The sequence below is a fragment of the Lactobacillus sp. VURO6/B1 (VP7) genome, assembly GCF_058139575.1.
The window spans coordinates 1-57671 of the sequence record NZ_JBVOWJ010000006.1; the positions used below are offsets into that span (position 1 = coordinate 1).

The 57671-nt window shown below is 35.6% G+C and carries 53 protein-coding genes, 1 other RNA gene and 1 riboswitch (1 of these 55 running past the window's edge); of the genes, 18 read left to right on the forward strand and 36 right to left on the reverse strand.

Going from position 1 to position 57671, the window contains the following annotated elements; translation table 11 throughout:
- Positions 1-105 precede the first annotated feature (105 nt).
- The gene (locus tag ACZ2M0_RS04160) at positions 106-2475 is read right to left on the reverse strand and encodes a transglycosylase domain-containing protein (RefSeq protein ID WP_490058640.1); all 2370 of its coding nucleotides are present in this window, start codon (positions 2473-2475) and stop codon (positions 106-108) included.
- Entirely contained in the window at positions 2465-3097 is a 633-nt protein-coding gene (gene recU / locus ACZ2M0_RS04165; protein WP_490058641.1) for a Holliday junction resolvase RecU, read from the reverse strand. Before recU ends, ACZ2M0_RS04160 begins: the two co-directional genes overlap by 11 nt.
- Before the next feature lie 69 nt (positions 3098-3166).
- On the opposite strand from recU, the gene ACZ2M0_RS04170 reads away from it, so the two are divergent.
- From ACZ2M0_RS04170 to carB, 11 genes are all read left to right on the forward strand, one after another.
- Complete coding sequence (locus tag ACZ2M0_RS04170) at positions 3167-3733, forward strand: SLOG family protein (protein ID WP_490058642.1); 567 nt, start codon at positions 3167-3169, stop codon at positions 3731-3733.
- Positions 3734-3825: 92 nt separating this feature from the next.
- Positions 3826-4266, forward strand: a complete 441-nt coding sequence (locus ACZ2M0_RS04175; protein ID WP_490058643.1) for a DivIVA domain-containing protein — start codon at positions 3826-3828, stop codon at positions 4264-4266.
- A gap of 26 nt (positions 4267-4292) precedes the next feature.
- Positions 4293-4661: RNase P RNA component class B (gene rnpB / locus ACZ2M0_RS04180), an RNA gene on the forward strand.
- A gap of 67 nt (positions 4662-4728) precedes the next feature.
- Complete coding sequence (locus ACZ2M0_RS04185; RefSeq protein ID WP_490058644.1) at positions 4729-5859, forward strand: THUMP domain-containing class I SAM-dependent RNA methyltransferase; 1131 nt, start codon at positions 4729-4731, stop codon at positions 5857-5859.
- Positions 5849-7078 (forward strand): metallophosphoesterase, encoded by a 1230-nt coding sequence (locus ACZ2M0_RS04190; protein ID WP_490058645.1) that lies wholly within the window; start codon positions 5849-5851, stop codon positions 7076-7078. The genes ACZ2M0_RS04185 and ACZ2M0_RS04190 overlap by 11 nt, the downstream gene beginning before the upstream one ends.
- Before the next feature lie 12 nt (positions 7079-7090).
- Positions 7091-7423, forward strand: a complete 333-nt coding sequence (locus ACZ2M0_RS04195; protein WP_223901762.1) for an acyltransferase — start codon at positions 7091-7093, stop codon at positions 7421-7423.
- Positions 7424-7684: 261 nt separating this feature from the next.
- Entirely contained in the window at positions 7685-9361 is a 1677-nt protein-coding gene (locus ACZ2M0_RS04200; RefSeq protein WP_490058646.1) for a formate--tetrahydrofolate ligase, read from the forward strand.
- Positions 9362-9369: 8 nt separating this feature from the next.
- On the forward strand, positions 9370-9834 hold the full coding sequence (lspA, locus tag ACZ2M0_RS04205; protein WP_223901764.1) for a signal peptidase II: 465 nt from the start codon (positions 9370-9372) through the stop codon (positions 9832-9834).
- Entirely contained in the window at positions 9827-10738 is a 912-nt protein-coding gene (locus ACZ2M0_RS04210; protein WP_490058647.1) for an RluA family pseudouridine synthase, read from the forward strand. The genes lspA and ACZ2M0_RS04210 overlap by 8 nt, the downstream gene beginning before the upstream one ends.
- Complete coding sequence (locus ACZ2M0_RS04215; protein ID WP_223901766.1) at positions 10739-11794, forward strand: carbamoyl phosphate synthase small subunit; 1056 nt, start codon at positions 10739-10741, stop codon at positions 11792-11794. It abuts the gene before it with no gap.
- Positions 11795-11796: 2 nt separating this feature from the next.
- Positions 11797-14973, forward strand: coding sequence for a carbamoyl-phosphate synthase large subunit (gene carB / locus ACZ2M0_RS04220; RefSeq protein WP_223901767.1), 3177 nt, complete (start codon positions 11797-11799; stop codon positions 14971-14973).
- Positions 14974-15020: 47 nt separating this feature from the next.
- On the opposite strand, the gene ACZ2M0_RS04225 is transcribed toward carB, so the two are convergent.
- Positions 15021-16709, reverse strand: coding sequence for an Rqc2 family fibronectin-binding protein (locus ACZ2M0_RS04225; RefSeq protein WP_223901768.1), 1689 nt, complete (start codon positions 16707-16709; stop codon positions 15021-15023).
- Positions 16710-17061: 352 nt separating this feature from the next.
- Between ACZ2M0_RS04225 and ACZ2M0_RS04230 the strand changes: the two genes are divergently transcribed.
- The 3 genes from ACZ2M0_RS04230 to ACZ2M0_RS04240 all read left to right on the forward strand — a co-directional run bounded on the left by ACZ2M0_RS04230 (position 17062) and on the right by ACZ2M0_RS04240 (position 19119).
- Positions 17062-17475, forward strand: coding sequence for a MarR family winged helix-turn-helix transcriptional regulator (locus ACZ2M0_RS04230; protein ID WP_490058648.1), 414 nt, complete (start codon positions 17062-17064; stop codon positions 17473-17475).
- A 75-nt stretch (positions 17476-17550) separates the two neighbouring features.
- Complete coding sequence (locus tag ACZ2M0_RS04235) at positions 17551-18429, forward strand: DegV family protein (protein WP_223901770.1); 879 nt, start codon at positions 17551-17553, stop codon at positions 18427-18429.
- Between the two features lie 54 nt (positions 18430-18483).
- Positions 18484-19119 (forward strand): NUDIX hydrolase, encoded by a 636-nt coding sequence (locus tag ACZ2M0_RS04240; protein WP_223901873.1) that lies wholly within the window; start codon positions 18484-18486, stop codon positions 19117-19119.
- A gap of 15 nt (positions 19120-19134) precedes the next feature.
- On the opposite strand, the gene xerS is transcribed toward ACZ2M0_RS04240, so the two are convergent.
- Positions 19135-20223: a tyrosine recombinase XerS gene (xerS, locus tag ACZ2M0_RS04245; RefSeq protein WP_223901771.1), complete on the reverse strand. Its 1089-nt coding sequence runs from the start codon at positions 20221-20223 to the stop codon at positions 19135-19137.
- A 1375-nt stretch (positions 20224-21598) separates the two neighbouring features.
- On the opposite strand from xerS, the gene ACZ2M0_RS04250 reads away from it, so the two are divergent.
- The gene (locus ACZ2M0_RS04250; RefSeq protein ID WP_034979176.1) at positions 21599-21958 is read left to right on the forward strand and encodes a helix-turn-helix domain-containing protein; all 360 of its coding nucleotides are present in this window, start codon (positions 21599-21601) and stop codon (positions 21956-21958) included.
- Between the two features lie 42 nt (positions 21959-22000).
- On the opposite strand, the gene ACZ2M0_RS04255 is transcribed toward ACZ2M0_RS04250, so the two are convergent.
- The 4 genes from ACZ2M0_RS04255 to parE all read right to left on the reverse strand — a co-directional run bounded on the left by ACZ2M0_RS04255 (position 22001) and on the right by parE (position 28561).
- Positions 22001-22930 carry a manganese-dependent inorganic pyrophosphatase gene (locus ACZ2M0_RS04255; RefSeq protein ID WP_490058649.1) on the reverse strand — a complete coding sequence of 310 codons (930 nt, stop codon included), beginning with the start codon at positions 22928-22930 and terminating at the stop codon, positions 22001-22003.
- A 127-nt stretch (positions 22931-23057) separates the two neighbouring features.
- Positions 23058-23993: a LysR family transcriptional regulator gene (locus tag ACZ2M0_RS04260; RefSeq protein ID WP_490058650.1), complete on the reverse strand. Its 936-nt coding sequence runs from the start codon at positions 23991-23993 to the stop codon at positions 23058-23060.
- A 140-nt stretch (positions 23994-24133) separates the two neighbouring features.
- Complete coding sequence (parC, locus tag ACZ2M0_RS04265) at positions 24134-26587, reverse strand: DNA topoisomerase IV subunit A (RefSeq protein ID WP_490058651.1); 2454 nt, start codon at positions 26585-26587, stop codon at positions 24134-24136.
- Positions 26588-26602: 15 nt separating this feature from the next.
- Positions 26603-28561 carry a DNA topoisomerase IV subunit B gene (gene parE, locus ACZ2M0_RS04270; protein WP_490058652.1) on the reverse strand — a complete coding sequence of 653 codons (1959 nt, stop codon included), beginning with the start codon at positions 28559-28561 and terminating at the stop codon, positions 26603-26605.
- Positions 28562-28658: 97 nt separating this feature from the next.
- Here parE and plsY point away from each other — a divergent pair, with 97 nt between their 5' ends.
- Positions 28659-29294, forward strand: coding sequence for a glycerol-3-phosphate 1-O-acyltransferase PlsY (plsY, locus tag ACZ2M0_RS04275; RefSeq protein WP_223901776.1), 636 nt, complete (start codon positions 28659-28661; stop codon positions 29292-29294).
- A gap of 161 nt (positions 29295-29455) precedes the next feature.
- Here the strand turns inward: plsY and ACZ2M0_RS04280 are convergent, their stop codons facing one another.
- The 11 genes from ACZ2M0_RS04280 to ACZ2M0_RS04330 all read right to left on the reverse strand — a co-directional run bounded on the left by ACZ2M0_RS04280 (position 29456) and on the right by ACZ2M0_RS04330 (position 40459).
- A complete protein-coding gene (locus tag ACZ2M0_RS04280) occupies positions 29456-30346 on the reverse strand; it encodes an aldose 1-epimerase family protein (RefSeq protein WP_490058653.1) in 891 nt (296 codons plus the stop codon).
- Positions 30347-30364: 18 nt separating this feature from the next.
- Entirely contained in the window at positions 30365-31774 is a 1410-nt protein-coding gene (hslU, locus tag ACZ2M0_RS04285; protein ID WP_490058654.1) for an ATP-dependent protease ATPase subunit HslU, read from the reverse strand.
- Between the two features lie 21 nt (positions 31775-31795).
- Positions 31796-32320: an HslVU peptidase proteolytic subunit gene (gene hslV / locus ACZ2M0_RS04290; protein ID WP_490058655.1), complete on the reverse strand. Its 525-nt coding sequence runs from the start codon at positions 32318-32320 to the stop codon at positions 31796-31798.
- Positions 32317-33246, reverse strand: coding sequence for a site-specific tyrosine recombinase/integron integrase (gene xerA / locus ACZ2M0_RS04295; RefSeq protein ID WP_223901779.1), 930 nt, complete (start codon positions 33244-33246; stop codon positions 32317-32319). The genes hslV and xerA overlap by 4 nt, the downstream gene beginning before the upstream one ends.
- Position 33247: 1 nt before the next feature.
- On the reverse strand, positions 33248-34564 hold the full coding sequence (trmFO, locus tag ACZ2M0_RS04300) for a methylenetetrahydrofolate--tRNA-(uracil(54)-C(5))-methyltransferase (FADH(2)-oxidizing) TrmFO (protein ID WP_223901780.1): 1317 nt from the start codon (positions 34562-34564) through the stop codon (positions 33248-33250).
- 87 nt (positions 34565-34651) lie between these two features.
- The gene (topA, locus tag ACZ2M0_RS04305) at positions 34652-36763 is read right to left on the reverse strand and encodes a type I DNA topoisomerase (protein ID WP_223901781.1); all 2112 of its coding nucleotides are present in this window, start codon (positions 36761-36763) and stop codon (positions 34652-34654) included.
- A 61-nt stretch (positions 36764-36824) separates the two neighbouring features.
- The gene (dprA, locus tag ACZ2M0_RS04310) at positions 36825-37676 is read right to left on the reverse strand and encodes a DNA-processing protein DprA (protein ID WP_490058656.1); all 852 of its coding nucleotides are present in this window, start codon (positions 37674-37676) and stop codon (positions 36825-36827) included.
- Positions 37677-37721: 45 nt separating this feature from the next.
- Positions 37722-38477 carry a ribonuclease HII gene (gene rnhB, locus ACZ2M0_RS04315; RefSeq protein ID WP_490058657.1) on the reverse strand — a complete coding sequence of 252 codons (756 nt, stop codon included), beginning with the start codon at positions 38475-38477 and terminating at the stop codon, positions 37722-37724.
- The gene (gene ylqF / locus ACZ2M0_RS04320; RefSeq protein ID WP_490058658.1) at positions 38474-39313 is read right to left on the reverse strand and encodes a ribosome biogenesis GTPase YlqF; all 840 of its coding nucleotides are present in this window, start codon (positions 39311-39313) and stop codon (positions 38474-38476) included. Before ylqF ends, rnhB begins: the two co-directional genes overlap by 4 nt.
- A 51-nt stretch (positions 39314-39364) precedes the next feature.
- The gene (locus ACZ2M0_RS04325; RefSeq protein ID WP_034979215.1) at positions 39365-39595 is read right to left on the reverse strand and encodes a YozE family protein; all 231 of its coding nucleotides are present in this window, start codon (positions 39593-39595) and stop codon (positions 39365-39367) included.
- A gap of 3 nt (positions 39596-39598) precedes the next feature.
- Positions 39599-40459 carry a DegV family protein gene (locus tag ACZ2M0_RS04330; RefSeq protein WP_490058659.1) on the reverse strand — a complete coding sequence of 287 codons (861 nt, stop codon included), beginning with the start codon at positions 40457-40459 and terminating at the stop codon, positions 39599-39601.
- A gap of 121 nt (positions 40460-40580) precedes the next feature.
- On the opposite strand from ACZ2M0_RS04330, the gene trhA reads away from it, so the two are divergent.
- Positions 40581-41246, forward strand: a complete 666-nt coding sequence (trhA, locus tag ACZ2M0_RS04335) for a PAQR family membrane homeostasis protein TrhA (protein WP_223901874.1) — start codon at positions 40581-40583, stop codon at positions 41244-41246.
- Position 41247: 1 nt separating this feature from the next.
- Here the strand turns inward: trhA and ACZ2M0_RS04340 are convergent, their stop codons facing one another.
- Positions 41248-42447, reverse strand: coding sequence for a CCA tRNA nucleotidyltransferase (locus ACZ2M0_RS04340; protein ID WP_490058660.1), 1200 nt, complete (start codon positions 42445-42447; stop codon positions 41248-41250).
- 87 nt (positions 42448-42534) lie between these two features.
- Here ACZ2M0_RS04340 and ACZ2M0_RS04345 point away from each other — a divergent pair, with 87 nt between their 5' ends.
- Entirely contained in the window at positions 42535-43422 is an 888-nt protein-coding gene (locus ACZ2M0_RS04345) for a YitT family protein (protein WP_490058661.1), read from the forward strand.
- 148 nt (positions 43423-43570) lie between these two features.
- On the opposite strand, the gene ACZ2M0_RS04350 is transcribed toward ACZ2M0_RS04345, so the two are convergent.
- From ACZ2M0_RS04350 to ACZ2M0_RS04425, 16 genes are all read right to left on the reverse strand, one after another.
- Positions 43571-44824, reverse strand: a complete 1254-nt coding sequence (locus ACZ2M0_RS04350) for a tetratricopeptide repeat protein (RefSeq protein ID WP_490058662.1) — start codon at positions 44822-44824, stop codon at positions 43571-43573.
- Between the two features lie 126 nt (positions 44825-44950).
- The gene (locus tag ACZ2M0_RS04355; RefSeq protein WP_034979230.1) at positions 44951-45226 is read right to left on the reverse strand and encodes an HU family DNA-binding protein; all 276 of its coding nucleotides are present in this window, start codon (positions 45224-45226) and stop codon (positions 44951-44953) included.
- Between the two features lie 184 nt (positions 45227-45410).
- Positions 45411-46721, reverse strand: coding sequence for a ribosome biogenesis GTPase Der (gene der, locus ACZ2M0_RS04360; RefSeq protein WP_223901789.1), 1311 nt, complete (start codon positions 46719-46721; stop codon positions 45411-45413).
- Between the two features lie 61 nt (positions 46722-46782).
- Positions 46783-47988, reverse strand: a complete 1206-nt coding sequence (gene rpsA, locus ACZ2M0_RS04365; RefSeq protein ID WP_223901790.1) for a 30S ribosomal protein S1 — start codon at positions 47986-47988, stop codon at positions 46783-46785.
- 72 nt (positions 47989-48060) lie between these two features.
- Positions 48061-48735, reverse strand: coding sequence for a (d)CMP kinase (cmk, locus tag ACZ2M0_RS04370; protein ID WP_490058663.1), 675 nt, complete (start codon positions 48733-48735; stop codon positions 48061-48063).
- 39 nt (positions 48736-48774) lie between these two features.
- Positions 48775-49257, reverse strand: coding sequence for a LysM peptidoglycan-binding domain-containing protein (locus ACZ2M0_RS04375; RefSeq protein ID WP_223901792.1), 483 nt, complete (start codon positions 49255-49257; stop codon positions 48775-48777).
- Positions 49258-49360: 103 nt separating this feature from the next.
- A complete protein-coding gene (locus ACZ2M0_RS04380) occupies positions 49361-50047 on the reverse strand; it encodes an ECF transporter S component (protein ID WP_490058712.1) in 687 nt (228 codons plus the stop codon).
- An 82-nt stretch (positions 50048-50129) separates the two neighbouring features.
- Positions 50130-50244, reverse strand: a riboswitch (FMN riboswitch).
- A 29-nt stretch (positions 50245-50273) separates the two neighbouring features.
- Entirely contained in the window at positions 50274-50993 is a 720-nt protein-coding gene (locus tag ACZ2M0_RS04385; protein WP_223901793.1) for a pseudouridine synthase, read from the reverse strand.
- A complete protein-coding gene (gene scpB, locus ACZ2M0_RS04390; protein ID WP_490058664.1) occupies positions 50993-51601 on the reverse strand; it encodes an SMC-Scp complex subunit ScpB in 609 nt (202 codons plus the stop codon). The genes ACZ2M0_RS04385 and scpB overlap by 1 nt, the downstream gene beginning before the upstream one ends.
- Positions 51591-52328 (reverse strand): segregation and condensation protein A, encoded by a 738-nt coding sequence (locus ACZ2M0_RS04395; RefSeq protein WP_490058665.1) that lies wholly within the window; start codon positions 52326-52328, stop codon positions 51591-51593. Before ACZ2M0_RS04395 ends, scpB begins: the two co-directional genes overlap by 11 nt.
- Positions 52325-52684, reverse strand: a complete 360-nt coding sequence (locus ACZ2M0_RS04400) for a reductase (protein WP_490058666.1) — start codon at positions 52682-52684, stop codon at positions 52325-52327. The genes ACZ2M0_RS04395 and ACZ2M0_RS04400 overlap by 4 nt, the downstream gene beginning before the upstream one ends.
- Positions 52685-52693: 9 nt before the next feature.
- A complete protein-coding gene (gene xerD / locus ACZ2M0_RS04405; protein ID WP_490058667.1) occupies positions 52694-53593 on the reverse strand; it encodes a site-specific tyrosine recombinase XerD in 900 nt (299 codons plus the stop codon).
- Entirely contained in the window at positions 53586-54473 is an 888-nt protein-coding gene (locus ACZ2M0_RS04410) for a CvfB family protein (protein ID WP_490058668.1), read from the reverse strand. Before ACZ2M0_RS04410 ends, xerD begins: the two co-directional genes overlap by 8 nt.
- 163 nt (positions 54474-54636) lie before the next feature.
- Positions 54637-56406: a pyruvate kinase gene (gene pyk / locus ACZ2M0_RS04415; RefSeq protein WP_223901798.1), complete on the reverse strand. Its 1770-nt coding sequence runs from the start codon at positions 56404-56406 to the stop codon at positions 54637-54639.
- 29 nt (positions 56407-56435) lie between these two features.
- Positions 56436-57395, reverse strand: coding sequence for a 6-phosphofructokinase (gene pfkA / locus ACZ2M0_RS04420; RefSeq protein WP_223901799.1), 960 nt, complete (start codon positions 57393-57395; stop codon positions 56436-56438).
- Between the two features lie 164 nt (positions 57396-57559).
- A protein-coding gene (locus tag ACZ2M0_RS04425) for a DNA polymerase III subunit alpha (protein ID WP_490058669.1) crosses the window boundary here: on the reverse strand, positions 57560-57671 show its final stretch. 3029 nt of this gene lie beyond the right edge of the window; the window shows 112 of its 3141 coding nt (coding positions 3030-3141); the start codon falls outside the window, past its right edge; its stop codon occupies positions 57560-57562.

Sequence of the window (57671 nt, forward strand, 5' to 3'; positions counted from 1 at the left end):
AGGACTAACTCTGATTGAATATCGGAAGCTAGTCCTCAGTTAGCAGCTAATATAAAGTGTCCTAATTTTGGGGTTCATATCAGATTTTTCGACGCTTTTTCTTAGCTAATGGTTATTATTTTCATTGTTAGTGGTTGTACTGTTGCTTTCACCACTAGGCTTGTTAGGCTTTTGCTCATGATCAGAGCCGTTATCCGAATTGGAATTGTTAGAATCATTATTTTGACCCGAACTTTGCGAATTACTTTTGCTAGTATTATTTTGTTTCTTGTCTTTTGAATTTTTGGCTTCTCTTTGATTCTTATCAGGTTGCCTGGTTGAACCATTTTGATTGTGATGAACTGAATATCTTCCTTGAGTATTTGTTGAAGAAGAATCGTTAGTATTAGTTTTCTCATCATCTTCATCATAATCACTACTGTCATCAACTATACCAATAGGGGAATGACCACGAACAAACAACTGCCATTCACCTGTAGATGACACTTCAGGAGGATTTGAGTTTCTAGCGATTTTTGCGCGAATCACAGAGTCAGGCTTTTGCCAATCGACATTTTCCTTATTTCTCATTAGATAAGTCATCATGTTCTTGTAAAAAAGCTGTGCTGATTGTTGACCAATACCTGAAATGGTTCCATCTTTCAGATTATCATAACCCGTCCAAACACCAATTGAATACCTAGGGGTGTAACCCACAAACCAGGAATCTTTAGGGGTTGCAGCATATGCCGGATAGCGTGCTAAATCTTGCTCAGAATATTTGACAGATCCAGTTTTTCCAGCGTGATACAAACCTCTGATCTGCGCGTTTGTACCAGAGCCATGTTTAATTACTCCTTTAAGCATGTCAGTAATCATATACGCTGTGGACTTGCTCATTACTCGGATGCCCTCAGAATCATAATTTCTGGTAAGACCATCAGGAGTTTCAATTTTAGAAACAAATTGTGGTTTATGATAGATTCCCATTGTAGCAAATGCGCTGAAAGCACCTGCCATTTGGAGGCTTGACGCATTAGCTCCAATCGCTACTGACAAACCAGAGTCTTTTGGAACATTAATATCCATTTTCCCAGCAAATTTTGCAGCTCGCTTAACACCAACTTCTCTCAAAGTTTTGACTGCAGGAACATTACGTGACTGTTCCAAAGCATGCCTCATAGTCATCATACCGTCATATTTATTATCCCAGTCGTAGAGCTGGACATTCGTTCCTGGATAAACATACTTGCTATCATCTAACATTTTTGCTGTTGACCAATTGAGATATTCAATTGCCGGACCATAGTCTAAAACTGGTTTTATCGAAGAACCCGTTGATCGAGTGGTTTGTACTGCACGATCTAAACCCAATTGAACTGAAGAGGGCAGGTGCCTGCCACCAAGGATAGCTACTACGTGACCATTACTTGGATCAACCACTGATGCTCCAATTTGCATCTTGTTATTTGTGAAAGGAACTTGACCATTATTAGCCAGTTGATAAAGTTTCTTTTGAGCTTTTTGATCCATATTAATTGTAATCTTTAAGTTATCGCGGAAGGGATCAAATCCCTTAGCCCTAACTTCAGCAATTGCTTCTTTTACATAGGGATCATTAATCTTGCGTAAATTAGATTGTTTTCGCTGATTATGAGGTTTTAGACCTTTTTTTATGCTTTCCTTCCTAGCTTCGTCATATTGTTCTTGAGAAATCTTTTTATTATTTAACATTGCTTTGAGAACAATATTACGCCGATATTTTGCATATTCTGGGTAGGTGTATGGATTATAGACGGTTGGTCTATTAGGTATTCCTGCAAGCATGGCTGTTTGGGCCAGGTCCAAATCCCCAATCTTTTTACCATAATAAAAGTTGGCAGCAGTGCCAATTCCGGTATTACCATAATTCATATATACCTTATTGATGTAAAATTCTAAAATTTCATCATGACTGTATTCTCTTTGGACTCTCATAGCCAGCCATGCTTCCTGAGCCTTTCTGCGTAAAGTTCTTTGGGAAGCAGCAGTTGAAAATTTTGTCAGTTTAACTAATTGCTGAGTAATGGTAGAACCACCGGCAGAAATGCTTTTGCTTTTAGCATTAGTTAACATTGAACCCGCAATTCGAATAGGATCAATTCCCAGCTTGTCTCTATAAAAGCGTTTGTCTTCAACTGATACAATAGCATCTTTAAGTAGTTGTAAATCCTTGCTGTCTTTAACGTATAACCTTTTTTCGGTACCAAGGGACATGATAAATTTACCATTGGTATTGTATAAGCCTGAAGAGCCGCCACTTTCAAGATCAGCTCGACTGATGTTAGGAGCATCTTTAGCATAAAAGGCAAACAAACCTATGCCGGCTACCAAAATTAAAAAAACGCCTAAAAATGTCCACTTAAGTATTCGACGCCACAATGGTTTAGGCAAACTTTGCCTGTATTTCTTACGTGATTCACGTCCATTATTTGAGTTTGAATTTTTATTTGTCATCGTGTATTTTCCTATCCGAGATGAAAGAATCTACAGCTTTCAGGTATGGCAGAGTTGGTTGAAAGCCATTTTTAATCTCTATTGACCAATCCTCGACTTCTTTTAATGTTAACGAACTTTTATCTTTAGTCCACCAAGCTTTAATGATTGCGCTTGCTGGAGTTACAAAATAGCGGTTTAAGCTTGTAAATCCTATTATTGTAAAGCATATTCCTTTTTGCTTCAAGCATTCTGCTAAGTGAATTATTTGATGCTCGTGAAAGTTTTTCAAAGGAAAATTAGTTTTATTTTTTGTCTCTTTTGCCTCGAAGTCCAAGTAATAACCTTTATAAACACCATTATAATCTGTAGTTGATTCTTGGCGAAAATATGCCTCCTTTATTACTGCACGTGATCTTTTAGGATAGTCTACCTTAACTATTTGTACTGGCGTTGGTTTTTTATGCACCACCGCAATTTCTTTAGTACGATAATACTTATTAGATTCATTAATCATCTGCTCAAGATTCATTCCTCGGTCAGAAAAATTAATATTTTTGTGTTTTCTTTTTTGGTGCTTAGCTTGATAACTATAATTTAATTTACGAAAAGCGGCAGAACTGCCTGTTGGATATTTGACCATAAATATCACTCCTGCTAGCATTATAGCAATAAAGGAAAAGTTTTTGAACAAGGAGCTATCTGTTTCATTATGCAAAGATTGTGGGTAACTGGATATCGCAACTATGAACTTAATACGTTTGGAGACAAAGATCCTAAGATAAAAATTATTAAGTTGGTTTTAAAAAAACATATGGTTAATCTATTGGAAAATAACCAACTCGACTGGGTAATAACAGGAGCTAACCTTGGGGTTGAACAGTGGGCTAGCGAAGTCGCAATCGACTTACGCAAAAAATATTCTTTAAGAGTATCTGTCATTGTTCCTTATGAGGATTTCGCCAGTAGATGGAACGAAAATAATCAGGAAAAATACCTTTCTTTAAAACAACAAGTAGATTTTTTTGCCTCCACTTCTAAAGAAACATATCAAAGTCCTGTGCAACTGCGTAATTATCAAAATTTTATGCTTATGCATACCGATAGGGCCCTAATGATTTATGATCCGGAAAATTCGGGAAAACCAAAGTTTGATTATAATTTAATCAAAAAATACCAGGAAACTACAGAATATCCGTTAGAATTAATTGATTTTTACGATCTGCAGGATGAAGCAGAAGAATTTCAAGAAAATCAAGATGACGAATTTCGCCAATAAGATAACTTTGCTTTAAAATTAACATTTTAGTTTTAAGCAAGTCCAGTTTTTGCTAGAATAAAAGTGATATAAAAAAGGAGTTGTATATTATCATGGCTGATTTAAATGATATTCAACTATCCACTCAGGATATTTTAAAAAAACAATTTAGAACAAAGGTTAAAGGCTTGGATCCAGACGAGGTCGACGCCTTTTTAGACAAAGTAATTGCTGATTATGATACGTTTGAACAAATTATTGAAGATCTATATGGTCAAATTGGCAAGCTGCAGGGAGAGTTAATGGACGATCGGCATAAAGAAAAGTCTATTCAAACTCAGAAAACCAGAAAAGTAACCCCAGTGACAGCACAAGAAAGCGTTAGAACTTATACTCCAAGTCAAGAACGCTCTACTCATAGTTTTAATCCAATAAATGGGTCTGATTCACAAACTGAAAGCTCTACTAATATGGCTATCATTCAACGCATTTCGACCCTCGAACGGAAAGTTTATAATCTTGAACAACGAGTTTATGGGTTACAAAAAGAGTAAGCTTTGATATAATTTTTATTGGTGCAAATTTTGAGCAGTCGCGGTTTGATCTGGAAAAAAGGTCAGGCTGAGGAAAGTCCACGCACGCACGAGCTGCGATGCTGGTAGTGTTCGTATTTAGCTCAATAAGCTAAAGGATTTTAAATTACGGCGAAAAAAGTGCTAAATCATTATGACATGCATGAATATTCTGAAAAGTGCCACAGTGACGGAGCAGAGGTGGAAACGCTTCTGGTGGAACGAGGTAAACCCTGCGAGCGTGCAACCCAAACTTGGTGGGGGCGTTTCAATCTAAGGAAATGAACTAAAGATTGAAGTTGCTAGTTATAGCAAAGATAGATGGCTGCTAAAGGTATTTATGCCACAAATACCTTAACAGAACGTGGCTTACAGAAATTTGCATTGGCAGCGTTGAGCTTTTCAAAGGGCTCAACGCTTTTTTTAAGAAAAGAAAGAATTAAAATGGAAAAATATCAACTATATACAACTATGGGCGTAGGATTTGAAAGTGTTGTTGCCAAAGAATTACAGGCAATGGGCTATCTAACGCGCACTGAAAATGGCAGAGTATTTTTTGAAGGCGGGCAAAAAGATATTGTCAAAACCAATCTTTGGTTAAGAACGGCAGATCGCGTTAAAATTTTACTGAAAGAGTTTAGAGCAACAGATTTTGATACTCTTTTTAACCAAGTTTATGAAATTGATTGGGCGGAGTTACTTCCTATGGACGCAAAATTTCCTGTGAAAGGCAGATCAGTCAGGTCTAAATTGCACTCTGAACCGGGCATCCAATCAATTGTTAAAAAGGCAATTGTAAATAAAATGTCAGATCAGTACCATCGTCGCGGCTTTCTACCAGAGAATGGCAATGAATATCCTCTTGACATTCGTATCAATAAAGATGTCGCCAGAATTTCATTGGATACTACTGGAGACAGCTTATTCAAAAGGGGCTATCGTATTGAACATGGTGGGGCACCACTAAAAGAAAACTTTGCAGCAGGTCTATTAAAACTAACCCCATATGACGGCACTCATCCTCTTATAGATCCAATGACAGGTTCTGGTACTCTTGCTATTGAAGCCGCATTAATAGGTAAAAACATAGCTCCTGGCAGTTGGCGCAAATTTGCTTTTGATGGCTTTGATTGGTTTGACAGTTCTATTCATCAGGAATTGCTTGCAGAAGCTAAAAGTGAAATCAAACCACTTGAACAACCTATATGGGCAAGTGATATTGATCAGTCTATTCTTGAGATTGCAAAATTAAATGCCAATAATGCTGGTGTATTACAAGACATTTATTTTAAGCAAGTTGCAGTAAAGGATTTTGCTACTGATTTACAAAATGGAGTTATAATTGCGAATCCACCTTATGGTAAAAGACTGAAAGATCGAGAATCAGCTGAAAACCTTTATAAGCAGATGGGCGAATCTTTGTTAAAATATGATAGTTTTAGTCAATATTATTTAGTTGGAGATCCTGCTTTTGAGAAATTTTTTGGTAAAAAAGCCACCAAAAAGCGCAAATTATTTAACGGCAACTTAAGAGTAGACTTTTACCAATATTGGGCAAAGAAAAATGATTACTGAAAAAGCAAATACAGAATTTTGGGTTATTACAGACACTCACCTAATTGCTGATAGCTTGCATGATGATGGTCAGGCATTTCGGCATATTCAGAATACTAGTCAGGGTAAAGATTTGGTTTATCAAGAAACAGCCTTACGTACGTTTGTTGACCTTGCTAATAAAAAGAAACCTACCGCAATTATTGTTACTGGAGATGTAACTTTTAACGGAGAATTTATTTCTGCGCAAAAATTTGCTGCAATATTTAGTCACTTAAAAGAAACAAAACTATTGGTTTTACCTGGTAATCATGACATTTATGATGGATGGGCCCGGGCTTTTAAAGGGCCAAATCAACTATATGCTCAACAAATAAGTCCAAAAAGTTGGCAAGAAATATTTAAAAATTCATATGACTGCGCACTGAGCATTGATCCTGATTCATTAGCATACAGCGTGCAACTAAATCAACGTTATCTTCTAATACTGCTAGATTCTAATATTTATGGTAAGCAGGAGTCTAATAGTGCGCCGATGACCGAAGGACAAATAAATGAAGAACAAATTATTTGGTTAGAAGAACAGTTGGAAAGTGCTAAAAGAAATCAGCTGAGACCTCTTTTATTTATGCATCACAATCTATATGTTCATAATCCTGCTGTAAATCGCGGCTTTGTCCTAAATAATGCTCAACTTTTATGCCGCTTATGTCAGGACTTCAATATTAAACTTGCTTTTTCCGGTCATATACATGCTCAAAATATAGTTGGACCAGTAGAAAAAACACCTACCGTAGAAATAGTAACCTCCAGTTTTTGTTCATATGATCAGGGATATGGTGTAATCAAGGTAAGTCAGGACCATATTGAATATCAACGTCATACGTTTAACATGAAACCATTTCTAACTAAAAGAGAGTTGGAAGAACAAAATTTGGCTCATTTTCACCATTATTTGAAGGAAATTCAGATTAAAAATTTGAAAGGAAATTCCAATAAGAAAGATAATTTACAGAGTGAACAATCTGAGCTATTGCAGAAGGTAAAACATTTGTTTATAGAAATGAATTATCAATATTTTACTGGACATAATCATATTGAAAAAGAGCAGTTAAAAAAGTTATATTCTTCTCCTGAATTTAAGCTTTTGGTCAAACAAAGACCACGTTTTAGCAATTACATGAGAACTTTATTCGATACTACTGATCATAGCAACCTTGAAACAGAAATTTGGTATTGAAAAGGAGCCTTTATGAGAAAAAAACATTTCATTATTTTGGGTCGTAGTGGATTAATTTATTTTAGCTGGGTTTTAATTGTTCTCTTCTTATGTCTAATTTTCTTATATGAAAGTACAAAATCTTTCAACTGGCCAGCTTTAATTTTTGCTTTAATTTTCTTAATTTTATTAGCTTATACTTACTTTAATTCTTATTGGACTGATGAAATATTTAAGTTGCCATTTCGCGCCAAAGCAAAAAGAATTTCTAAACCAGTAATGATTTCCGAATGGCGGTTTTTAAAAATTTACAAAATCAAAATTGCAGAATTTGGTCAATATTATTTATTAAGACTTGAAAAATAAAGCAGGCAAGTATTTGAAAATGATATAACTCCCAAAATTTGGTAGTTATACCTAGAGGCGGGCCTGTTTTTCGTGTTGCTGAAAATTAAATTTAACGTAATTCTTAATTTGTAGCTAGCAATGGATAAAAAATGATCAATGTTTGATATAATTACAATTGATTAAACAAAAGGTGGGACCTAAATTCTAATATGAAAAGGATATTACGTAAAATGAAAAGTTAGATTTAAAAATTTAAATATATAGAAAGAGGCATGCGCAATGAAATCAGATATTCAAATCGCACAAGAAGCTCACGCATTAGCCATTAAAGAAATAGCCGCTAAAGTAGGCTTAAGTGAAACCGACATTGAACCATATGGCAATGACAAGGCTAAAATTAACTGGCAGGCAATAAAGCGTATAATGGCTAAGAAGCACCTTGGTAAACTTATATTGGTTACTTCTATTTCACCCACTCCAGCTGGAGAGGGTAAGTCAACTATGACAATTGGTTTAGGAGACGCCATAAACAATCAGCTGCATCAGAAAACCATGATTGCTTTGAGAGAACCGTCAATGGGGCCAGTTTTTGGCTTAAAGGGCGGAGCGACTGGAGGAGGTCAGGCACAGGTTATCCCGATGGAGGATATTAATCTCCATTTTACAGGAGATATGCATGCCTTAACCGCTGCTATTGATACTTTGGCAGCATTAGTAGACAATTATGTCTATCAGGGAAATGAACTTAAATTAGATCCGGAAAGAATCCTTTTAAAGCGCGGAATTGATGTTAACGATCGCAGTTTAAGAAAAATTACTGTCGGACAAGGTTCAAAGTTTAATGGTGTTGAGCATAAATCCAGTTTTGCAATCACTGTTGCTAATGAATTAATGGCAATTCTCTGCTTGTCGACTGATATCGATGACTTAAAAAAGAGAATTGGATTAATGCTCGTTGGCTATACTATTGATGAACAGCCTGTTTTCGTTAAGGATCTCGGGTTTGAAGGTGCAATTGCTGCTCTTCTTTCCAATGCCTTAAAGCCTAACCTTGTTCAAACAATTGAACATACGCCAGCATTAGTTCATGGTGGTCCATTTGCAAATATTGCTCACGGTGCCAATACAGTAATGGCAACAAATTTGGCTTTGCACCTCAGCGATTACGTGTTGACTGAAGCCGGATTTGGTAGTGACCTTGGTGGTCAAAAATTCATGGACTTTGTTTCTGAACATCTTGATAAAAAGCCAGATGCCAGTGTTGTTGTTGCTACCGTTCGTGCCCTGAAATACCAATCTGAAGGGACTACTGATAACTTAAGCAAAGAAAATCTGTCTGCTTTACGCGACGGTTTTGAAAATCTTAAGAGACATATGAATAATATGCGCAATTATGGTATTCCTGTTATTGTTTTGATTAATCATTTTGCAACAGACACTGAAAATGAACTTAATCTTTTACAGAAATTGATCAAGGAACAAGGAATTGACTCTGTTGTGGTAGATTATCATGAACAGGGATCAAAAGGTGGCATAGAAGCCGCAAACGCCGTTCTTGATTTGGCAAATTCTCAAAGTGGTAACCTTATTCCTACTTACCAAAAAGATGATGACGTTAAAACTAAAATTGCAAAAGTTGCACAAAAAATATATCATGCCGCTCAAGTAGAATACAGTGAAAAAGCGGAAAAAGATATTCGTGAACTGGAAAAAATGGGCAAGGATAAGTTGCCAGTAATTATCGCCAAGACACAATATTCATTCACTGATAATCAAAAATTATTAGGTGCTCCGACTGATTTTACTTTACACGTTAAAGGCGCTAGTTTGAAAAATGGGGCTGGCTTCATTGTCATAACTACCGGACATGTTTTAGACATGCCTGGGTTACCTAAGCATCCCGCTGCATTAGATATTGATGTTGACAACAACGGCAAAATAAGTGGCCTTTTTTAAAAATAACAATGCAATTTTTATATTTAATTATTTCATTATTAGTAGTGATCTCCGATCAATCTTTAAAATCTTTTATTGCCGGTAATTATAGGCTGGGTGAATCACACCAAGTTCTTTCCCATATTTTTTCGTTTACCTACGTGCAAAATGAAGGTGCAGCTTGGAATATTCTTCCTGGTCAGATGGGACTTTTCTATCTAATAAGCATTATTGCTATCATAGTCTGTTTATATTATCTGTTTGGTAAAAAATTTCATAGCAAGCTTTTCAGTACAGGAGTCGCATTAGTTCTTGGGGGAATAATAGGTAATTTAATTGACAGGATTCATCTAAAGTACGTCATTGATATGATCCAAGTCGATTTTATTCAGTTCAATATTTTTAACATTGCCGATTCTGCAATAACAGTAGGGATAATACTCGTTTTTATTTATCTTCTGTTTTTTGATGAAAGCGAAAAAAATAATGCCTGATAAATATCAATTCGTAATTCAGGAGGAAAAAGGTAGAATCGATAAAGTGCTTGCGACTAAAATTCCATCTTTATCACGCTCAAGGATCCAAGAACTAGTGCAAGATAAAAATATATTAGTTAATGGTAAAACGGTTAAAACTTCTTATAAAGTTCAAAAAAATGACTTAATTTCAGTTTTAGTACCTAAGCTAAAGCCTTTGGCTGTAATTCCGGAGGACATACCATTAGATATTATTTACGAAGATCAAGATGTAATAGTTGTTAACAAGCCTCAAGGTATGGTAGTTCATCCAGCTGCTGGACATCCAGACCACACTCTTGTCAATGCATTATTGTTTCATACAAAAAATTTAGCTGAAAGTCCTGAAGGCTTTCGGCCGGGAATCGTGCATCGAATTGATAAAGATACATCTGGTTTATTGATGGTGGCCAAAAACTCCTTTGCGCGTGAAAGCTTAGAGAAACAATTAGCACAAAAAACAAATAAAAGACTTTATTTAGCAATAGTCCACGATAATTTTTCTGAAAAATTTGGCACGATAGAAGCTCCGATCGGACGAGATCATTATAATCGTAAAAAAATGGCTGTAGTTGAAAACGGTAAAGATGCAGTCACTCATTTTACTGTTCTAGAACAGTTCCCAAAATATAGTTTAATAAAATGTCAGCTTGAAACAGGTCGTACACATCAGATTAGGGTGCACCTTGCTTATATTGGGCATCCGGTTGCAGGGGATCCATTGTATGGACCACATCATACCTTAAAGGGTAATGGTCAGTTTTTGCATGCTCAGGTTTTAGGATTTGAACAACCGCATTCAGGCAAATGGTTAGAATTTGAAGTTCAACCGCCACAAATTTTCTTACAACAATTGGCTGACTTAAGAGAAAAAAGTGATTAAATGAAACGATACTTAATTCTGGAAAATGGTCAATCATTTCCGGGAGAGGGATTAGGAGCTTCAATAATTTCTACTGGCGAATTAGCTATTCAGACTGGTAATTTTGGTTATCAAGAAGCTTTAACTGATCCCACAAACACTGGTAAAATTTTAGTTTTTACTGCACCGATGATCGGTGGCAATGGCATTAATGCAATTGATTATGAAAGTATTAATCCAACTGTAAAAGGAATTATTGCTAATGATGTAGCGCAAAATATTTCAGATAGTGATAATTTTCAAGATTTAGCTTCCTTTTTAAAAGAAAAAAATATACCAGCAATTTTTAACGTTGATACCAGGGCTTTAGTTCATCTTTTAAACAAAGAGAAAACAATTAAAGCCTCAATCATGGACACAAATGATGAACATGCTTTTGATCAAATCAAAGCTTTAGTCCTGCCAAAAAACAAGTCTGCCACTGTTTCAACTAAAAATCCCTATGCGGTACCTAATGTGGGTAAGACTGTGGCCATCATCGATCTTGGCTTAAAGCACTCTATGCTTAGAGAATTGTCTTTACGAAAAGTAAATGCTACTGTCTTACCATATAACGTGTCAGTACCTGATATTAAAAATTTGCGCCCCCAAGGAATTATTATTTCTGGTGGTCCAGGAAAAGTGGATGAACTCAAAGAGAACCTTAATCCTATTCTGACAGCATTTTACAAGAAAATTCCTCTTTGGGGAATTGGTTTGGGCTTTTTAGCCTTAAGTGAATTTCTCAATTTTGAATTAGTAGCTTTGCCTCAGGCCTATAATGGTATCAATTATCCAATTATTGACCAAAATACGAATGAGATTTGGCAAGTAGCGATGAACATTGATCAATTAGTATTGCCAAACAGCGTTCAATTTGCAATGGAAAAAGAACTATACGATCTTCACAGTGAATTATTAGCCGGCTACAGCAATAAAGCTAATAAAGTGATTGGTACGGCTTTTAATGCTGAAGGTGCACCTGGAAGCCTTGATGCTCTTCCTATTTTTAATAATTTTGTAGAGATGATGGTGTAAAAATGCCTTTAGAAAATGACTTAGATAAAGTTTTAATCATTGGATCAGGCCCAACCCTGGTTGGTAAAGTGTCTGAAACTGATTTATTAGTTGAAGATGCACTTCAAGCACTTTTTGAAGAAGATATTCAAGTTGTTTTGGTTAATCCCAATCCTGCAACAATTTCTACTGACAAAAAATCTGGGTTAACTGTTTATCTTGAACCAATGACGCTGGAATTTCTAAAAAGAATAATTCGTATGGAAGAACCAAATGCTATTATTTCTGCTTACGGCTCAACTACAGGCTTAAAAGTTACCAGAGAATTGGTTCAGGATGGTATATTGCAAAAAATGGGTGTTAGATTGCTGACCTTGAATAAGCAAACTCTCACAATGGATAATCATCAAAAAATGAATGCTTTTTTGGCTGAAAATCAAATTGAGGCTAATAAATATTGGAATTTAACTGATTTTAGTGCTGGAAATATTCAGAAACAGTTATCTGAAAAAGTTCAATTTCCCGTAATGCTCATTAAAGAAAATACTGCAACCAAAAATACACAAATTATTTTTGACAACGTTTCTGACTTAAATGAGTACCTAACAAAAGAAAGACAATCTGAGAACTTTTCTTTTAGCAATTACCATTTGTCTGAAGATCTTTCTTCCTGGGGAGAAGTCATTGCTAACATAATTCGTGACAGTTCCGGAAATGTGCTTTTTACCAACTTAGCTGATACTATTGAATCTGTAGCTATTAATGCCGGAGATTCTGCAACTGTAATGCCAGCTTTAACGCTTAATAATGATCAAGTACAAAAAATTCGTGCCATTGCTAAAACAATTGCCAACAAATTAAAAATAGTCGGAATATTAAATATTCACTTTGCTGTCAAACATGAGGGAACCAGATTTTCTGTAAAAATTTTATCAATCAAGCCTAGGTTAACACGCAGTGCGATTTGGTCAAAAAGAGTAGGGTTATATAGTTTAGGCTACATTGTTTGTAAAATAGCCATTGGTTATCGTTTAGATGAAATAACAGATCCATTATCAGGTCTTAATGCTGCTGTTGAGCCAACCTTAGATAAAGTCGCAGTTAGAATGCCTTTCTGGTCATTAACACAATCTGGTAGTAACCACTATTTACTTGGCACCAAAATGCAAGCCAGTGGGGAGGCCATTGGATTAGGAACAAATTTCGAATCTGCTTTTTTAAAGGGCCTTGCATCAACAGTCAATTTAAAAATGGCACTTAATGTTTTTAAAACTGAAAAAGCAAAAGAAAAAAGCGAAATTGCAAGTGATTTAGAACATCCCGATGAGTCACATCTAATTAAGCTTTTAGCCGCAATATCTAATGGTTTTGATTATCATGATCTGCAAAACATTATTCATATCCATCCCGTTTATTTTCAAAAACTAGCTCATATCGTGCAAATAGGTCTTAAATTAGCAACTGGTAATTTAACAGATGAACTATTGATTGAAGCTAAAAAGAGAGGATTTCGTAATGCGTTAATTTCTGAACTTTCTAATACTGATGTTAATGCAATTAAAAAGAAGCTGATAAAGATGCATTTAAAGCCGGCTTATCAACAAATAGATGGGTCTGCGGGAACAATTAAACCTCTAGTTAAAGCATATTATAGTTCATATGGAGTTCAAGATGAAAGTCAAGCTCTAACTGCAAATAAAAAAGTCTTGGTGATTGGTATGCTACCTTCACAAGTTTCAGTTACAAGCGAATTTGACTACATGATTAGTCATGCAATTGATACTTTACATAATAATAATTATGCCACTGTTTTATTATCCAATAACGATGAATCTGTGGCAATTAGCTATAAAAGGGCAGATAAGGTTTATTTTGAACCTATAACTCTTGAAAGTATCTTACATATTGCTGAAAAAGAAGATATAAAAGATGTTTTAGTACAATTCTCCGGCAAAGAAATGAATGCTTTATGTAAAAAACTAATAAAAAATGGCTTAAATATTTTAGGCAATAAAAATATTAATCCAAAGGATCGTGTAGAACAGGTTTTAAATAAACCATTAAAAAATTTAGGACAAAATAAGCTTTTAACAACAGTTGATAAAACCGAAGCGAAATCTTTTATCAACGAACACGGTTTTCCAATTCTCATTGGCGGATTTAACAATATGGGTGTAAAGCAAAAATCTGCTGTTGTTTACGATTTGCCGGCTCTAAAAAAATATTTGAAAGAAAATCAATTATCCAAAGTTAGTTTATCTCAGTTTATTGAAGGAAATAAATATGAAATCACAGCCATTTCAGACGGTAAGAATGTTACACTTCCCGGAATTATAGAACACCTGGAACAAACCGGCTCTCATGCGTCAGATTCAATTGCTGTTTTTAAGCCACAGAATTTAACTAAAATAGGCAAAAAATTACTTATTGAATATGCTACTGAATTAATTAAACGTATAAATATGCGTGGAATTTTTACATTACATTTTTTAATTGTTGACAAGAAAATTTTTTTACTACAAATTAAACCTTACGCTGGACATAATATTGCTTTTTTATCTAAGGCACTTGGAAAGGATATTACCCAATGCGCAACAGAAGTGCTTATTGGAAAAAACTTACCCGACTTAGATTATAAAAACGGTTTGTGGCATTCAAATAATTTCATTTTTGTTAAAATGCCAGTTTTTTCATACATTGATTATCAAAGTGAAAACTCTTTTGATTCAAAAATGAAATCATCTGGCTCTGTCATGGGCCGAGATACTGAGCTTGCGAAAGCTTTATACAAGGGCTATGAAGCCAGTGGATTAAGAATACCTAACTTTGGTACTATATTTATATCTGTTCGTGACGAGGATAAGAAGAAAGTGACAGAACTAGCTCAACGTTTTTATCGTCTAGGTTTTAAAATAATTGCCACTGAAGGTACAGCTAATGGTTTAGCAGAGGCTGGAATAACCACAGGAATTGTTTCCAAAATTAGTCATGGCTCTCGCAGTCTACTGGATAAAATTCGACAACATAAAATTGATATGGTTATTAACATTACAAACTTGTCCGACTCTGCTAGTGACGATGCAATCAGAATACGTGATGAAGCTCTAAACCAAAACATACCTGTATTTTCCAGTATTGAAACAACAGAACTTATTTTAAGCGTTCTAGAATCACTAGCATTAACTACACAACCAATTTGATACCATAAGAAAAATGAAACGAGGGTGAACAATTTCATCCTCGTTTTTTAATTTATTCTTTTGCTTAACACTCGTTCTTTTTCAGGGGTCACTTCAATTGAATTTTGCCCAGTATAAATTACAAAACCAGGTTTTGCACCATTAGGTTTTTTTACTCTTTTATCTTTCACATAATCAACCTGAACATGAGCTGAATTTTTAGCCTTAGAAAAATAGGCTGCAATTTCAGCAGTTTCCGCAATATCTTTTTCTGTTGCCTGATCAGATTGCAAAATAACGTGTGAACCAGGAATATTTTTAACATGAAACCAAATATCAGTTTTATTAGCTTTTTTTAGAGTGAGCCAATCATTTTGCAGGTTATTTTTACCAACTAAAACAGTTTTACCAGATGAAATGCGAAATTTATTGAGATTTTTCTCAGTAATTTTCTTTTTCCGTTTAGGTTTCTGGGGCTTTTTAATATAGCCTTGATTCATCAATTCTTCGTTAATTTGATCGATATCTTGTGGTTCAGCATTATCGATTGCAGTTTGGATAGTGTCAAAATAAGTTAAATTGTTTTGAGCTATCTTTATTTGTTCTTTAACATGTTTAATCGAATCACGTAGCTTTTTATACTTGGTAAAATATTTTTGACCATTGCGGGCAGGAGAGAGTGCAGCATCAAGCTTAATTTTTAAAGGTTGATCATTATCATAATAATTAGGCAGTTCGATTTCTGTCATTCCCGGTTTAACTTGGGACAAGTTGGCATTAAGAATTTCTCCCCGAATTCTATATCCTTCAGAATTTTCAGCTTGGTCCAATTGCTTTTTCAGTTTAACTATTTTTTTAGTTAATTTTTTATGCTCGTTTTTTACCAGGCGTTCAATTTGACTTGACTTTTGTCTCACCCAATCCTGATTGGCCTGATATTGGTAAAAACTATCTAATGCATGATTAATATCTGGATCAGAACTTTCTTTAGTTAAGTTAAGATGGTAAGGCAAATAAGGAAAAATCTTCCGCTTATTATTTGGTGTTTTCAGAATAAAAGCACCTTTTTTATTAAACTGAGCCATAAAAGTTTTAAAAGATGAATAAGAAAAATCGTCTTCTAAATAACCTGCAAGTTCTTGACGATCGTCTCGATCAAGCCCTCCAATCTGACCGGCGAATTTTTCAGGATCAGAATTCAAAGCCCATTTATTAAACTCTGTTTCCGTCATCTTGAAACCATCAATACCAGATATAAGGGGAGGTAACTCATATTTAGCTTTGGGTAAGAGCAACCGCACTCTATTTTCATCAGGATTAATTCTTTTGAGCAAATCAATTATTCGTCCACTTTTTTGGTCATAGAGAATAACATTGCTATGTCTGCCCATTAACTCTAATGATAAGACTAGTTGAACTTGGTCGCCAAGTTCGTTACGGTTGCTAAAATTAAAATTAACAATGCGATCAACACCTAATTGATCAATTGATTGTAAAATTGAACCTTCTAAATATTTACGTAGCACCATGACAAAGGTTGGTGCTTTATCAGGATTAGCAATAGTTTGGCCGGTAATATAAAATCGTGGATACTGCGCATTGGCAGATAATAACAATTGAATATTCTTTCTGTCTTTTCTAAAAGTTAATACTAAATCCTGTTCAAATGGTTGATAAATCTTGGAAAGCCTGCCACTTTCTATTTTTGGTTTAACATCATTTAGCAGGCTATGTATGAACAAACCATCAAAAGCCATATTATCACCTCAAAACACGCTTTCTATTATACCAAGTATTCGGCTATAAGTGCTTATTTAAAATATAAGTTATTAAAAATCTTAAAAAAGAGTACCACTAATTATATAGTAATCATTTTCAAAATAGTTAAAGAAATCATTGCAAAAAACTGATATACTGGTAATATAGATTTAAAGTTATTGATATAAATATTTATAAGCTAAAGATAATAGTTGCAAATATTACTATTCAATTAAGTATTAATGTTTCACATTTTTGCTTAAATTTTATGCTTTTCAAGCTTTCAATATTGCTTAAATTTTAGTTTATAAAATATTTTTATGTTTATGTTTTATCAGAAAAGGTAGTTAAATGGACGTTTTATCTTTTAGCACAATTGCTGGAAATATTAAAAACGAAATAAACAAAAGGTGCGGGTTGAACCTTTCGCAAACTAGAATCTTGCTTTACTTTTACCATAATGGTAATATTGCTTTAAAAATGGGAGATTTAGCTGAAAAATTAAAAATATCACTTTCGACATTAAGCAGGCAGTTGCAGCAAAAGAAAACCATGAGTTTTGTAACAATTAAAAGATCAGAAAGTGATTCTAGCAAAACAGTTCTGCTGAATGAACAGGGGTTGGAAAAAATTTCTGAATTGAGAAACGTTTTAAAAGAAATAGAAGCATCACTTTTACATGGTTTAACCAAGCAAGAAGTAGAAGCATTTGATCAAACTTTTACTAAACTGGTACAGAAAGCTGAGAGAACAAGTTCTCTATAGTTGATAGTCGAAACACTTATTTTTTTATGCTATAATTCTTGTATGTTGTACAGACAAAAGCGAAAGGTAAGTTAGATGAAGATTGCTTTAGTTACTGATAGTACTAGCGCCATTACAAAACAAGAGGCAGAAAAAAATAACATTATTGTTGTTTCAATTCCAATTATTATAGGTAAAAAAGAGTATTTAGAAAATGTTGATATTACTTCTGATCAACTTTTCAAAATGCAGAGAGAGGGAGCAGATTTTCCCAAAACTTCTCAGCCAAGCACAGGCGATTTGATACGCCTTTTTGATCGCCTAAATAATGAAGGCTATGACGCTATTATTGCTATTACACTTTCCAGCGGGATTTCTGGTTTTTATCAAACATTATGTAATATTGCAGAAAATCATCCGAAATATAATTTACATGCTATTGACACAAGAATGACTGTTCGCTTACAAGGTAATTTGGTTTTGGCAGCAGCTAAAATGATAAAAAATGGTCTTGATCTGGATACAATTTTAGCTCGACTTGAAAAAATTCGTTCAACTATTGATGAAATATTCGTAGTTAATGATTTAAACAATTTAAGTCGAGGAGGCCGCTTAAGCAATGCCAGTGCTTTTATCGGATCTATGCTAAATATCAAGCCGCTGCTTACTTTCAAAGACGGCAATATAGTAGCTTTTGACAAAATTCGTTCTATGAAACGAGCTTTTATCAAAATTAAGAAATTAACAGTAAAGAAAATTGAACAATTACCTTATAAAGATAAAATAAAACTTTTTATTATTGATTCCAATGACAGCAGTCAAGTAGATGAAGCTAAAGCATTTTTAACTGAACAATTTCCGGAACAAAATATTTCTATCACAAAATTTAGTCCTGTTATTGCCACGCATCTAGGAGAAAAGTCTTTTGCAATTGGTTGGATGATTGACATAGATAAAATAGATTTGACTAAATAAGAGCAACCTTTCGCAAGGCTGCTTTTTTGTTACAGAAGTGGGAGGATATATATGATAAAGCAAATGGATCAGATAACCAAATGGGCTGTAGAATTGCAGAGCATTGCTCAAGACGGCCTAGAATATGGTCACGATCGTTTTGACAGGGAGCGTTACGAACAAGTAAGAAAGATTGCCACTGAAATGATGGCAGCTAAAACTGGTCAGCCAATAAATATTGTTAAAGGCTTATTTAGTAATGATGATGGATACCAGACGCCTAAAGTTTCTACCAGAGCTGCAATTTTCAATAAACAAAAAATCTTACTGGTTAAAGAAACTACAGATAATTTATGGTCAATGCCTGGAGGTTGGTGTGAACCTAATATAACAGTTAAAGAAAATTGTATAAAGGAAGCAGAAGAGGAATCTGGTCATAAAATTGAAGTTGATCATATTATTGCAGTAAACAACCATTCAACTAATATTTATGATAAAGAGCGAATTAAACGAGCTATTAATGTCTGCAATATCATTTTTTTATGTAAAGATCTAGGTGGAAAATTTTCAAAAAATACTGAGACTGATAAGTGTTCCTTTTTCGAACTTGATAATTTACCACCTTTATCATTGCCACGAAATTCTTTAGCAGAGATAAAAATGTGTTTTGAAGCGAATCAAAGTCCTAATTGGCAAACAAAATTTGAATAAAAAACAGGCTCTGTATCAAGCCTGTTTGTGATCACTATTCTTTTTATCTGCCTCTGAAATCTCATTTAATGCAGCACGTTGCTTTTTTTGATCAACATGAGTATATAAATCGGTTGCTGAGGTTCCTTTTTGGCCCAGTTGCTGAGCTACTAGCACTTGGTCTTTGGTTACACCATATAGTTCAGAGGCCACTGTGTGACGTAATTTATGGGGAGTGAGCGGGTGACCAAAAGCAGCTGAATATTTATTGACCATTTTCTCGATAGCACTTGTGGTAATCCGACGTGTTTTATTATGCCAGCGAGTCAAGAAAAATGCTGAATCGTTTTTGACAGCCAAATAGCGTTGTTTTCTTATTTTCTTATACTCTCTAATATAAACCAACGTCCATTCAGCAATTGGTACGCTGTCTCGCTGGCCACCTTTGCGGGTTACGTCCAATGTAGCCTTTTTAAAATTAATGTCTGGCAAATCAATTCCTGCGCACTCAGAAACTCTGATTCCAGTTCCTAAAATTAAAGCAATAATTGCCATGTCGCGCTCTTTATTTGCTTTAAATCCTGGTAAAGCATGCTTATTGCATTTAAATTCATAATTATTTGCAATAAAATCCAAAAACTGGTATTTTAATTTTCCTGTGTACATGTGTGATTCAAGAACATGAGCCCGATAGTTTAAAGTTTTTGTGTTATTCAGAGAATCAATTTTGAGCATGACATTGCGTTCAAAGTATGGCTTGCCATTAATATTATCTGCAGTAATGGTTAAAAACTTAAAAAGAGACCTCAAGGCATTAATAGACCGATTTATTGTAGTAGGTGAATTCAAGTTGCCTTGCTTATTCTTGGTGTGACCTAAATAATTAATGTAAAGCATGATGTCATTGCGTTGTAGTTGAGCTAAAGTTTGTGTTTCAATATTTTTGTTATTTTTAGCTTTTGAAATGCCTTCATGCCGCAGCCAGTCAAAAAATCTTCTGATTTCTGTTAGATACTGATAGGATGTAGCTAAAGAGTGACTTGTGCCAAAATTGTATTCTTTAACAAAATCCGGCATTTTTTTTAATTCTTCATCAATTAGATCTAAATATTTCTTTGTTTCCACGTAATAAATTTCTCCTAGCTTAATTTAATAAATTACATGCTTTATTATAAAACAAAACTAGAATGTATGTTTGTGTCGTATATATTTATTATGGGATAGAGGAGGGAGAAAGGTGTTAACTAGATCTAATGAAATAAAATGCCAATTGGGTATTTTTAAAATAAAGTTTCAAAATAGTTTTAAGTAGAAATTTCTGCTTTAATGATAAAAACTTATCTAAGAGATCAAATTTAGTTTTGCTAAAAATCAATATCAATGAATGCAAAATTTTTGAGCTCGATTATCATTTAATTATCGTTCATTAAAATTATAGTTTTAATGAAAGCAACTATAAAATTATTTAACAGTTAGCATGTTTAGAAGTTGAAAAAAATTATGTGAGCAGACTTTTTATACTTAATTTTGAGCAATATTGTTCCAAGCTTTTTATATCTACTTTTAAGATAAAATCAACCAACGATATTACTTTTAAAAGTACTAAAATCGATTGACCTCAAACTACTTATTAATAAAAATACGAATTAAAAATTAAATTGATTAATAATTCTTGGGAAGCTCACAGGCAGCTAAATGATCAATTATACATTAATTTTAATTTTAATGAGCTCTCAAGTGACCAGAGGCAATCTAAAAGCTAAAAGCAAAATTGTTTTGTGTAATTGAATCCTGACTCATTCTGATGGACTATCTTTCAAATTTTTATTTTACTTTACATAATATATATTATACGAAGTTGGATAATGCTAAGTTACAACCACCTTTTATCACTATTTCTTAGTTTATCAGCTCTGTTTATATAGCTGGATCAGTAGTTCATACGCACAATTATCCCATCTCAAATTTCTTAAAAAGTTTATCATGACAAACAAAAGTTGACATTCTGCGAAAATCTATAATTTCATTTTTATACAAAATAATACTGATTACTTATAACTTTAAAAATTAATATGATTACCCGGTCCTTTTCTTATCCATATTAGTTGATTTATTTAAAGTTTCTACGTTACAAGTGTAAAAATATAAATAAAAGCGCTTTCTATCATAGATAAATATATAAAAAATCTAGATTTTAATTTTTTTACTTAAGCGCTTTTCTCCCTTCCACTCCAGCAAGCGAATGCACGCTTTGATATAATATTTGCCACTCTTTCCTTTTTCACTTTAAGTTTAATTATTTGGAGCCTTTTTATTTTATTTTTCCAAAAAATAGCTTACAATACTATGTGGGGTATAGTTTAAAACATTTAGTTTGAGTATAATTTTGCCAATAGCAAGTGTTTTATTCATTATTATTTTTGTTTTACTGTTTATTTCTATAATTAATCTGTTATTATAGAATATGGAATTATTTTTTTGAAAGGGTTGAATTTATTCCATGAGTATAAATTTAGGAAAAGAAATATGTCGCAGGCGGCGTGAACAAAAGTTGACCCAGGAAGATCTCGCTGAATTAAGTGATTTATCGGTTAACTTTATTTCTCGCTTAGAACGTACAAAAAATCAAAATATTAGTATTCAAAAGCTAGACTCCATCGCCAGAGCTTTAAATACAACTACGCCAGATATTATCATGAATGCTTACCGCTTTAAGGAAGTTAAGGTGGAAAATCATCAAGATAATACTCCTGTATTTATTAAGAAGGTTCTTAATGAACTTAGAAAAATGTCACCTGACAAAGCTGAGAGAGTATGTAAATCATTCATTATTTTGGCTAAGGAAATTAACAAAGACTAAAAAAAGCACGAAATAGTTAAAATCTATTTCGTGCTTTTTAAATTACTTAAATGCTTCAGTTAATGGTGGAACAACTTGTTTTTTCCTTGAAACAACTCCAGGTAAGTTGATTTCCGAATCTTTAACTTCACCAAATGCTTTTTCAAATGATGCTACGGCTTCATTTGAACCTATAACTAATGCGGTTGAGTCTGAATCGAGTACATTAGTTATAAGCAACATAAACAAATCATAGCCCTCTGAATTTGCTGAATCTTTCATTGTCTTTAAGAAGGCTTCTTTGCGTTCAAGTGCTTCTGGTAAATCAACTACATTAATTTGAGCTACGCGGACATTCTTACCATTTAATTCAAATGATTTTGCATCTAAATCAATCAGTTCTTCTTCCGATTTACTTGCTATGTTAGTCCCTGCTTTTAGTTCTTCCAAGCCATATTTTTCGTAATCTACACCAGCAATTTCTGCAAGTTCTTTAACAGCTTTTTTATCCCTATCGGTAGTTGTAGGAGATTTTAGCAATAATGTGTCAGAAATGATGGCTGAAAGCATGATGCCAGCGATATTCTTAGGAATTTCAACTTTAAAATGCTTATAAAGACCAAACATAATTGTACTAGTGCAGCCTACAGGTTCAGCAAGATAAAATAAAGGCATACTGGTGTTAAAATTCATAATTCTGTGGTGATCAACAACATGTGTTACAGTAACCTGATCAATGTCTGATACACTTTGTTGTGGTTCATTATGATCAACGAGCATTACTTCTTTAACTTCATTTGCTGCTGTTTTGATTACTCTTGGTGCTTTAAAACCAAACTTTTTTAAAGCAAAAGCTGTTTCATCATTAGGTTCGCCTAAAGCAACCGCTTCTGTGTTGTAACCAAGCTTATTCTGCAAATATGAATAAGCAATTGCTGTACCAATTGCATCTGTGTCAGGATTTTGATGACCAAAGACCAATTCTTTTTCCATTAGATTTCCTCTTTTTCTTTTTAAAATTTTACTTTATTATAGTTTACCTAATAAAGGCTATTCTTGACAGAATAAATCATAAATTTTTCGTCTGACAGCAAAATTTTTACAAGATTATTTAACAACGTCAGGCTTCTAAAAATTTCTTAAATTCTTTCAAAAAGTTCTGTATACGTGGAACTTCTCTTTTCCCTTTGCGATAGATAAGCGAAATGTTAAGTTTCTTGATACCTTTTAAAAACACAGGTACTAAATTAATTTGACTTTGATTTAAGCTATAGTAAGAGTTACTTACAATTGTGTCATACCCTGTGTCTTGTGCTGTATCAACCATCTCTTTGGTGGAAGTGAAAGTTAATGGAACAGTCAAACCGTTTCTCGCATTCATCTTATTGCCAAGTTTGCCTTTAAGTATCTGAGTTAAATAAAAATTATCAGGATAAAGAACCCACTTTTTCCCTAAAAACTTAGAAACTGGATATGAACTACCTGCTTCAAGATTTTTATCATGAGTTAAGATGGTTAGCCTGTCTTGAGTAACTTTCATTAATTCATACTGGCTTTGTATATTTGACTGACTCTTTTTAGTGGTTTCAGGGAGATAAAGCATTGCTAAATCAACCAAATTATTGTCAAGATTATACCAAAGATCTTTACGATTAAAATATGATACGTTGATAGTTATATTGGGATAATTTTTATTGAACTCAACCAAAAATTTCCTAAGAAGTTCATAATTAATACTTTCTAAAACGCCAATTGCAATATTGCCTTTATCAGCTTGCGTAAACTCCTGTATATCACTAACAACAGAGTTAATAGTTCCAAGCAACTTGATTGCTCCAGTCTGCAACTGTTTCCCTGCTTCCGTCAAGTAAAGTTTTTTACCCATCTGACCAAACAACGGGGTTCCAATTGCATGTTCAATTTTCTTTATTTGCTGAGTTAAAGCCGGTTGGGTAATACCAAGTATCTGAGCAGCTTGGGTGTAGTTCATGGTATCAATTAATTGCAAAAAATAATGTAAGGATTTGGTTGAGAGTATTGTATCTGTTTTAGGCATAAGATTATTCCTTCTATCTTAACAATAATGTTGCTCTATTTATATGCTATTATCAATCAAAAACCCCTTTGTGTCAAAGTATTATTTAAAGCTGTTAAAGCACCTCCATAAATTATTGATATCATTAAATAAATAAAAAATTATTCAGCACCTAAAGGCCGACCCAACTTTATATTAACTGGCTGGCCATCACTTGTCGTATCCAAGACAAAAGAGCCGTTAGAATACCTATCACCGAGCGGATAATCTTTAGTTGAAAGTTTTATGTGCCGTTTACTTGTTGTTGTAATCAGCAGATTATGTTCTTGGCCATATGAAATAATTGCTGCAATACGGTGAGGTTTAGTTTTAAGTTCTCTTAAAACTAATACCCCTCGTTTGGCACGAGATACTTTATTGACTAATTCAGCTTTAAATTGTTTGAATGCTCCCCTTTGAGTAATTATACCGACGCGAATTAAGTCAAGATAATCAGGATTTATTACTACATATGAAACTACATAGTCATCATCCTTTAAATTCACAGATTTTACTCCAAATGATTTTGCACCTGATGCTGGAATTTCAGTTAAATCATAACGAACTGCATAGGCTTTATGCGTAAATAAAATAATTTCATTATTGCTATCAGGTTTTACTAAATCAACACGAATAATCCTACTGTCTACTTTTTTCATTTTCATTGCAGTAATGGCACGTGAACGATAAGTTCTAGTAGGCTGGAGATTACTTAGTTCCAACTGTTTTATATAACCATCATTAGTTGCCATTAAAAAGTTTAATTTTTGATTTAATTGGTCAAAGTCAAAAACGCGAATAATATTTTCATCCTCGCTTAAGCCAATTTCTTGAGATAAGTGTTGGCCTGTTTCTTTCCACTTAGTTTCGACTAACTCATTTACTGGTCTATAAATGACATTACCACGGTCAGTGAACAGATATAGATTTGTTAACGTGGACAATGTCTTTTCAAAAACAACATCATCCCCACTCGGCAAACCATTATCCTCATCATCGCTTGACTGCCAGGAACGAAGAGACGATCTCTTCAAGTAACCGTCACGACTGATTAAAACGCGTACTTGCTCATCTGCCACTAATGCTTTTTCATCAATTTGAATCTTAGCGGTTTCAGATGAAATTTCAGTGCGCCGTGGATTGCCAAATTCCTTCTTAACTGTCGTTAATTCCTTAATTATTTCCTTTTCTAAAATCTTTTTATTAGACAAAAGTTCTTTAAAACGAGCTATTTTTTTATTCAGCTCGCTTTGCTCTTTAACTAAAGCATTAACGTCAGTATTGGTTAACCTGTACAATTGTAAAGACACAATTGCCTCAGCCTGCCGAGCAGTAAACTTAAACTTGTCTGATAGATTTTTCTTTGCTTCCGCCTTATTTTTAGAAGCTCGGATAATCTTAATTACTTTGTCCAGGATATCCATGGCATGGATCAAACCTTGAATAATTTCCAGACGCTCTTCTGCTTTATTTAAATCAAACTTCGTCCTCTTGATTACTACGTCTTTTTCATGTTCTAAGTAAGAAGACAGTATATGTTTTAAACCAACTTGCATTGGTGTCATATGGTCAATGGCAACCATATTAAAATTATAGGAAACTTGCAATTCAGTATTCTTGAATAAATAATTCAGAATATTTTGTGCATCAGCCCCCTTTTTTAATTCCACTACAATTGATAAACCATGACGGTCAGTTTCATCACGCACTTCTGCTATGCCGTCAATTTCTCTATTAAGACGGATTTCATCCATTTTCTTAACTAACAGGGCTTTATTAACAGCAAAAGGTATCTCCGTGATGACAATTTCTTCGCGATGCCCTCTTATTTCCTGAATTGAACTTTTTGCTCTTACCTGAATGCGTCCTCGTCCTGTTTCATAGGCTTCACGTAATCCCTTTTGCCCTAAAACAATCGCACCTGTAGGAAAATCTGGGCCTTTGACAAAATGCATTAGATCATCAAGACTGGCATCAGGATTCTTTAGCAAATAAATAGTAGCATCAATTACCTCAGTTAAGTTGTGCGGTGGAATTTCAGTTGCGTAACCAGCCGAAATACCCGTCGAGCCATTAACTAATAAATTAGGGAATCGAACAGGTAAAACCGTTGGCTCATACTCAGTGTCATCGAAGTTCAAAACCATGTTGACTGTATCTTTATCAATATCTTGCAGTAACATGTTGGAAATCTTGCTTAAACGTGATTCGGTATAGCGCATTGCAGCGGGGCCATCGCCATCCATTGAACCGTTGTTACCGTGCATTTCAATTAGTGGTTCGCGCATTTTCCAGTCCTGAGAAAGGTGAACTAGGGCACCATAAATAGAACTGTCACCATGGGGATGGAAATTACCCATGATATTTCCTACAGCTTTGGCAGCCTTTTTAAATGGCTTGTCGTAGGTATTATTATCCTGGAACATAGCGTAAAGGATTCTTCTTTGCACCGGTTTTAAACCGTCACGAATATCCGGTAAGGCACGTTCCTGAATAATATATTTGGAATATCTGCCAAATCGCTCACCCATGACCTGCTCAAGGGGCATTTCACGAATTCGTTCTTTTATAGCCATCAATTAAAAACCTCTTTATTCATTTTCTTCTTCCAAAATTGAAGTGTTATCCCCAAGTCTGAACTTAACATTTTCTTCAATCCACTTTCGCCTGGCACCTGCTTTGTCACCCATTAGTGTGGTCACACGACGTTCAGCCAAGGCAGCATCATCAATTTTTACCCGAATAAGCAACCTGGTTTCTGGGTCCATAGTTGTTTGCCACAACTGTTCGGCATTCATTTCACCAAGACCTTTAAAGCGTTGTAAAGCATAACCACGACCCATTCTCTTTTCATCGGCAGCCAGTTCTTCATCAGTCCAGGAATATTTTACCTGAGCCTTTTTGCCGCGCCCTTTTTGCAAACGATAAAGAGGAGGTAAAGCAATATAGACTTTGCCATGCTCAATCATTGGTCTCATATACCGGTAGAAAAAGGTTAATAATAGAATCTGAATGTGGGCACCATCATCATCGGCGTCCGTCATGATAATTACTTTATCGTAATTTGAGTCTTCAACTTTAAATTCAGCACCTACGCCGGCACCAATAGTGTAAATCATGGTGTTGATTTCTTCATTCTTAAATATGTCCTGGAGTTTTGCTTTTTGGGTGTTTAAAACTTTTCCCCGTAAAGGCAATATTGCCTGGAACTTACGGTCTCGACCCTGCTTTGCGGAACCTCCGGCCGAGTCCCCCTCAACTAGAAATAATTCATTTTTCTTAGGGTTGCGTGATTGAGCTGGTGTTAATTTGCCGGAAAGAACCTCTTTTTTGCGCCTTTTTTTACCGTTTCTACTTTCGTTACGAGCTTTTTTGGCGGCTTCACGCGCATCCCTTGCTCTTTGTGCCTTTTTCACCAGCTCTTGAGCCAGTTCACCTTTTTCCATTAGGTAATAAGACATTTTTTCATAAACGATGGCATCAACAACTGATCTGGCTTGAGGAGTACCCAGTTTACCCTTTGTCTGCCCTTCAAATTCCAGTAACTCTTCTGGAATTTTAACTGATAATACGGCACTTAGACCTTCACGGTAATCAGAGCCATCAATATTTTTGTCTTTCTTACCTAACAGTCCTTGTTTTTTGGCATAGTCATTAAAAGCACGAGTAAAGCCAGTTCGTGCACCTACTTCATGACTGCCACCATCTGATGTACGCACATTATTTACAAAAGAAACCAGGTTTTCGGAATAACTGTCACTATATTGTCCGCTAAACTCAACCTCAATTTCGTCCTGTTTACCGGAAAAATAAAAAATATCGCTTAAAGTATCTTTACCCTCATTCAGATAGGATACAAATGCTTTAATACCATCATCATATTTAAAATCATCATGATGTTGGGGTTCTCGTTCATCTACTAAGACAAAGCGCACACCTTTAAGCAAGAAAGCTGATTCACGTATGCGTTCTTGAATAGTTTCATATTTATATTTAATAGTCGAAAAAATTTTCTCATCTGGTCTAAAAGTAATGGTGGTACCTGTAGGTTCCATAGTTTTGCCTAAGCGCTTCAAGGTGCCAATGGGGTAACCACCATCTTTAAACTCTTCTTCGTATGCGATGCCATCCCGTATAACTTTAACATCCATATAACTGGAAAGAGCATTAACAACAGAGGAACCTACTCCGTGAAGTCCACCGGAAGTTTTGTAATTTTGCTCGGTAAATTTACCACCAGCATGCAAGACGGTCAGGATGACTTCAATTGTGGGCTTGCCTGACTTATGCATACCTGTAGGCATCCCTCGACCAAAATCACGTACCGTTACACTGTTATCCTGATGAATTGTCACGTCAATTTCTTTACCAAATCCAGCCATTGCCTCATCTACTGAATTATCTACGATTTCATAGATAAGCTGATTAAGACCATGAACATCAGTTGATCCAATATACATACCTGGCCTTTTCCGTACAGCTTCCAGGCCATGAAGAATTTGAATTGATGAGTCATCATAAGAATTTGTTTTTTTACTTGTTTTTGCCAAATAGACTCCTCCAGTTAAAAATCATTTATTATTTTCATCCTCTTATTCTGTAAACTCTGATAAAATAGCATTAGACTTTAAGAGAGCAGGATTATCAATGATAAACTTAAATTTAATTCTGATATTTATTCTAGCATATTTAATAGGTTCGTTTCCCACAGGCGTGATTGTCGGCAAGATATTTTTTGCAGAAGATATTAGAAACTATGGCTCTGGCAATATCGGAACCACTAACTCTTTTCGCGTTTTTGGGCCACTTGCAGGTAGTCTAGTATTAATTGTTGATGTTCTCAAAGGAACGTTAGCCACAAATTTACCCAGAATTTTCCATATTAATGCTCCTAAATATTTTTTGTTAATATCAGGTGGTTTAGCAATTCTGGGGCACACGTTTTCCATTTTTCTCAAATTTAAAGGTGGCAAGGCCGTAGCAACCAGTGCTGGACTTTTTTTGGGCTACAACCTGAAATTTTTTGGTGTCTGCGCCCTCATTTTCTTGCCACTAGTTTTTATCACGTCTTATGTCAGTTTATCTAGTTTAATTGCAGTCGTCTTAATATTCATTGTAACCTTCTTTTTTCATGATGTTTTTCTGGAGATAATTGTGGGCTGCATCATGATTATCTTATTTATCCGCCACAGAAGCAATATTAAACGATTATTGCACCACCAGGAGAATATTATTCCTTTTGGCTTGTGGTACTGGTATAAAAAAAAGCACCATAAATTATAGTTGCATATTAGATAAATATGGCTAACAATTTCAGCTAGCTATTTTATTATAAACATAAGAACGCTTGTTCGCAAGAGCAATTTTTGTTGAAATTAATAAGACTGTAAAAAGGAAGCCCACGGGGGCTTCCTTTTTAATTTATATAATTTACTTATTAAAACTTATTCATCTTGATCATGAAAAGCCATACTAAAGCCAGCTGTAAAAGTATCACCAGCTTCAAGGTGATTCATGCCGTATTTGTCTTCCAATTTTTGGTTAGTATCAGTGCGATCAGCTATACCCCACCATGGTTCAATACAGACATAATCAGCAGTCTTAGGGAATTGGGACCACACACCGACAAAGGGAGCATCCCTTAACCAAACATTTACATGAAAGTTATTGGCATCCGTTCTTAAAGATATCCGATTGTCATGACCCCGCATTTGAAAAATCAAGGCATCATCTTTAAACAGATGATCACTTAGGGTAATCAAACTGTTAGTTGAGGCCAGCGATCGATTAGGCCAGTCTAAAAATGCTCCTTTAAGAGGAATACGAACGCGCGCACGAGAAGGCTTAGTACTAAAGTAAAAATCTTCCTTAGACAATGTTTTGCTTGTTGGAATGTTAAAGCCGGGATGTCCCCCAATGCCAAAAATCATTTCGCTATCTGACTTATTAACAACTGAAAAATTTTCTTCTAGTAGATTATTAAGCAGGTTATAGTTCACGCGCAACTCAAATTTAAATGGATAAACTTCCCTGGTCTTTGCAGAATCTGTCAGCAAAAAAGTGATGCTTTCGCCCGTATGTCGCTCAACTTTAAATTCTGAATCTCGTGCAAAACCATGTTGAGTTAAGTGGTATGTTTTGCCCTGATAAGTATATTCATCATTTTTAAGTTTTCCCACAATGGGAAAAAGTATGGGAGCATGCCTTTGCCAAACTTCAGGATTAGCCTGCCAAATATATTCATATCCGCTATGTAAACTTTTTACACTTTGCACTTCAGCACCCTTACTGGCAATTTCAACCTGTAAGATGCTATTTTTGATAGTGTAATTCATGCTTAATCATCACCTTTGTTAAAGAATGAACTTAGTTAAATCTTTATTTGTTATTATATCACTAAGTTTTTCGTTAACGTATGCTTCAGTCACCGTAATTTCGCCCATAGACATATCTGGACCTTCATACAAAACATCTTCCAGTAACTTCTCAAGAATTGTTGACAATCTTCTGGCACCAATGTTGTCAGTTCCCTGGTTTACGTCATAAGCAATTTGAGCAATCCGATCAACTGCTTCCTGTGTAAAGACTAATTTTATTCCGTCAGCTTTCATCAAGGCTACATATTGTTCTAAAAGTGAATCCTCAGGATCCTTGAGAATTTTAACAAAATCGTCTTTTGATAATGCATTAAGTTCGACCCTAATTGGAAAACGACCTTGTAATTCAGGAATTAAATCGCTTGGTTTGGATTCAGAAAATGCTCCAGCAGCGATAAAGAGAATGTGGTCAGTTGCTACAGGACCATATTTAGTTTGAACAGTTGAACCCTCTACAATTGGTAAAATATCTCTTTGCACACCTTCACGTGATACTTCACCGGAAGTTTTCTTATTGCCGGCAGTAATTTTATCTATTTCATCAATAAAAATAATGCCGTTATTTGCTGTACGCTCAATAGCTTTTTGATAAAGAGAGTCATAATCGATCATCTTGTGGGATTCTTGCTGAATTAATACTTCACGGGCATCTTTAACTGCTAAAGTACGTTTAATTTTCTTTTTAGGAACCAAATCGTTAAGCATTGAACTCATATCAATTCCCATTTGTCCCATCATGTCACCCATGGGATTTACTTTAGGAGCTTGTTCAACCTCGATAGTGACCTCTCTATTTTCAAGTAAACCCTTGTTTAGCTGCTCAGACACAGTAAGACGCTGATTACGAACATCATCGGTTATTTCTTCCTGGTCTGCGTCAGAGGACTGATTATTATTCTGACCTCCTGACATGAGCATTGACATCATATCTTGCCATTCCTGCATCTGATTTTTTCTTTTGTCCTGCTTGATTCCGGGAACAAGCAAACGTACTAAAATTTTGTTAGCCTCTTTAGTTGCTTGAGTGCGAACCCGGTCAAATTGATCTTTTTCTTCCATGCGCACTGCTTCATTTACTAAATCGCGCACCATTGATTCAACATCACGACCGACATAACCAACTTCAGTAAATTTGGTAGCTTCCACTTTGACAAATGGTGCATTAACAATCGCTGCTAATCTTCTGGCAATTTCTGTCTTCCCAACTCCTGTGGGGCCTGCCATTAACAGGTTTTTAGGTGTGATATCTTCCTGCATTTTTTTTGGCAGCTGCATTCTGCGATAACGATTATAAAGAGCCACAGCAACTGCTTTTTTAGCTTCATCTTGACCTATAATGTATTCATTAAGTAAATTAACAATTTGCTTTGGTGTTTTTGTTTCCATATTATTTTTCTGCCTCGTTTTTTACAATTCGTCAGTGATAATCTGATTATCAGTAAAAATATCAATTCCAGAAGCTATTTCAACAGCTTCATGAGCAATTTCGCTGGCACTCATATTGGACGAATGTCTGGTCATTGCAATGGCTGCAGCCTGAGCGAAGTTACCACCAGAACCAATAGCAACCACATTTTCGTCAGGTTCAAGCACTTCACCATTGCCAGAAATTAATAAAAGGTCCTTGTCGTTAAAAGCAATAAGCATGGCCTCCAGTTTTTGTAAAGTAGCATCTTTACGCCAGGCTTGAGCCATTTCCACAGCAGCTCTGCGCAAATCGCCCCCAAAAGCTTCTAATTTTCCTTCAAGCATGTCCTGCAAACTGACTGCATCGGCTACGCCTCCAGCAAAGCCAATTACAACCTGATCGTGATAAATTCGTCTAATCTTTTTAGCGGTAGATTTGGCAATTACTTTTTCACCCAAGGTTACCTGTCCATCTCCCGCAATTGCGGTTTTCCCATTAAATTTTACTGAACATATTGTTGTCATTTTTTTGCCTCGTCTTTCTTATCGTTGCGAGTAAAGTACTTTTCATAATTTGCCTGTAAGTGGCTCATAGTCACGTGAGTATATATTTGAGTGGTAGATAAATTATCATGACCCAAAAGTTCCTGTACACTGCGTAAATCTGCGCCGTTATTCAACATTGCCGTAGCAAAGGAATGGCGCAATTCATGCGGATGTACCTTACCGTTAATGCCAGCCTCATTAAAAATCTTTTGCATAATATATTCGATGCCACGATCCGTTAATGGTTTGCCTTTGTTATTTAGAAAAACATAATTTGAATCATCAGCACCGTTTACAAGTTGATTTCTACCATTTTCCCAATAATTAACAAAGGCAGCTTTAGTTTTATCATCAAACGCAACGTACCTGTCTTTATTACCTTTACCGTGTACCAAAATTATCTTTAAATCTAAATCTACTTGTTTTCTTCTTAAACTGCTTACCTCGCTAACCCTCATCCCAGTAGTATAAAATAATTCAATTAATGCCAAATTACGCAAAGTCAAGGGGTCATTTCCACTTAAAGAGTCAAATACCTGTTTCATTTCTGTTGCATAAAAAAACTGGGGCAATTTGCGTTCTTTAGTGCGCAAAACAATTGTTTGCGTTGGATCTATTTTAACAATTTTTCGTCTAGTTAAAAAGTGATAAAACGACCTGAGGCTGGACATTTTACGGGCTTGCGTCGAACGCGCTAATTTACGTTCTGTTAAGTTTTGTAAAAAAATTTCAACATCACGTCTATTTATTTTTGACCAACCATTAAAGCCGCCATTTTCCTGCCAAAATTTTTTTGCTTCCAGTAAATCCGTTTGATAAGACATTATTGTTTTGGGACTATATTGACGTTCAATACGCAAATATGAAGTAAACAGCTCTACCTGCTCATCTTTTTTAGCGTCCATCTTAATGCAGCACTTCCTGTTGAAATTCCTTAAGACATTCTAGACCGCGTTGGCTGATTTTTAAGTGGCGCTCTTTCTTGTTGCGCACTTTAGAACCTTCAAGTCCCGGAATTAATGCAAAACTGGCATTCATAGGTTGAAAATGCTTGATGTCAGCAGTAGTTACGTAATTAGCCATTGATCCTAAAGCTGTTAGTTTAGGAAAAGCAACCGGTTCTTGACCACTGGCTCTTCTAGCAGCGTTAATGCCAGAAACCAGGCCACTGCCAGCACTTTCAACATAGCCTTCAACTCCAGTCACTTGTCCCGCAAAAAACAATCCAGGTTGCTTTTTAGCCTCATATGTAGCAGATAATACGGCTGGTGAAGCCATATAGGTATTGCGATGCATTTTGCCGTATCTGATAAAACGAGCATGAGCCAGACCAGGAATCATGGAAAAAACTCGTTTTTGTTCACCATATTTCAGATGAGTCTGAAAGCCAACGATGTTATACATTGAGGCTACGGCATTATCTTGTCTAAGCTGAACAACTGCATAGGGAGTTTTTCCCGTAGCTGGATTTTCCAATCCTACAGGTTTAAGTGGACCAAAAAGCATAGTTTTCATACCTCTTTCAGCCATAACTTCAATCGGCATACAGCCCTCAAAAACATCACTGTTTTCAAAGCTGTGAACTTCTGCAGTCTCCGCACTAACCAATTCCCGAGCAAATCTTTCATATTCTTGCTTTGTCATAGGACAATTTAGATATGCAGCTTCACCTTTGTCATAGCGAGATTTCTTATAGACGATATCCATATCAATCGAATCAGCCGCAATTATAGGTGCCGCTGCATCAAAAAAGTGCAAACTTTCATTACCTGAAAACTTCTGTATCTCTTCCGCCAGTTTATCACTTGTCAAGGGGCCAGTAGCAATAATTGCAATACAATCTTGCGGAATCTGGGTAATCTCTTCGGTATGAAAATTAATATTTGACATTGCATTAAGCTTACTGGTCACATAATCACTGAACTGCTCTCTGTCAACTGCTAATGCTCCACCAGCAGGTACCTGGGAATGATCAGCAGCTGCCATAATAAGCGAATCAAGCTGCCGCATTTCTTCTTTTAATAAACCTACAGCATTAGATAACTGATTTGAACGCATTGAGTTTGTGCACACCAATTCAGCCAGCTTGTCTGTTTTATGCGCCGGGGTCATTTTTTTAGGACGCATTTCGTAAAAATCAACAGCAATTCCACGCTTTGCTAGTTGCCAGGCTGCCTCACTTCCGGCCAGACCGCCTCCAATTACAGTAACTTTTTCTGGCATATGATCATATTCCTTTACTAAAATTATTTTACTTTATATACAAGAATATCATCAAATCATGACTGATCTGATGATATTAACATAAATTTAACTTTCTACAGTATCTTTTTCAGCACTTGTTTCTTCTTTATAATCGCCATTTGGACAAAGAACAACAGGTCCTTTTTTATTTCTTTTTTCAACTAGAAAATGGCCACAGTTAGGACAATTTCGGTTAATAGGCTTGTCCCAAGAAACAAAGTCACAATCAGGGTAACGTGAACAGCCATAAAACTTGCGGTTACGCTTTGATTTTTTTTCAATCACGTCACCTTTGCCGCATTTCGGACAAATAACGCCAACCTTTTTTACAATTGCCTTTGTATTGCGACAATCTGGGAAACGTGAGCAGGCGTAAAATTTACCATAGCGTCCCATTTTAATAACCATCGGCGCACCACAGATATCACAATTGAAACCGGCAGGCTCATCTTTTATTTGCACCTTTTTGATATCAGCGTCAGCTTTATCTAGCTCCTTTTTAAAGGGATGATAATAATCATCAATTACTTTAACCCAATTTTTCTTGCCTTCTTCAATTCCGTCAAGATCATTTTCCAATTGCGCAGTAAAATCAATGTTAACAATGTCAGGGAAAAATTTCTCAATTAAATTATCTACAATTTCTCCCAGTTCAGTCGGGACAATTGCTTTACCGTCTAATTTAACATAATAACGACGTTGAATCGTATCAATAGTTGGTGCATAAGTGGAAGGACGACCAACACCATTTTCTTCTAGCGAATGGACTAAACTGGCCTCAGTGTATCTTGCAGGGGGCATGGTGAAATGTTGTTTATTATCAGATTTAGCTAGTTTAACTTTATCTCCGTCGTTTAATTCAGGTAATTCAACATTTTTTTCCTGTTGATTATCATAAACTTTTGTGAAGCCGGCAAATTTCATTTTTGAGCCAGTAGTCCTGAATATCACTCCGTTTTGCGTAATATCTGCTCTTACTGTGTCGTAAACAGCTGGAGTCATCTCACTGGCCAAAAATCTTGACCAAATTAATTTATACAAGCGATATTGTTCAGTAGTTAAAACTGCTTTGAGGGACTCTGGGGTGCGATAAACACTGGTTGGCCTGATTGCTTCATGGGCATCTTGAGCATCCTCTTGATTTTTGAAATGGCGCGCTCCTTTAGCAGCATACTCTTTACCATAATTTTCATTTAAAAATTTAGAGGCTTCCGCCTGTGCAATTGGGGATGTCCGTTTAGAATCAGTTCTCATATAGGTAATCAAACCGACTGTACCCTGTTTACCCAGGCTAATGCCTTCATAAAGCTGCTGGGCAATGCTCATCGTTCTCCTCGTACGATAATTTAGACGTTTGTTTGCTTCCTGCTGCATTGTCGAAGTTGTAAAGGGAGCGGCAGGCTGACGTCGACGCTCACGTTTAACAACATTTTCGACTTGAAAGTTCTTCTTTTTATCAATTTTAGCCAAAACTTTTTTGACAGAATCATTATGGGGTAAATCAGTCTTTTTGCCATTAATACCCCAAAACTGACCTGTGAAAGTCTTTTTTAATTTCTTAAATTCTGCCTCAATTGTCCAATATTCCTGTGGCTTAAAATTTTTGATCTCTTTTTCGCGATCAATTACCAATTTTAATGCAACTGACTGAACACGTCCGGCACTCAAACCTTTTTTGACCTTTTCCCACAAAATTGGCGAGAGCGAATAACCAACAATTCTGTCTAAAATACGGCGAGCTTGTTGAGCATTGACAGTATCCATGTCAATAGTTCTAGGGTTCTTAAAACTGTTTTTAACAGCGTCCTTTGTTACCTCATTGAACGTAACCCGATTTTTATCCTTTTGATCTAAATTGAGCACATGAGCAACATGCCAAGCAATTGCTTCACCTTCACGGTCTGGGTCAGATGCCAAATAAACATCTTTGGCTTTTTTAGCTTCCGACTTAAGTTCCTTAATGGTATCGCCTTTACCCCTAATAGAAATATATTTTGGCTTATAATTATTATCAAAATCAATTCCCATTTGCGACTTAGGCAAGTCACGAATATGACCTTTAGAAGCAATTACACGATAATTACGTCCTAAATATTTTTCAATTGTTTTAGCTTTAGCAGGAGACTCAACTATTACTAGTGTCTTCTTACGTTTCTTTGGCTTTGATTTAGTAGGCATCAAAAGCCTCCTCATTTAAATTCTTTTTTAAATACTCATTTGAGAATAGAATATTTAACTACTAATTGTCAAATCTTTCAAGTTGCAAGTCAAAATCAGTGATTGGATAAGCACCTGCTTGAATTAGTTTATTGGGTCCTTGAGAAAGTTCACTGGTAATAGGACCTGGTAAAGCATAAATGTCCCGATTTTCTTGTAGAGCTAGGTTTGCTGTAATTAGAGAACCTGACTTCTGCTTTGCCTCAGTAACAATTACACTGTCAGCTATTCCAGCCAAAATTCTGTTTCGCTGGGGAAATCTATAAGGCCTGGGTGGAGTATCAGGCAAATATTCACTCACTAATAAGCCTTTTTGAGCAATTTCTTTTTGCACATGTTGGTTTATTTGCGGATAAAAATGGTTTAACCCATTACCAACCACCGCAATTGTTTGACCGTTAAATTTTAGTGCTGCCTTATGTGCCATAACGTCCACGCCCTTAGCTAGTCCACTAGCAATAATAAAATCATCTTTTATTAGATTAGGCACAAGTTTATTCAAAACCAAGTTGCTATAATTAGTGGCTTGACGGGAACCTACAATTGTAACGATTTTTTGCTGAAGTAATTCCAAATTCCCTTGTAAAAACAAAATTAAAGGTGGCTGATAAATTTGACGTAGCTTTTCGGGATATTCCTCGTCAAAAAAGCTAATAACCCGACATTGCTTTTCTATTCTTCTGATCATTTTATCCGCATATCTGTCATTATAAGCATTCAGACAGACTTTTATCAAATTACTGGTCAAATTTAAGTTTTTAATAGTCTGAATATCAATATCAGCAAGTTGCAACTGACTAGCAACTTGTAACATCTTAACATATCCAATACCTTTTTGTAATTTTAAGCGCAAAAGAAAATTGGTAATCTTCATAAAAAACCTCCTAAATACAAATACGTAAAAAGGAGGCATATTTTTTTATTTATAAAAAGAATTCACTGGTGCAAATGTTTTTCGGTGAATTGGCGTTGGACCATATTTTGCCAATGCTTGAAGATGAGCTTGAGTGCCATAGCCAGCATTTTCATCAAAATGATACTCAGGATAAATTTTGGCATAGTCTGCCATCAAGTTATCCCTGAAAACTTTGGCAACAATTGAAGCAGCAGCAATTGAATTTGATTTGGCATCACCCTTTATTAGCCGAACCTGCGGCAATTGAACTGGTACCTGCATAGCATCAACAAGCAAAGCGTCAGGCTTGACGTCTAAATTCTTGACAGCTTCAGCCATTGCCAAACGATCTGCTTCATAAATATTTATTTCATCAATCACTTGCGGACTTTTTAGGCCGATTGCCACACTAACCGCTTCCTTTAAAATTAAGGGAAATAATTCTTGGCGGCGCTTGGCACTTAATTTTTTAGAGTCATTGACATCTGTCAAATCAAAATTGTCATCAATAATTACGGCGGCTGTCACAACAGGACCAGCTAATGGTCCTCTGCCGACTTCATCTACCCCTGCAACAAGCTCTTTTTTGGCCCAAAAAGTTTTTTCATAAGCAAACCTTTTTATGAAAGCAGCTTTTTTCTTGGCCAATTTTTGCTGGCGATTATGGTAACTTAGCAAGAGCTTTTGAACACCGACACGTGTATCATTTTCTAAAATTTTTAAATCTTCTGGATTGACTGAGCCCTGTGCCAGTAATTTTTTTATTTCAACAATTGTCATAACCGATCCAAAGTAATCCTTCCTACTTTTCCTTTACGCAATCTTTGCAATAAATACATAGAGAAACGATCATAATCGTCACGCATACCATATTCCTCGGTCAGTGCCAGAAGCAGATCAGTATCACTGATATTTTGAATTTCTTCTTTGGAAGTTCTAGCAAACTTGCTTAAATCATTTAAATAGTGTTTACGTAACTTTGCTAATAAAAATAAGGCAACATCATCAGCGCTAAAAACAGTATCCTTAATTGCTCCAAGTGCTGCAAGCTTTAGTCCGACTGTTTGATCTTCGAATTTAGGCCACAGAATGCCGGGTGTATCTAAAATTTGAATATTATCGGCTGTTTTGAGCCAATTTTGTCCTTTGGTTACGCCAGGCTTATTACCAACCTGGGTCACATTGCGACCAACAAGACGGTTAATAATTGTGGACTTGCCACAATTGGGAATTCCAGCTATTGCAACTCTGATAACAGGACTAGTTGCACCTTTTTGTTGTAATTTTTTAATTTTCGCTCCAGCAGCTTTTTTAATCATCTTCACTAACACTTGCATGTTAGTATTATGAAGAGAATCCAAGGCCATCACAAACTTACCCTTAGTGGTAAATTTTTTTTGCCATCTTTTAGTCATCACTGGATCTGCCAAATCAGCTTTATTCAAAATAATTAAATGTGGTTTGTCACCAACAAGTTTTTCGATCATCGGATTGCGTGACGATTGAGGAATACGTGCATCTAAAACTTCTATAATGACATCAATTAAATTCATTTTATCTTCAAGTTGATTGCGAGCTTTATTCATATGCCCGGGATACCACTGAATATTAACCATTTTTTGCCTTTCTTACGCTAAAAGGGCCCCTTATCACTTGGGAGCCCTAGTTTAATACGTCATCTTTTCACGATACATTTGATATGCTTTGTCAAAAATGCTCATGCTTGGTAAATAACCACCATTAAGCTCAAGATAATCAGATAATTTTTCATAATTCTGCTCTTGTTTAGGAAAAGTCTGGTCATTTTGCGCATTATTTGCAAACTGTGCAACTTCATCATTTGAATCAGCATTCCGCTGAGTCATTAAATAGCGATAAAAGCTCTCTCTATATGCCAATTTTTACTCCGTATAATATAAAACTGCATAAGCACCCATCCCTGCGTGCGTTGCAATAATAGGACTGGTTTCTCGCACTAAAACATCAATTTTGGAATTAATATCTTTAATTTTTTGGGCAAAATCAAGCAGCTTTTGCGGTGTGCTGCCCGTTGCAACGTATGAGATACCGACTTCCTTGATTTTTTCTTTGTTGGCCTCAATTTCATCTAAAATGCGTTTATCAAAAGCTAAAGAAAATTTTTTGCCTCTTCCTTTTTTTGCAATTTTTAAATGACCATTCGGCATTTGCAATTCAATGTGTATATTAAGCATGTTGACAATTTTACCAGCTAAAGGACCTAGGCGTCCACCTTTAACCACATTTTCTAAATTGACAATAAGTAAATGCAAACGCTGCGTTTTTTTAATTTTTTCAATATGAGCCAAAATTTCAGGAATACTTTTGCCAGCGGCAATATCCCGTGCAGCGGCTAATACCTGAAAGCCTTCAGAGCGGTCAGTTAATTCAGAGTCAACTATATGTACCAAATCTGATTTACCAGTTAGCTTGACTGCCTGACGAGCTGCATCAATTGTACCGCTTAATACCTTCGCCAAAAATATACCAATGACTTCGCTACCATCTTTAGTTAACTCATTAATCGCATCAACCATGGTTCCTATAGGCGGTTGGCTCGTAGTTGGCAACTTTTTAGATTCACTCATTTTTTGGACAAATTGCTGCCGGGTTATTTCCACCCCATCAAGATAAGTATCACCATCGATTGTGACCGATAAAGGCACAACGGTAATATGATATTTTTTAATTTCTTCCGGTGTTAACTGCGCAGAAGAATCAGTCAAAATTTTAATTTCTGACAACGTACTCGCCCTCAATTCTGATTTGATGTTCTCATTTATGATAGAATGTGAACTGTGTTAATTATAAATTATTATAGCAAAAAAACTAGCAAAAAAAAGAAAGCGAACAAACTGTTTCATGATGAAATTGCAAAAAATTTGGCAAGAACCTGCACAAAGATCCAAAACTTATTACCTAGTAGATAATATTCTCAGTGCTGTCACGCATGGAATTGGTTTTTGCCTGGCAGTTGCCGGATTAGTACTTTTAATTATCAAAGCTGTTTCAACACATAGTCCATTGAGAATTGTTACATTTACTATTTATGGCTCCTGTTTGCTTCTGCTTTATCTTTTCTCTACACTTTTCCATAGTCTCATTTTCACTCGGGCTCGCAATGTTTTTCAAATTTTTGATCATTCATCAATTTTTTTGTTAATTGCAGGATCGTATACTCCCTTTTCCTTAGTAGCAATAGGTGGCAAATGGGGCATACTTTTATTTGCTCTGGTCTGGATAATTGCAATATTTGGTATCATTTACTACATTTTTAATCGAGGTAAACATGTCATATTAGATACTATTTTATATGTAGCCATGGGCTGGTTGGTGATTTTAGCTGGTAACCATTTGTATGTGCGACTCAGCCCTGTTGGATTTTGGCTTTTAGTTAGCGGTGGTGTAGCTTATACTGTTGGTGCCCTATTGTACACAATGAAAAGAATTCCCTTTATTCACGTAATCTGGCACCTGTTCGTCATTTTAGGCTCAGCTTTAATGTTTTTCTCTGTGCTATTCTATGTCTAGGTTAATTTATTTGCTGCAAATAATCTTGAATATCATCCTTAGAATTGCCTAACTCGCCTGAAATAACCTTTTGCTTAATTTCATTGAGTATTTGTCCCAATTTCGGACCAGGTTTTATGCCGTTTGCAATTAAGAACTGCCCGTCAACAACTAATTCTGACATTGATTTGATTGGCAAAGCAGTATAGCGATCGACCAATGCTTCGGAATTGATTGGCTGTCCCAAAATATGTGCTACATCTATTGTGTTTAACAAAATGTCTTTACCGGCATTAAACAACTCAAGATCAGAAGGCGACTTTTCAGAAATCAAATCAAACAGAGCCACAATTTTTCTAACTTTTTCTGTCATAGCGTTTGAATTTTTCCAATCACGCATGAAGCGTGCTATTTGGTTATCGGAAATTTTTAACAAAATAATAATTATAGACCAAAGACTAGTTTCCATACTGGGATTAAATTTTAATTTAGGATAAATTGCCAATAAATCACTTTTGCCGGCAAAATCCGGTACACTTTCACTTAACTCAGTTTGTAAAAAAATTTTGAAGGCATCCCGCGAATTTATTCCAGTACCCATTTTGACAAATTCATCACGAATTCTTTCAACTGAAATTTTGGACAATAATTGATGTAAGTCACTCACTGCCTCTTTAGTTTGAGATTCAAGCTCAAAATTAAGCTGACTCATGAAGCGGACTGCTCTCATCATACGTAGAGCATCTTCATGAAACCTTTTCATGGGATCTCCTACTGCTTTGATAAGGTGCTTTTGCAAATCCCCTAATCCGTTAAAAAGATCAATTACTTCACCGGTTCTATTCATTGCCAGTGCATTGATGGTAAAATCACGTCTTTTCAAATCTTCAGCCAGATTTTGCACAAAAGTGACATGATCCGGTCTGCGAAAGTCTTGGTAGCCTGATTCTGTTCTAAACGTGGTAATTTCGTAACTAGCGCCATCATTTAAAACAGTAACTGTACCATGTTTAATTCCCGTATCAATAGTTTTGGGAAAAATTTGTTTAACTTCTTCTGGGTATGCGCTGGTAGCAATATCTATGTCGTGAATCGGCCTTTTTAAAATTAAATCGCGAACCGCTCCCCCAACAAAATATGCTTCATAGCCAGCTTGTTCTAACTGCTTAAGCACGGGAAACGCGGCTGTAAAAATCGGTGGTAAATTATTTATTTTTATCATTATTATCTCAACTCATTTATCTGTGTTTTTATTTTTAATTTATGGTAGTTTTAAAGTATCAATTTATATAGAGAAAGTTTTATTATCATGAAAAAGATTAACAAAAAAATTATTTTTGAACTTATAATGATTATGATTGGCTGTGGCATTTATGGCCTCAGTCTTGACATGATCTCAGTGCCAAACCAGCTCACAGATGGTGGGATTAGTGGCATAACTCTGCTTTTGAGACATTTCTGGGGCATTAATATGGGTCTATCATCTCTGTTATTAAATATCCCTTTAATTATTTTAGGCTATCGTTTCATGGGAAAAAGACTTTTAGCCTATACTATCTGGGGCACTTTATGGCTGTCATTTTTCTTATGGTTCTGGCGCTTAATCCCTATTATATATCAATTGAACTTAGAACACGACCTCTTCTTATCTGCCATACTTGCTGGAACCCTTTCTGGTATTGGCCTGGGTTTAGTTTTTCGGTATAATGGCACTTCTGGTGGCACAGATATTATTGCCCGCATTATGCAAATGAAGTATGGCATGTCTTCTGGCAAAGTTTTATTGTTCTGCGACACGATTATTTTATTATCATCCTTATCATATTTAGACCTCAAGCATATTATGTATACTTTAGTAGCAGCATTTATTCTTTCTAAAGTTATGGATGCCGTCCAGCAAGGAGCCTATTCTGCACGTGGTCTGCTTATTATCTCTGATAATTATCAACAAATTGCTAAAATGATAGATTTGAAATTAGATCGTGGTTTTACTTATCTTGAAGCTCGCGGTGGTTATAAAAAAACCAAACGACCTGTAATCTATCTTGTTGTTTCACCAAGAGAAATTCCATTAGTAAAAGAACTGATTGCTGCAGAAGATCCTCATGCTTTTGTTAGCGTCATTGAAGTCCATGAAGTCTTAGGAGAGGGTTTTACTTATAAACAAAAAAGCCATCACCTTCTGATTAGAAAATGATTCTTCACATCAAACTAATTTGGTGGGAACTGATAAAAAACAACGGGCTAATAAATCTAAAATGATTTATTAGCCCGTTAAACTTATAAATAATAAAAATGAAGCATAAAAACTTTCTTTTTCATCTAAGTACATATTGTTTTAATCATTATAACAATTCATCATTCAATTCCTGCATCTCAGTATCCTCAGGTTCGAGTTTCAAATAAGAGTTTAATAATTCTTTGACGATATCTTTTGAGTTTGGCTCAGTATTAAAAAAGCGTATCATTTGCTTTAAAAAGGCACTATTGTTTTTAAATTCAGGATAAGCCAGTAAAAATTCACTTTTGGCTTTTGCGCTCTGATCTAAATTTTGGTAAGAAAGAGCTAAATTCCAATGAACTTGCGGCTCTAAATCTTCTTCGTCAACCTTAGCAAAAAGAGCAATATTTTCTTCATTCTTATTTTCTGTGACATAAAGATTAGACAACTGGATGCGTAAGTCAAAACTTTCAGGAATCTTTTTAATCCCCTTTTTTAGCAAGTTTTCAGCTGTATCTAATTCATTCAGTTTAATTGCTGCTTGTGCACCTTTCTTGTATAAAACTGGATCTAATTCATTGTAGGCAAGACCGGCCTGAGCAGAACGCAATTCCTGGTCATTATTGTTTTTGTGCTCGTAAGCTGTAGTAAGCAAGCGGTATGCATTTACATAATCGGGACTCTGATCAATTACCTCATTTAAGTATTTAATTGCCTGGTCATCTTTATGCAAAGTTAACATAACTAATGCAGCCTGATATTTGCTATCAATATCAAGGATATCATTGCCATTTTTAGCAATAACTTCACCGGCTTCTTCATAGCGTCCTAATTTTGCAAGAGTTTGAAAAAGTCGATCATTTAAATTCACTTCACTAAAAGTTTTATGTCGTTTTATCAAATCTTGATACCTGTTAAGAGCCTGGTCGTAGTTTCCACTAAGATAATCCAGTTCAGCCAATCCGAACTTTACGACATCTTCATCTGGGGCAATTTTTTCTGCCTCTAACAGCTTTTTATAGGCCGTTTCAACCAATCCATTGCTTTGATAATAATCAGCTTGAACTAATAGGCTGTCAAGATAAGAGGTAGAATCAGGGGCAATATTATAGAGCAGAGTTAGACCATCTTCATCTCTACCATCATTTAATAAAATCTCAGCTAAATAAATTTTAAATATATCCTCCTGGGGAAAGCGTGCAATTAGGCTGCGATATATTTCTTTAGCTAAATCTGAAAAACCCAATCCCACTAAATTTTCAGCTAAAGATGCTAGAATTTCAGGTTTATCATTTTCCAAAGCCTTTTTTAATAATATTTTTTCTTGAGAAAAGTCCTGCTGCTCAATTGCATCTAGAAGCTTTTCAGAGTAGCTCATTCTCATTCCTCCATTTTTTACGATCTAAATATGGCCAATTATCATGGGCAATTAATCATTATTAAATGATAACACAAAAAAGATGATGGCGAATTAGCCACCATCTTTTTAGATAAAACTATTAAGCTATTTAACAGCTTCTTTAAGAGCTTTACCAGGCCTAAATGCTGGCACAACACTTGCTGGAATTTGAATTTCTTTACCAGTTTGTGGATTACGTCCTTTACGGGCTGCACGCTTACGCACTTCAAAAGTTCCAAAGCCAATTAATTGTACTTTCTTGCCTTTAGAAAGGTCATCTTGGATAGAACTAAAAATTGCATCAACAGCTGCAGCTGCATCTTTTTTGGTTAACTTAGTTTTTGATGCAACTTCAGTGACTAATTCTGCTTTATTTGCCATTGGGAATTCACCTCCTGAAACTTGAACCTTGCTTTAAGATTCCTGATTAGTTCCTCAAATATGGAACAAGGAATAAATGATTATTCAAACCACTATTTCCTTGATTTCAAAATAGCACAAAACCCTTGATACAACAAGCAATTTAAACTAAAAATGTGATTTTTATGCATTTGGTAGATACAAACTATTTTCTTTTTCGTGCAATTATCTTAATTGGTGTTCCCGAAAAATCAAAATTTTCACGTAACTGATTAATCAAAAAGCGTTGATAAGAAAAATGCATCAATTCAGGATCATTTACAAAAACTACAAATGTTGGCGGATTAACAGATACCTGGGTCATGTAATAAACCCGCAATCTCTTGCCTTTAATCATTGGTGTAGGCACCAATTTGCTTGCTTCTAATAATAGATCATTTAATACACTGGACTTAATTCTTTGTTGTTGGTTGCGATAAACTGTTTGTACTAGTTTGGGAATCTTTTCTATATTTTGACCAGTTTTAGCCGAGACAAATAAGATTGGAGCATAATCGAGATATTGAAATTCAGTTCGAATAGTTTGTTCAAAGTCCTTGCCACTATTACTGGTTTTCTTTGGCAAGTCCCATTTATTAACTAAAATTATAAGGCCACGTCCAGCATCATGAGCATAGCCGGCAACATGTTTATCCTGTTCCCTAATGCCTGTACTGGCATCAAGAACCAAGCAGACAACGTCAGAATGTTCAATTGCCCCCATCGCTCTCATTACTGAATATTTTTCAGTTTTTTCGTAGACTTTTCCTCGCCTTCTGATACCTGCCGTATCAACAATTCTGAATTTGGTGCCGTCCTTAGTTTTAAAGGGTGTGTCGACAGCATCTCGGGTAGTTCCTTCTTCGTTATTAACGATCACCCGTTTTTCGCCTACTAGGCGATTAACAATTGAAGATTTACCTACATTGGGCCTACCAATAACACTAAATGATATTTGCTCATTATCGTTCAAGCTTATATCTTTAGGCAAGCTTGCGACTATTTGATCAAGTAAATCTCCAATACCTGTTCCATGTACACTGGAGATTGGGATTGGATCACCAAAACCTAAACTGTAAAAGTCATAAATGTCCATGCGTTGTTCAGGATTATCTGCTTTGTTAACTGCTAAAATCACTGGCTTTTTAGTTTGATAAAGCATTTGGGCTATCCGTTCATCAAGATTAGTAACATGATTAGTAACATTAGTTAAAAACACAATGACGTCAGCTTCTTCAATTGCTATTTCCGCTTGCGCCCTGATTTCTTCTTCAATATTACTATTTGCCCATGTAATTCCCCCAGTATCTATTAGATCAAATTTATGTCCCAGCCACTCAGCTGGAGCATAATTTCGGTCTCTAGTTACACCAGGTTTATCTTCTACTATTGCTAAACGTTGATTAATAATACGGTTGAAAAGCGTTGATTTACCAACATTAGGCTGTCCTACAATCGCAACTACAGGTAAAACCATTTTTCAGCCTCCTTTTACAAATAAAAAAACCGACTCAAAAAGTCGGCTTTTTTAATTAAATTTAACGACGATCCTTTAATTGGTCACCAATGATGTCACCTAAAGCAAAGCCACTGTCATCATTATTCATATACTTCTTGTTAACAGAATTGTGATTATAAGAATTACGTGAACGATTTCCTTCACTTTCAGAATTCTTAGGTTCAGCAGCTTTCATAGAAAGTGAAATGCGATGCTCATTAGGGTCAATATTTAAAACTTTAACTTTAACTTTTTGACCAACTTTTAAAACATCACTTGGCTTGTCTACGTGTTTATATGATATTTCTGAAACATGAACTAAACCTTGAATACCATCAGCAACTTCAACAAAAGCACCAAAGTTAGTTAAAGACTTAACTTCGCCTTCAAACACATCACCTTCGTGTAAGTCAGCTGTGGCTTGTTCGAATGGAGAAGGTTCAGTTTGCTTAATTGAAAGGGAGATGCGATGTCTATCATCATCAATACCTATTACTTTAACTTTTACATCTTGGCCAGCCTTTAAAACATCGCTTGGCTTGTCAACATGTTTATATGAAATCTCGGATATATGAACTAAGCCGTCCACACCGCCTACATCAACAAAAGCACCAAAGTTAGTTAAACGAGAAACTTTACCTTCAACAACATCACCCACAACTAGTTGTGATGCAACCTTATCAAAAGCTTCTTCACGTTCTTCTTCAATCAAGTCTTTATGAGAAAGGATTAAACGATTCTTACTTGGATCAATCTCTGTAATCTTAAGTTTCATTGTTTTACCAATGAATGGCTTAAGGTCTGAAACGTAACGATTTGAAATTAGTGAAGCAGGCAAAAATCCTCTTGTACCTACATCAACTAATAAACCCCCACGAACAGAAGAGGTAACTGTACCTTCGATTGTTTTGCCTTCTTCAAAGTCTTTTTGTAACTCGTCGTATGCTTCTCTTTCCTTTAAGCGAGTAACTGAGAAGAAAAATTCACCATTTTCCTTGTCACCGCCAGCTTTTCTTAAGACTAAAGCTTTAAGTTTATCGCCCGGCTTAACTGCTTCACGTAGGTCAACGTTGCGATCCGAAGTGTATTCACGACGCGGAATCACACCTTCAATACCGGCATTTTCAACACCAACATCGATTTGACCTTCTTCAACGTCTAATACTTCAACATCTACAATATCTCCGACCTCAACTCCTTGCATTTGCTTTAATGCATCTAAAAATTGATTACTGTTTTCTGACATTATTTACCTCCCAATATCATACTCTAATTCTAAATGAAAGTTTGATATTTTTCTACTGTTTTATATTCTTTTTTATAGTTTTTTTTGACTTTTTTTAATTTCAAATAAAATTGCCTCGACGACCTGGTCAATAGTCATAGAAGTAGTATCTATTTCGATTGCATCCTCCGCTTTTTTTAAAGGTGAAATTTGACGGTGTGAATCCTTGTAATCTCTTTCTGAAATGTCGTGCTCAATTTCTGCAAGAGTTTGACTGGTTTCAATCCCTCTTTCCTTAAAATCGAGCATTCTTCTCTCAGCGCGAGAATGAACTGAAGCAACCAAAAAGATTTTAACTGCAGCGTGAGGTAAAACAGTAGTGCCAATATCACGTCCATCCATCACCACATTCATTTCACCAGCCATTTGCCTTTGGAGACTAACCATTTTTTCCCTGATGCCGGCTAATGCTGAAACTTGAGACACATTAGCTGAAATTTCAGGAGTACGTATTGCTTGAGTTATATCTTTATTACCGGCATATATTTTCTGCTGACCATTTTCAAGCTTAAATTCAATCTGTTCATGGTCAATTGCAGCTAAAATGCCCTTTTCATCACCATAATTAACGTTATTTTCTCGTGCAATCCAAGTCGACGCGCGGTACATTGCGCCCGTATCAATATATGTAAAATTAAGCTTATGGGCAATAATTTTTGCTACAGTACTTTTTCCAGCTGAAGCTGGACCATCAATTGCTATTTGCATTCCAATAAAAAAGGGACCTAAGTCCCCATCCTTTCTAAATTATCTGATTCTTAAGGTTTGTCCTGTGTCCACCTGACTGTTAGGATCAAGTTGATTCAACTCTGCCAAACGGCTAACTGAAATGTTAAAGTGCTGGGCAATACTAGTCAACGAGTCCCCTTCTTGTACGACGTATTGTTTAATCACAACACGTTTCTTTTTAGGCTTACTTGGAGTTTTTTTAGATGATTCTGTTTTTTTCTTTGTATTTGCCTTAGTTTTAGTTTCTTTGCTTTTTACAGGCGCAACCTTAGCTTTTGTCTTAGTATGTGCTTTTTTGGTGGTCTTACGTACTTCAACTACTTTTTCATGTGAGTTATTGTTTGCTGCCAAGTGATGAACCACAGGCACAAGACTAATAAGAACAACTATAATCAGTATTATCAAAGCAATCCAGCCTTTTGATACAGAAGAATAAGTTTCTACTCTTGGCTTTTGTGGACGCTTATAGTGCTGATATGGTCCTTTTGAGTTATTATTCATCTAAAAAACCTCCTTACCTAACCTGTTTAATTTTAGCATATTTAACATTTAAGTGGACAAAAAAATCGGTCATTTACTAGACCGATTTACAATATTTTAAAATTTAGTTTTTAAGATTGAAATTTTTTCTGACAAAAGGTTTAAAAGTTCTTAAAACAGTTTCAAACAGTAAATAAACTACAACACCATTAATAGTTCCTTTTAACAAATTAAACGGAACTATGATGCCAAAAATATATGCACTCATTGATGGAATATGTAGCAGTTTACCCAAGTATACTTTTTCAGTAAAAGAAAGCAAACCAGAATATCCATGTATTGCCGGCAGGTTTGGTACAGTAGTTACTGCATAAAATGGTGTCAAAACTAATGCATTTAGTACAGATAGTACGAAAGCCATTGCTAGAATACCGAGAACAATACCTAAAATTGGTTTTAAATATTTTTTAGAAAAATTCTTTTCATCTTTGCTAATATTTTTTGTTAAATAATAAAATGGCAAAGCAAAAGATATTGATGCCAGAAAAGCCGCAGACTGACCAACTAAACTTGGCAAAGCAAAGCCTTTGTATATTAAATTGATCAGCATTCTGACAAAAGCGATAAAGATACCAGGTCCGGGCCCGAATAAAAATGTCCCAATTGTAATTACGACATCCGAGAAGTCAAATTTTAGAAAACTAGTTATTGGCAATGGTATCTCCAAAAGCATTAATACATAGGCAATTGTACCAATTAAAGTATAAGCCAAAATATTAACTAAATTATTTCTGCTTTTTTTTTGCAAAATTCTTACCTCCAAAAAAACTCGGTCTGTTGCTTCTAGCAACAGACCGAGTAAAAGTAAGCTTAAGATCTTGGCTTTTAGTTTAGTCTGTCTTCTTTCATCTAGACTCTAACTATCGGTATCTCAATAGATTCCACCACTTGCGTGGGTCGTGGACTTACACCACCGGTCGGGACTTTCACCCTGCCATGAAGACAACAAACTTATTTATCAAATTTCACATACTATACTAATCTACGTTTTTTAATCTGTCAACTTCTTCATGAGACAATTCTCGGTACGTTCCTGAAATGAGAGAATCAAGTGTAAGAAAAGCGTATTTCTCGCGTGCTAATTTTTTCACCTGGTGGTGAACTGCCTTGAACATTCTTTTTACTTGATGATATTGACCTTCATGAATTGTCAACTGCACTATCTGATTGTCCTTTTTACGATCAGTCCTAATAACCTTAACTTTTGCAGGAGCACATCGATGACGATCAATTTTGACCCCATGCTTTAGCTGACTGATTTCATCAGGCGTCAAAATGCCAGAAATCTTGGCAACATAAACCTTGGCTACATTGTTTCGCGGATGCATCAATAAATTGGCCAGTTCACCATCATTGGTCATTAAAAGCAAGCCAGAAGTATCATAGTCTAGTCTGCCGATTGGATATAGGCGATAAGGCAAATCTTTAAAATAATCGACAACTGTTTTTCTGCCTTTATCATCATTTGCAGTTGAGACCACTCCTCGAGGCTTATAAAAGAGGTAGGTATGTAAACTTTCTCGTTCAATCGGTTCACCATCAACCGTGATGTTACTGAAGGTATCCACTTTGGTACCAAGTTTAGTGACTACATTGCCATCAACAGTGACTCGGCCATCAGAAATCATTTTTTCTGCCTTACGTCGTGACGCAATGCCCGCCTCAGCAATTACTTTTTGCAACCGTTCTAAAACCATTATTTTGCTCCTTTTTGAGTTTTTGCAATATTTTTATCAGCTTGACCTTTAGCTGCAAATAAATCTATTTCACCTTCACTATTGATGCTATCATCTTCGAAATCTTCTATTAAGGGTAAATCAGCCAGACTGTGATACCCGAAGTACTGCAAAAAGTACTCGCTTGTGACGTATAAATTAGGATGACCTGGTGCATCCTTTTTACCATTAATCTTTACTAATCCACGCCACATTAATGTTTGCAGAGCCCCGGACGAATTTACGCCTCTGATGTCATCTATTTCTACACGTGTAATTGGTTGCCGATAAGCAATAATAGATAGTATTTCCAATGCCGATTGACTTAAGCTCTTTGATAAATCTTTTTGAAAAAAATTTTCGATTGTTTTACTTGCCTCTGGCCTAGTGGTCAGTTTGTAAATATCATTGAGATGTTGGATTTGCAACCCTGAATCAGGATTTTTTTGTAGTTTTTCCCGTAAATTTTTGCTTAGTTCACGCAATGCAGGTTTACCGACTTGCAAAAGTTCGCATAAGTTGCTACTTTCAATGCCATTATCGCCGGCAACATATAATAGCGCTTCTAACTGCGCCATTTTACTTATCATTACTACCAACTCTTTCCAAGTCCAGGTCACCAAACATCCTCTTTTGTTTTACCCGAATTTCCTGTTTTTTACAAAGTTCAAGCAGTGCCAAAAACAGACCAATAACGTCAGATAAATTTTTCATTTTTTGACAACAGGCAAAAAAGCTTATTTGCTTCCGCCTCAGCAATTCTTTTTGCAAAAAGACACTCATTTCTTTGACAGAAGTTTCTTTAACTTCAACTGAAACAATATCAGGCTGTCTAATTTTCATCCTTTGTAACACAATTACAAAAGTATTGGCTAACTCTGTTGAAGTAATCTGTCCTTTTGGCAACGGCTGAATTTTTTTACTTTCTGGTGCGCTTTCTTCTTTTGCAGCAGTGATCGGTACTTCTTCATTGCGCTTTTTAAAGTATGCTGATACTTTTTTAAAAACTGAATAAGTAATAAGCTGCTGCACTAACTCATCCCGGGGATCTTCCTGTTCATCATTTTCTTCAGTAAAATCATTTTGCGGAAGAAGAGATTGAGATTTGATCCGCAAAAGCATCGCTGACATAACAAAATATTCTCCGGCAATTTTTAAATTAAGTTTTTGCATTTGATGCAAATAAGCTAGATATTGGCTGGTAATTTGTGCTATGGGAATATCATAAATATCAATTTTTTGCACTTTTATTAAATGCAATAGCAGATCCAAAGGGCCTTCAAAGTTAGGCAGTTCAAGGGTAAGGTTATCACTCATTTTTCTGTATCCTTTTTTAGATACTTAATTAAATAAATATATTCAGGAACAGCCGTAATAACTTTGCTGGGATTATTTTGTGCTAACTCTTGAACCGCTCTGGCTTCGTACTTTGCTTTTCGATAATCAGGAGCAAAAGAAATATAACGAATGATTACAAAATGTTTACTTGATTGTGTACCTATCACTCCTATAAAATTAGGAGCCTTGGAACGATAGAGGTATAAGCAAAACTCGGTACTGCTTTTATTTAATTGAATTTCATCCTTGAGATTAGCCAGATTTTTAAAATCAGGCAAATAAGATAACAATCCCATGGCTACCTTTTCTTTATCATTTTTGCATTCAATTAGCATTTAATCACCTTATGTCCGCGGATGCGTTTTTTCGTAAACTTGTAAAATATGTTTCTGCGACAAATTGGTATAAATTTGTGTCGTACTGATGTCTGAATGCCCTAAAATTTCTTGGACAACACGTAAATCTGCCCCATTTTCCAGTAAATGTGTTGCAAATGTATGTCTTAAAGTATGTGGAGTGACATTTTTTTGAATACCCGCCATTTTACAATAATGCTTAATAATTTGCCAAACGGCTTGTCTTGTTAAAGAGCTTCCTCTACTATTAAGAAAAATAAAATCAGTATTTTTGCCAATTTTTAATATTAAAGGATCACGAACTTTTTCCTTATAGCTGTCTATCCAAGTTAAAGCTACTTCACTAATTGGAATTAAACGTTCTTTTGATCCTTTACCAAAAATTTTGACCAATTTCAACTCTTCATGCAAATCGGTAAATTTAAGATTGATTAATTCGCTCACTCTAATCCCAGTTGCATACAAAGTTTCAAGTAAAGCCCTATCCCGCAATCCTAAATTCTTTTTTGTATCTGGTTGTTCAAGCAAATTATTAACTTCATTAACTGTCAAAGCCACTGGCAGAGTACGACGCTTTTTAGGCGAATCTATTTCAAGCATTGGATTGATCTTCTGAATATTCTGTCTTACCAGCCACTGGTAGAACTTACGCAAACTGGTAATTAAGCGGCTAATAGAACTTGTGGCCTTTCTTTGATCGCGCTGTTCAGCCAAAAAAGCATCAATGTCAAGGACTTTAGTTGGCCAAGAAGTCAAATTTTCCTTTTGGAGAAAACGAATGAAAGATGTTAAATCCTGCCTGTACGCTGTTATCGTATTATTACTCAGGCCGCGTTCAACCTGACTATATCTTAAATAATCTTCAACTTGTTCTGATAAATTAGTCATTTTGGGCATCTTCTGGATCTTTTAATAATGAGATGGAACCAGCATCTTTATCCTCCATTATGTATTTAGCTTTAAGTAAATGTCCTAAAGCTCTCTTAAAGGCCGACTTGGAAATACCAAAATAATTTTTAATCTCCTGCGCGTCAGATTTATCGTAAAAAGGTAAGGTCTTATCTTTTTTCCTGCGCAAACTCATTAAAATCATTTGTGCATCATCATCAATTTCCTCAAAAGCTCGTGGCAGAGTACTCAGATTTAAGCGACCATATTGGCTAATACCAACCACCCTACCTTTGAACTGCTCACCCAAACGCAAGGGACGTGCCATTTGTGATGGATGAACAAAACCTAAATAATACTCTTTGGTGATTATAAATGCACCTACTTCACGAGACGCATATACGGTTCCAAAAATATCTTTATTTTTCATATCGTCAGGAAAATGAGCTGCTAACTGTTCAAAAATATTTTCATCTGCCAGTTTTGCCCAAATACGATTTTTCTCATCTGTTTCAAGGTGAACCAAAAGCTGATCTTCTGGTTGAGGCCAGCGTTCTTTGTCGTAGGGTAAATCGTCCATTGAAATTACGACATCTTTATCTGGCAAGCCAATATCTATGAAAACACCCAAGTTATATTTTACCTCAGTGACTTTACTCCAGCCATATTGATCTTGTTGAGCAAAAGGTAAGAATTGCGTCATTTCACGATTGTGCTGCTTATCATCGTATAAAAATCCCTTGATTTGATCTCCAAGCTGTGGCTTTTCTTCCTGTGTAATTTCTTTTCTTTTCAGTTCATATGTAATTCCGTCAATTTGAACAAAAAAAGAATCTTCGTTTTGGTCTATTATTTTTCCAGTTGCAATTGTGCCAAGCATGATTTTTCTCCTACATCTAGAATGGGATCTGATAACAAGTATATCATTTTAAAGGAATAAATTGACATTAGTCAATCTAAATTTGCTACTGATTTTTCCTAAAATTTAAATCATACAAAAATAGCCAGTAACAAGCACTGGCTATTTTAACTCGTAATTTTAATTAAAGATTTGAAACTTCTCCTTGATAAATAGCACCACGACGAGCATCAACAGTAATTGTAATGCCGCTGCCAATCTTTTCTGTTGCATCAGTAACTCCAACTACAACCGGAATTCCTAATGATAAACCGACAACAGCTGCGTGTGAAGTCAAACCAGATGCTTCAACAACTAAACCTGAAGCCTTCTTAATTGCAGGCATGTAATCAGGATCAGTAGTTTTGGCGACCATGATATCTCCTTCTTTAACCTTGCTAATAGCTTCTTCAGCACTGTTAACAACAACTGTTTTACCAACAACAGAACCATTACCAACGCCAAGTCCCTGAGCTAGCTTGCTGCCGATAATCTGTAGTTTCATCAAATTGGTTGTGCCTGAGTCACCAACGGGTACACCAGCAACGATAATGACAAGATCGCCATCTTTAACGTAGCCTTGTTCTTTGGCAACTTTAGCTGCTAGATCAAACATATCATCAGTAGAATTTGGTTTATCAGTCAGTAAAGGCTGAACACCCCAAGAAATACCAAGTGAGTGCTGGATCTTTTCATCAAAAGTTAAAGCCAAAATATTTGCGTTCGGACGGTACTTGGAAATCATTCTCGCAGTATAGCCAGAATTAGTAGCCGTAATAATAGTCTTAACGCCTAATTCTTGTGCTGTCCGCACAACAGATTCACCAATAGCTTCAGTAACGTTTGAACCTTTGTATTCTTCAAATCTTTGCAGAGCTAGAGTATTACGCTTAAGAAGTTCTTGTTCAGTTCTTTCATCAATTTCAGCCATAGCAGAAACAGCTTTAACTGGGTACAAACCGTTTGCAGATTCACCAGAAAGCATAGTGGCATCAGTACCATCAAGAACTGCATTGGCAACATCAGAAACTTCAGCACGAGTTGGACGAGGATTTTCTTGCATTGAGTCAAGCATTTGAGTAGCAGTAATTACTGGCTTACCAAGTGCGTTTGCCCTCTTGATTAAATCTTTTTGAACAAATGGCACATCAATAAATGGAATTTCAACACCCATGTCACCACGAGCAACCATCAAGCCATCTGAAACCTGTAAAATTTCATCTGCATTATCAATACCTTCTTGTGATTCAATCTTAGGATAAATTTTAACATAATCACAGCCAGCATCTTCACAAAGCTTACGGATGTCAAGAATATCTTGTGCCTTACGCGCAAACGAAGCAAAGATAAAGTTAATACCATGGGCTAAACCAAATTTAATGTCATCAGTATCTTTTTCAGTAATTCCTGGGAGGCGAATTTCGACGCCAGGTGCATTAACACCCTTCTTAGAACCGATAACACCGGTATTTTGAGCTTCACAAACTAATTCTTTCTTTTCTTCGTCTTTTTCTTTAATTAATAAGTCAACTAAACCATCATCAATTAAAACGTGACCACCAACGTGAGTATCACCATAAAGACCTTCATAAGTAACATGAATCATGTCCTTGTTACCAGGCTTAGAATCATCCATCGATACTCGAATTTGATCTCCTGTATTAATGGTAAACTTGCCACCTTCTTGATCAGTGGTTCTAATCTCAGCACCTTTGGTATCCAATGCTATACCAAGTACTAAACCAGTTTCTTTTTCAACTTGGCGAACCATTTTCATCCGTGATAGATGTTCAGCGTGGTCACCATGTGAAAAGTTGAAACGAAATACATTTACGCCTGACTTAGCCAAAGCTGTAATAGTTTCAATATCATTTGAAGCTGGCCCTAAGGTACTAACAATTTTAGTTTTCTTCATTATGTAAAATTCTCCTCAAAATCGACTAATTATTTAGTCATTTCTTCATTTATATCAATTAACGATTCTTCACTGGCATGTTTTTCATCAAAAAGATCAAGAATATCATGGGTTTCCAATTTTCCATTCTCCATGCCGACAGCTAAACCGCCTTTACCATCAAGAAGTAACTTGACCGCATAATTTCCCATCTTTGTAGCATTAATCCTATCGGTAACCGTTGGCGCACCACCACGCTGCATATGACCAATAACATTTGCCCTGCAATCGAATTCACCGTATTTTAAAAGTTCAGCTCTAAAATCAGCAGCATCCATGACACCTTCGGCTAATATGATAATGCCATTATCTTTGCCATCTTTAAAACCGCGCTTTAATCTTTCAGCAATTGCTTTAATGTCATAACTTCTTTCTGGAACAACAATCGCATCTGCACCACTTGCCAAACCTACACGCATAGCTATGTCACCACAATTGCGTCCCATCACATTAACGACAAAAACACGATGATGACTGCTGGCAGTATCACGAATTCTATCGATAGCTTGCATAGCTGTATTGCAGGCAGTATCAAGTCCAATAGTATACTCAGTGTAGGGAATATCATTATCGATGGTTCCTGGCAAACCAATTGAGTTAATCCCCAAACGAGTTAATGCCAGTGCACCATGATAAGAACCATCACCACCGATAACAATTACAGTATCAATGTCATGCTTTTTTAACTGTTCCACCCCTTTTTCTTGCACTTCTTTTTGTGCAAACTCAGGGTAGCGAGCACTATATAGAAAAGTACCGCCCACATTGATCATATGATCAACGTTTTCGGCAGTCAAGGTAACAAAGTCACCCGCTACCAGGCCAGCATAACCATAACGAATACCAACAACACCAAGTCCGTGATGAATAGCAGTTTTGGTAACAGCCCTAACAGCTGCATTCATGCCAGGAGCATCGCCACCGCTCGTTAAAATTCCAATTCGCTTCATGAATTCACCTCATCAAGATTTATTGTGTAATTTCTCACATCCACTAAATTTTAACATTCTTTCATGAAAAAATCTCACAAAAAATGATTAAAATTCTTGATTTGACAGTCTTTTTCGATGTTAGCGTTAACATCAGCTGTTTGTTCACGCTTACTCAAAAAACTCTACTCTTTTAAATTTACAACTTTTAAATTAGTTAAAATATATTGTTTTTTACTTGAGTCGAAACGATCATTTTGAACTTTAACGCCTAATAAATAAATATTACCCTCCTTT

What these genes read in the sequence shown, in the direction of transcription:
- ACZ2M0_RS04160 (WP_490058640.1), bottom strand. Translation starts at nt 2,475, where the DNA reads ATGACAAATAAAAATTCAAACTCAAATAATGGACGTGAATCACGTAAG.
- recU (WP_490058641.1), bottom strand. Translation starts at nt 3,097, where the DNA reads ATGGTCAAATATCCAACAGGCAGTTCTGCCGCTTTTCGTAAATTAAAT.
- ACZ2M0_RS04170 (WP_490058642.1), top strand. Translation starts at nt 3,167, where the DNA reads ATGCAAAGATTGTGGGTAACTGGATATCGCAACTATGAACTTAATACG.
- ACZ2M0_RS04175 (WP_490058643.1), top strand. Translation starts at nt 3,826, where the DNA reads ATGGCTGATTTAAATGATATTCAACTATCCACTCAGGATATTTTAAAA.
- ACZ2M0_RS04185 (WP_490058644.1), top strand. Translation starts at nt 4,729, where the DNA reads ATGGAAAAATATCAACTATATACAACTATGGGCGTAGGATTTGAAAGT.
- ACZ2M0_RS04190 (WP_490058645.1), top strand. Translation starts at nt 5,849, where the DNA reads ATGATTACTGAAAAAGCAAATACAGAATTTTGGGTTATTACAGACACT.
- ACZ2M0_RS04195 (WP_223901762.1), top strand. Translation starts at nt 7,091, where the DNA reads ATGAGAAAAAAACATTTCATTATTTTGGGTCGTAGTGGATTAATTTAT.
- ACZ2M0_RS04200 (WP_490058646.1), top strand. Translation starts at nt 7,685, where the DNA reads ATGAAATCAGATATTCAAATCGCACAAGAAGCTCACGCATTAGCCATT.
- lspA (WP_223901764.1), top strand. Translation starts at nt 9,370, where the DNA reads ATGCAATTTTTATATTTAATTATTTCATTATTAGTAGTGATCTCCGAT.
- ACZ2M0_RS04210 (WP_490058647.1), top strand. Translation starts at nt 9,827, where the DNA reads ATGCCTGATAAATATCAATTCGTAATTCAGGAGGAAAAAGGTAGAATC.
- ACZ2M0_RS04215 (WP_223901766.1), top strand. Translation starts at nt 10,739, where the DNA reads ATGAAACGATACTTAATTCTGGAAAATGGTCAATCATTTCCGGGAGAG.
- carB (WP_223901767.1), top strand. Translation starts at nt 11,797, where the DNA reads ATGCCTTTAGAAAATGACTTAGATAAAGTTTTAATCATTGGATCAGGC.
- ACZ2M0_RS04225 (WP_223901768.1), bottom strand. Translation starts at nt 16,709, where the DNA reads ATGGCTTTTGATGGTTTGTTCATACATAGCCTGCTAAATGATGTTAAA.
- ACZ2M0_RS04230 (WP_490058648.1), top strand. Translation starts at nt 17,062, where the DNA reads ATGGACGTTTTATCTTTTAGCACAATTGCTGGAAATATTAAAAACGAA.
- ACZ2M0_RS04235 (WP_223901770.1), top strand. Translation starts at nt 17,551, where the DNA reads ATGAAGATTGCTTTAGTTACTGATAGTACTAGCGCCATTACAAAACAA.
- ACZ2M0_RS04250 (WP_034979176.1), top strand. Translation starts at nt 21,599, where the DNA reads ATGAGTATAAATTTAGGAAAAGAAATATGTCGCAGGCGGCGTGAACAA.
- ACZ2M0_RS04255 (WP_490058649.1), bottom strand. Translation starts at nt 22,930, where the DNA reads ATGGAAAAAGAATTGGTCTTTGGTCATCAAAATCCTGACACAGATGCA.
- ACZ2M0_RS04260 (WP_490058650.1), bottom strand. Translation starts at nt 23,993, where the DNA reads ATGCCTAAAACAGATACAATACTCTCAACCAAATCCTTACATTATTTT.
- parC (WP_490058651.1), bottom strand. Translation starts at nt 26,587, where the DNA reads ATGGCTATAAAAGAACGAATTCGTGAAATGCCCCTTGAGCAGGTCATG.
- plsY (WP_223901776.1), top strand. Translation starts at nt 28,659, where the DNA reads ATGATAAACTTAAATTTAATTCTGATATTTATTCTAGCATATTTAATA.
- ACZ2M0_RS04280 (WP_490058653.1), bottom strand. Translation starts at nt 30,346, where the DNA reads ATGAATTACACTATCAAAAATAGCATCTTACAGGTTGAAATTGCCAGT.
- hslU (WP_490058654.1), bottom strand. Translation starts at nt 31,774, where the DNA reads ATGGAAACAAAAACACCAAAGCAAATTGTTAATTTACTTAATGAATAC.
- hslV (WP_490058655.1), bottom strand. Translation starts at nt 32,320, where the DNA reads ATGACAACAATATGTTCAGTAAAATTTAATGGGAAAACCGCAATTGCG.
- xerA (WP_223901779.1), bottom strand. Translation starts at nt 33,246, where the DNA reads ATGGACGCTAAAAAAGATGAGCAGGTAGAGCTGTTTACTTCATATTTG.
- trmFO (WP_223901780.1), bottom strand. Translation starts at nt 34,564, where the DNA reads ATGCCAGAAAAAGTTACTGTAATTGGAGGCGGTCTGGCCGGAAGTGAG.
- topA (WP_223901781.1), bottom strand. Translation starts at nt 36,763, where the DNA reads ATGCCTACTAAATCAAAGCCAAAGAAACGTAAGAAGACACTAGTAATA.
- dprA (WP_490058656.1), bottom strand. Translation starts at nt 37,676, where the DNA reads ATGAAGATTACCAATTTTCTTTTGCGCTTAAAATTACAAAAAGGTATT.
- rnhB (WP_490058657.1), bottom strand. Translation starts at nt 38,477, where the DNA reads ATGACAATTGTTGAAATAAAAAAATTACTGGCACAGGGCTCAGTCAAT.
- ylqF (WP_490058658.1), bottom strand. Translation starts at nt 39,313, where the DNA reads ATGGTTAATATTCAGTGGTATCCCGGGCATATGAATAAAGCTCGCAAT.
- trhA (WP_223901874.1), top strand. Translation starts at nt 40,581, where the DNA reads ATGAAATTGCAAAAAATTTGGCAAGAACCTGCACAAAGATCCAAAACT.
- ACZ2M0_RS04340 (WP_490058660.1), bottom strand. Translation starts at nt 42,447, where the DNA reads ATGATAAAAATAAATAATTTACCACCGATTTTTACAGCCGCGTTTCCC.
- ACZ2M0_RS04345 (WP_490058661.1), top strand. Translation starts at nt 42,535, where the DNA reads ATGAAAAAGATTAACAAAAAAATTATTTTTGAACTTATAATGATTATG.
- ACZ2M0_RS04350 (WP_490058662.1), bottom strand. Translation starts at nt 44,824, where the DNA reads ATGAGCTACTCTGAAAAGCTTCTAGATGCAATTGAGCAGCAGGACTTT.
- ACZ2M0_RS04355 (WP_034979230.1), bottom strand. Translation starts at nt 45,226, where the DNA reads ATGGCAAATAAAGCAGAATTAGTCACTGAAGTTGCATCAAAAACTAAG.
- der (WP_223901789.1), bottom strand. Translation starts at nt 46,721, where the DNA reads ATGGTTTTACCTGTAGTTGCGATTGTAGGACAGCCTAATGTTGGTAAA.
- rpsA (WP_223901790.1), bottom strand. Translation starts at nt 47,988, where the DNA reads ATGTCAGAAAACAGTAATCAATTTTTAGATGCATTAAAGCAAATGCAA.
- cmk (WP_490058663.1), bottom strand. Translation starts at nt 48,735, where the DNA reads ATGCAAATAGCAATTGATGGTCCAGCTTCAGCTGGAAAAAGTACTGTA.
- ACZ2M0_RS04375 (WP_223901792.1), bottom strand. Translation starts at nt 49,257, where the DNA reads ATGAATAATAACTCAAAAGGACCATATCAGCACTATAAGCGTCCACAA.
- ACZ2M0_RS04385 (WP_223901793.1), bottom strand. Translation starts at nt 50,993, where the DNA reads ATGGTTTTAGAACGGTTGCAAAAAGTAATTGCTGAGGCGGGCATTGCG.
- scpB (WP_490058664.1), bottom strand. Translation starts at nt 51,601, where the DNA reads ATGATAAGTAAAATGGCGCAGTTAGAAGCGCTATTATATGTTGCCGGC.
- ACZ2M0_RS04395 (WP_490058665.1), bottom strand. Translation starts at nt 52,328, where the DNA reads ATGAGTGATAACCTTACCCTTGAACTGCCTAACTTTGAAGGCCCTTTG.
- ACZ2M0_RS04400 (WP_490058666.1), bottom strand. Translation starts at nt 52,684, where the DNA reads ATGCTAATTGAATGCAAAAATGATAAAGAAAAGGTAGCCATGGGATTG.
- xerD (WP_490058667.1), bottom strand. Translation starts at nt 53,593, where the DNA reads ATGACTAATTTATCAGAACAAGTTGAAGATTATTTAAGATATAGTCAG.
- ACZ2M0_RS04410 (WP_490058668.1), bottom strand. Translation starts at nt 54,473, where the DNA reads ATGCTTGGCACAATTGCAACTGGAAAAATAATAGACCAAAACGAAGAT.
- pyk (WP_223901798.1), bottom strand. Translation starts at nt 56,406, where the DNA reads ATGAAGAAAACTAAAATTGTTAGTACCTTAGGGCCAGCTTCAAATGAT.
- pfkA (WP_223901799.1), bottom strand. Translation starts at nt 57,395, where the DNA reads ATGAAGCGAATTGGAATTTTAACGAGCGGTGGCGATGCTCCTGGCATG.